Consider the following 43,422-nt stretch of genomic DNA (forward strand, 5'->3'; position numbering starts at 1 on the left):
CGCGGGCGGCGGCGACCACGGCGCGGCCCAGCGGGTGCTCGCTGGCCACCTCCGCCGCGGCGGCCAGCGCGAGCAGCGCGTCCTCGTCGAGGCCGGAGCCGGGCAGCGGCCGTACGGCGGTCACCTCGGGGGTGCCTTCGGTGAGGGTGCCGGTCTTGTCCAGGGCGACGGTGTCGATCCGCCCGAGGCGTTCCATGGCGACGGCCGACTTGACCAGGACGCCGTGGCGCCCGGCGTTGGCGATGGCGGAGAGCAGCGGCGGCATGGTGGCGAGGACGACCGCGCAGGGCGAGGCGACGATCATGAACGTCATGGCGCGGAGCAGCGCGTCGGTGAGCGGGGCGCCGAAGGCGAGGGGGACGCCGAAGACGGCGAGGGTGGCGGCGACCACGCCGACCGCGTAGCGCTGCTCGATCTTCTCGATGAAGAGCTGGGTGGGGGCCTTGGTGCGGGACGCCTCCTCGACCAGGGCGACGATCCGGGCGATCACCGAGTCGGCGGGGTCGCGGCCGACGCGGACCCGGAGGGCACCGGTGCCGTTGTGGGTGCCGGCGAAGACGTCGTCGCCGGTGCGTTTGACGACGGGGAGGGACTCGCCGGTGACGGTGGCCTGGTCGACCTCCCCGGTGCCGTCGACGACGGTGCCGTCGGCGCCGATCCGCTCGCCGGGCCGGACCAGGAGGACGTCGCCGACGGCGAGTGCGGCGGTCGGGACCGTCTCCTCGGTGCCGTCGTCGCCCACCCGGGTCGCGGTGGTGGGCGCGAGATCGAGCAGGCCGCGCACGGAGTCGGCGGTGCGGGCGGTGGCGAGGGCCTCAAGCGCGCCGGAGACGGCGAAGATGACGATGAGGAGACCGCCGTCGAGGACCTGCCCGATGGCCGCCGCGCCGAGCGCCGCGACGATCATCAGGAGATCGACGTCGAGGGTCTTCTCACGCAGGGCGCGCAGCCCTTCCAGCGCCGGTTCCCAGCCGCCGGCGGCGTAGGCGAGGGCGTACAGCGGGCCGTAGGACCAGGCGGTGGCGCCGCCGAGGTCGAGGGCGAGCGCGAGGAGGAACGCGAGCAGGGACAGCAGCGCCCAGCGGGCCTCGGGCAGGGCCAGGACGCGGGTACGGCGGCGGAGCGCCGGACGGCGGGGGGCCGTCGCGGGCGTGCTCGGGGCAAGGGTGGCGGTCACGGCGCACACCATACAGGAACACATGAAGACTCATTCATCTGTTCATGTGAGGCTTGACGCGTGGTGCGTAGGATGGCCGCATGGGTCATGGAGCAGCCGGCACCACCGAGAACACCGCACGGGTGCGGCTGGACGCGGACAACGTCGCCAAGGTCGCCACCACCCTCCAGGCCCTGTCGACCCCCTCCCGGCTGCTGATCCTGGCCCGGCTGCGCGAAGGGCCGCTGCCCGCGACCGAGTTGGCGGCGGAGGTCGGCATGGAGCAGTCGGCCTGCTCGCACCAGCTGCGGCTGCTGCGCAACCTGGGTCTGGTGGTGGGCGAGCGGCGCGGCCGGTCGGTGGTGTACGCGCTGCACGACGACCACGTGGCCGGACTGCTCGACCAGGCCGTCTACCACGTCGAGCACCTGCGCCTCGGGATCAGCGACCCGGACCCGGTGCCCTGAGCAGGTCCCGCATCGTCTCGGCGGCGCGTACGGCCGCGTCCGCGCAGCAGTTGTTGAACAGCACGTGCAGCTCGTCCGTCCGGGCGGCCGCGCGCCGCAGCCTCGGCACCCACGCGGCGAGTTCGGCCACGTCGTAGGCGTACCTGAAGCGGTCCTCCTTGCCGCCCCTCCCCCACCGCGGGCTGCGGCCGTGGAACCGGACGACGGCCAGGGAGCGACGGGTGACGGGCAGGACCGGCGGCAGCGACCCCGGCAGTCCCTGCGCCGTGTCCACGCCCACCGCGCTCGCGCCCAGGGAGGCGAGGAGCGCGGCGGTGTCCTCCGCGCGCTCCGCCGCCCACCACCCCGGGTGCCGGAACTCGACCGCGAGCGGCCAGCCGGCCGCGCGCCGCGCGCACTGCCGCAGCCTCTCCTCGGCTTCGGCGCCCGGCGCCAGCCACGGCGGGAACTGGAAGAGCACGGCGGCGAGCCGCCCGGCCTCCCGCAGCGGCGCGACGGCGTCCGCGAACCGCCGCCACACCTCGTCCAGGAGGGCCGGGCCCCGCTCGGCCCCGCGCAGGTCGGGCGGGAGCGCCGCGTCGCGTGTGGGGTGCCCGGTCAGCAGGGAGAACGCCTTGACGTCGAAGCGGAACCCCTCGGGGGTGCGCTCGACCCACAGTTCGCTGTTGCGGCGGCTGGGCAACGCGTAGTACCCGGCGTCCACTTCGACCACGGGCAGCCGGGAGGCGTAGTGCCGCAGCCGCCCCTCGGCGTCCCGCCGTCCGCGCGGGTACCAGCCGCTCGTCACGAGCTGCCGGTCCGTCCAGGAACACGCGCCGACCCGTACGTCACCCGATGCCTCACCACCCATGGGAGCCCGGTTACCCCGGGCTCCCGGTCCCTCACTCGGTGGCCGTGCGCCGCCGCGCGGCCTCCGTCGCCCCGCGCACGTCGTCGATCGGGCGCAGCCAATAGGTGTACGCGTAGTCCCGGTCGGCGAAGAGTTTGAACTCGTCGTGGGTGTGCGCGCCCCAGCTGTTGTCGCCGCCGACGCCCATCTGACGGTGGTTCAGCCGCAGCACCACGGCGTCCCGCGGAGTGAGCTGGTAGTCGTGGCGCACCCCGGCGGAGAGGTCCTCCGGGGTGAAGTACGAGGCGTTGAACTCCAGCGGCCCGTCCCCGGAGGCGAGCAGCCCGGCGCCGTCGCGGCCGGTGAACGCCACCCACCGGACGTCGGTCTTGTTGCCGTTCTCCTGCGGGCGGATGTACCCCGACCACTGCTCGGCGACGGTTCCCGAGTACCGGCCGACGTCGGTGCCGGTGTGCCGGTCCCAGTGGTTCTCCTCGGGTCCGCGCCCGTACCAGTGCAGCCGGTCCAGGCGGCGCGGCAGGAACAGCAGGGTGCCGACCTCGGGGATGTAGGGCAGGTTCGCGGCGCCCGGGTGCAGGGTGTTGTCGACCTTGACCTCGCCGCTGCCGAAGACGGTGTACGTGGTGGTGTACGTGGATTCCGTCGTCGTCGGCAGGGTGCCGCTGACCTTGATCTCGACGGCCCGGTCCGCCCCCAGGGTCCGTACGGCGACGCCGGTCACCTTCCGGTGGGCGCCGGCGTCGCGCCAGGTGCGGTTGCGGGTGTGCTGGCCGTTGCCGTTGTCGTTGTCGGTGGGCGCCCGCCAGAAGTTGGGCACGGGGCCGGAGTCGAGGAGCCGGATGCCGCCGGCCTTGTAGGAGGTGAGGGTGCCGCTCCTCTTGTCGACGGTGACGGAGAAGCCCCGGCCGTCGACCTCCACCTCGTCCTCGCCGTCGTCGACGCGCAGGGCGGGGACGCGGTCCAGCGGTACGGGGGTCACCGCCGGGACGTCTGCCTCGACGGGGAGCTGGACGCGGGCCACCTCGAAACCGGCCTTCGCCCAGGGTGCGGACTCCTTGGTGGTGAAGGAGAGCTGGAGGAAGTACTCGGTGCCGGGCGCCGCGCCGGCCGGGAGGGTCACCGGCAGGGTGATGTCCTTACGGGACAGCGGCGCGACGGCGAGCTGATCGCGGGTGAGCCGGCCGCGTCTGACCACCTCGCCGTCGGCGGCCAGTTCCCACCGGCCGTCGTAGGCGCGCAGGTCGGTGAAGAGGTTCTCGTTGACGAGGGTCACCGCGCCGGGCCCGCCGGACCGGCTCTTCACGTCGATCGCCTGGTAGACGCGCTTGACCTCGGCGGCCTTGCCGGTGTGGCCGCGGTCGGCGAGGACGATGCCGTCGGCGACGAACGCGCCGTCGTTGGGGTTGTCGCCCCAGTCACCGCCGTAGGCGTGGAAGGTCTCCGCGTCGGGGCGTGCCTCGTCGGTGTCCGCGGTGGCGGCGTCGAACCAGAAGCGCACACCGTCGTCGCGGGGGCCGCGCCCGTCGTCAGCGAGTTCGGCCGCGGTGAGGGCGCGGGCGTGGACGGCGGCCCGGCGGATGGTGCCGCTGAACTCGCGGGTCGGGTTGTCGGTGTCGGTGCCCAGGGCGAGCGGCGCGGTGTTCACCTCCGGGCGCCGGGTGGTGGCGCGGGTGGCTCTCGCGACGCCGTCGGCGTAGAGGGTCAGGGTGCCCGCGTCGGCGTCGAAGACCCCCGCGATGTGGTGCTCGCGCCCGGTCCAGTCGTCGGGCAGCCCCCAGCTCGCGGTGATCCACTGGCCGCCGGAGTAGAGGAAGAACTCCAGGGTCCTGCCGCTCTGCTTCAGCGAGTACTGGGTGTCGCCCTTGGCCACGACGGGCTGGTGGTAGCCGAAGTACCGCGGGGTGACCCACGCCTCCAGGGTGAGGGAGCCGGTGAGGTCCAGGCTCGCGTCGCGGGGGAAGACCGTGGCGCCGGAGATCCCCTTCTCCTCGTCGAAGGAGCCGCTGGGGTTGACGATCTCGCCGCGCAGCGCGGCGGGCCCGGTCTCGGTCAGGAAGGTGCGGGCGGGGACGGGCCAGGTGAGGGACTGGTCGACGAAGTCCCAGATCCAGCCGCCCTGGAGGACGTCGTGGGCGCGGACGACGTCCCAGTACTTCTTGAAGTTGCCGGTGGAGTTCCCCATCGAGTGGGCGTACTCGATCATCACGTAGGGCCGGGTGTCGGAGGTGTCCTTCGCCCGCTGCTCGACACGTTGCGGGGTGTCGTACATCTCCGAGCGGATGTCGCTGATGCCGGGGCGGTCGTCGCCCTCGTACTGGATGACGCGGGTGGTGTCGTAGGAGCGGATCCAGTCGTGCATCGCGGTGAACGTGGAGCCGGTGCCGGCCTCGTTGCCGAGCGACCAGATGACCACCGAGGGGTGGTTCTTGTCGCGGTGCACCATGTTCTGCGCGCGGGCCACGCACGCCGCGGTCCACTCGGGGTGGCTGCCGGGGTACTCGTCGCGGATGCCGTGCGTCTCCAGGTTGGTCTCGTCGACGAGGTACAGGCCGTACTCGTCGGCGAGTTCGTACCAGAGCGGGTTGTTCGGGTAGTGCGAGGTGCGCACGGAGTTGATGTTCAGCCGCTTGATGAGGGTGATGTCCTCGACCAGGTTCTCGCGGGTGAGCGCGGTGCCGCGGTCCGGGTGCATCTCGTGCCGGTTGGTGCCGCGGAACGACACCGGCCGGCCGTTGATCCGCATCAGGCCGTCCTTGAGCGCGAACTCGCGGAAGCCGACCCGGTGCGACAGCGTCTCGGTCACCTTCCCCGAGGGGTCGCGCAGCCGCAGCACGGCCGTGTAGAGGTGCGGCTGCTCGGCCGACCACAGCTTCGGCGCGGGGACGGCCTTGGTGGAGCGGACGGTGACGTCCTCGCCGGCGCTCACCGTGGTGAGGTCGGCGGCGGTCGTCAGCGGCCGGGACCAGACGGCGTGCCCCCGGGTGTCGTAGAGCTGGGTCTCCACGGTGTACCGCCCGGCGTCGCCGCCCCCGTAGGCGCGGACGCTCGCGGTGACGGCCAGCTCGGCATCGGTGTAAGTGTCGTTCAGCGGGGTGTCGAGGCGGAAGTCGCGCAGGTGCACGGCCGGGGTGGAGTACAGGTACACCGAGCGGAAGATGCCGCTCAGCCGGATCATGTCCTGGTCCTCCAGCCAGTCGCCGTCGGCGTAGCGGTAGACCTCGACGGCGATGTGGTTGGTGCCCGGCTTCAGGAGGTCGGTGACGTCGTACTCGGAGGGGGTGTAGGAGTCCTCGTCGTAGCCGGCCGGCTCGCCGTTGATCCACACGTAGTGCGCCGACTTCACGCCCTCGAAGTGCAGGAAGGTGCGGCGCCCCGACCAGTCGCGGGGGACGGTGAAGGTACGGCGGTACTGGCCGACGGGGTTGTGCCGGGTGGGCGCGGCGGGCGGCTGCGGCTCCTCGCCCTGTCCGTTGGCGCCCCAGTACGGGTAGGTGATGTTCAGGTAGATCGGCCGGTCGTGGCCGTGCAGTTGCCACACGGAGGGCACCGGGATGTCGTCCCAGCCGCCGTCGTCGAGGTCGGTGCGGTGGAAGTCGGGGTCGCGGTCCTCGGGCCGGTCTGCGTAGGCGAACTTCCAGGTGCCGTCGAGTCCGAGGCGGTACGGGGAGTCGGTGCGGTCGGCGGCGAGGGCCTGCCGGACATCGGCGTACGGCATCAGCGTGGTGTGCGGCGGCTCGGTGCCGACGCGGAAGACACCGAAGTCGTTCCACTCCGGGGTGGCGCCCGGGGCGGCCGCGCGGGGGCCCGCCGCGAGCGCGGCCGCGGCCGGCGAGGAGAGGGCTAGCGCGCCGAGGACGGCGGCGCCGCCCTCCAGCAGACGGCGGCGGCTGACGACCGGACGGGGCCGGGCGAGCGGGGACGCGGCGGGTGACACGGGCGGGTGCGGCATGACCGTGGCCTTCCGTGGGCTCTGAGGGGGGCGACTCAACGCGCGATGCGGTGACGGGAGTTACCGGCGTGGGGCGCGGCAACTGACGGTGAGGGAGCGGCTACTGAGTCGAAGTCACGGTCACCCTAGGACCCGAACACAACCGAATCAATCACCTCGTCGGAATTTGTGCGGTCCTGGGGCGGGGCTCTCCCGGCACCTCGGGGCGGGGCCCTCTCCGGCCGGTGATCCGTCGCTGTGTGCCGTCCGCTACGGTGACCGGCGGGGAGGGTCGAGATGCCGGAAGCCTCGGGAGCGCGCCGGGACCCGCGCGACGTGGCGTACGGGCGGGCCATCGAGTCCGTCAGCACGGTCGCCGCGCCCCTGCTGGCGGGCGGCGCGGTGGCGATGCTCGGGGTGGTCGCCGCCGACGACGACAGGTTCCGGTGGCCCGGACCGGCGACCCTGTTCCTGACCCTGGCGGCGGTGGCGCTGGTGGCGTGCGTGCAGTGGGGGTTCCGCGCGCGGACCTTCCTGTACGTCTTCGAGGAGGGCAGCCCCGAAGCGGACGACGATCCGTCCCTCCCGGTCGCCGCGCGCGCCTTCCTCGCCCGGCGGCGCGAGACCGACCTGGCCCGCTGGCGGCGCGGTACGGCACTGGCCGCCCTCTGCTACAACCTCGGCCTGGTCGCCATCGGCACGGGCGTCTCACTGGCCGCCGCACCGCCCGCCGACGCCGTGCAGGCGGGGTGGCGCTGGGCGGCGTTCTGGGTGATGTCCCTCGCGACGGTCGCGGAGTTGCTGTGGGTGGTGCTGGAATGGGGGGACGCGGCGGCACGCGCGGCCACGCGCCGGCGATGGCTGCGGCGCGCGGGAGTCACCTCGGGGGAGGGACGGGGACAGTGAGCGACGAGACGCCGGACAACGGCGAGTCACCGGAGGTCGAGCGCTCGGCGCCGCCGCCCGCGCCGCCGCTGCGCGGGGCTCCGCCACCTCCGCGGCCTCTGATCACACCGGGGTCCGCACCCCCGATGTCGGCGCCGGTCGCCCACGCGGGCGCCGACGCATGCCCCCTGTGCTGGGCCGTCTACCCCTCGCTCGCCCGGCGGTTGCTGCGGCTGGAGCGGGGGCGGCACGAGGAGTGGTGCCCCGTGGCCGGTGTTCCGCTGCGGGTGGCCGCCGGGCTCGGCACGGACGAGGTGCTGCGGCTGCTGCCGCCCCGCCGGGACACGCGCTGATCACCGACGACTGACGGTCGTTCATTTTTCATACTTACCGTGCGAGTGATTACCTGCCGACGTGACGGGAATTATCCAGCGGGAAGTGATTACTCTCGGGGGGATGATTCTCCTGTCCGGAAAAGGTGCCCATCACAGCGTCCGCCGAATAGCAGACCGGCGTTTCTGACGTCCCTTTTCCTGCAAACCCCTGCCTTTCCTCTCCGCGTCTTGCCGCTTCGTTTTCCCGCAAGGAATTGCCTATGTCGGAATTACAGCGCACTGTCACGCCCGAAAAGATCGCCGTCATCGGAATGGGCTGCCGATTTCCCGGCGGAGCCTCCGACCACCGGGCCTTCTGGCGGAACCTCGCCGCCGGCAAGGACTGCATCGTCCCGACCCCGCCCGACCGGTACGACACCGCGACCCTCCTCAGCAGGACCTCCGCCAGACCGGGCCGGCTGGTCGGCGGCCGGGGCGGGTACATCGACGGCTTCGACGAGTTCGACCCGGCGTTCTTCGGCATCAGCCCGCGCGAGGCCGCCCACATGGACCCCCAGCAGCGCAAACTCCTGGAAGTGGCCTGGGAGGCGCTGGAGGACGGCGGCCAGAGACCCGCCGAACTGGCCGGCCGGGACGTCGGTGTCTTCGTCGGCGCGTTCACCCTCGACTACAAGATCCTTCAATTCGCCGACCTCGGCTTCGAGACGCTCACCGCGCACACCGCGACCGGCACGATGATGACGATGGTGTCGAACCGCATCTCGTACTGCTTCGACTTCCGCGGCCCCAGCGTCTCCCTCGACACCGCGTGCAGTTCCTCCCTGGTGGCCGTGCACCTGGCCTGCCAGAGCCTCGGCCGCGGGGAGAGCAGCCTGGCGCTGGCCGGCGGGGCGCTCCTGCACAGCGCGCCGCAGTACTCCATCGCCGAGACCAAGGGCGGTTTCCTCTCGCCCGACGGCCGCTCCCGCACCTTCGACGCCTCGGCCAACGGCTACGTCCGCGCGGAGGGCGTCGGTGTGATCGCCCTCAAGCGCCTGGACGACGCCCTGCGTGACGGCGACCCGGTGCACGCCGTGATCATCGGCAGCGGCGTCAACCAGGACGGCCGTACCGACGGCATCACCGTGCCGAGCGCCGAGGCCCAGGTGGCGCTCATCGAACGGACCTGCGCCGAGGCGGGCATCACCCCGGGCGACCTTCAGTACGTCGAGGCACACGGCACCTCCACCCCGGTCGGCGACCCCATCGAGGCCGGGGCGCTCGGCCGCGCGCTGTCGGTGGGGCGCGCGCCCGGCGCCCGGTGCTACGTGGGGTCGGTGAAGACCAACATCGGCCACTGCGAGTCGGCGGCCGGGATCGCCGGTCTCATCAAGACCGTGCAGGCGCTGAAGCACCGCACCGTCCCGCCGCACATCAACCTCACCGAGACCAACCCGGCGATCGACCTGGCGTCGCTGCCGTACGAGATCCCCACGCGCGCGGTGCCCTGGCCGGAGCACGACGGTCCGGCACGCGCGGGGGTCAACTCCTTCGGGTTCGGCGGGACCAACGCACACGTGCTGCTGGAGGCCGCCCCGGTACCCGCGGCACCCGCCGTGCCGAAGCAGCGCGACGCGCGCCCCGGCCCGACCGTGCTGCCGCTGACCGCCCGCGACCCCGCGCTCCTCGACGAGGTCGCCGCGAACGTCCGGCGGGAACTGACCGGCGCGAACGGCCGGAAGCCCGCCCTGCCCGACCTCGCCTACACCCTGGCCCGGCGCCGGCAGCACCTCGAAGCGCGGCTGTCGGTCGTCTACGACTCACCGGCCGCCCTGAAGGACGCCCTCGACGCCCACCTGCGCGGTGAGGCACACCCGCGCGTCCTGCGTGACCAGGTGCGGCAGGCCGGGGACCGGCGGCTGGTCTGGGTGTTCACCGGCATGGGCCCGCAGTGGCACGGCATGGGACGGCAGCTGCTGGCGACCGAGCCGGTGTACCGGGCGGCGGTCGAGCGGTGCGACCGGGCGTTCTCCGAGTTCGCCGACTGGTCGCTGCTGGAGGAACTGGCCGCCGACGGGGCCGCGTCCCGGATGGACGAGACGTGGCTGGCCCAGCCCGCCAACTTCGCCGTACAGGTGGGACTCGCGGCCCTGTGGCGCAGCCACGGCGTCACACCCGACGCGATCGTCGGGCACAGCACCGGTGAGATCGCCGCGTTCTACGAGGCCGGTGTCTACACCTTGCGCGAGGCCGCCGCGATCGCCGTGCACCGCAGCCGGCTCCAGCAGAAGCTGGTCGGCACCGGCACCATGCTCGCGGTGGGGCTCTCCGAGGCGGAGGCCCTGGCACGGGTGCGGCCGCACACCGGCCGGGTGTCGGTGGCCGCCGTCAACAGCCCGGCCGCGCTGACCCTGGCCGGGGACGAGCAGGCCCTCACCGAGATCGCCGAGGGGCTGCGCGAGGAAGGTGTCTTCGCCAGGTTCCTCGCCGTGCGGGTGCCGTACCACAGCCCGCGCATGGACCTCGTCAAGGACGAGCTGCTGTCCTCGCTCGCCGGTCTCCGGCCGCGCCCCGCGCGCGTACCGCTGTGCACGACGGCGGGCGGGGAGGCGGCGGGCCGGTACGCCGAGGGGCCCGAGCTGGACGCCGCGTACTGGTGGAGCAACGTCCGCGACAGCGTCCGCTTCGACGACGCGGTCGGCCGTCTCGCCGACGACGGACACGGTGTCTTCCTGGAGATCGGCCCGCACCCGGTCCTCGGCCACGCCATCGGCGAGAGCCTCGCCGCCCGGGGGCACGAGGCACGGACCCTGCCGTCGATCCGCCGCGAGGAGGACGAGCGGGAGCGGTTCACGCTCTCCCTCGCCGCCCTGCACAATCTCGGCGTCGGCATCGACTGGTCGGTGCTGCACCCCGCCGGGCGCACGGTGCCGCTGCCCCGCTACCCGTGGAAGCGGGACCGGTACTGGACGGAGCCCGCGCCGGTCGAGCAGGTCCGCCTCGGCCGCGTGGACCATCCGCTGCTGGGCCGCCGGCTGACCACCGCCGAGCCGACCTGGGAGTCCCGGCCCGACACCGAGTCGCTGCCGTACCTGCGCGACCACCGCATCCAGGGCAGCGCGGTCTTCCCGGCGGCCGGTTACGTGGAGATGGCGGCGCAGGCCGTCCGCGCGCTGACCGGTGCGGGGGCGGCGCTCACCGACATCGAGCTGCGCAAGGCGCTGTTCCTGCCGGACGACGACGCCACGGGGCCGACCTCGCCCGTACAGCTGTCGTTCTCGCCCGAGGACGCGGCGTTCACCGTCGCCACCGTCCCGGGCGGGGGCGAGGGCGCGGAGCGGGCCGTGCACGCGCGCGGTGCCGTGCGCTCCGCCTCCGGCGGGCACCGGCGGCGCGCGCCCCGGCTCGACGTGGACGCGGTCCGCGCGGGCGGCGTCCGCCGCCTGGCCGGGGCCGAGTGCTACGCGGCGCTGGCCGCCCTCGGCTACCAGTACGGTCCCGCGTTCCAGGCGATCGAGGAGGTGTGGATCGGCCCCGGCGAGGCGCTCGCCCGTATCCGGCCGCCCGCGGCCATCGGCGACGACGCCGCCCGCCACCATGTGCATCCCGTGCTGCTCGACGCGTGCTTCCAGACGCTGCTGACGCCGCAGTTGCTGGACGCCGGGGGCGACGGGGACGACGGGGACGACGGGGGTCAAGGGGCCCGGGGCGGCCACGGGGGCCAGGGCGCCTCCGGTACCGGCATCCGGCTGCCGCTGGCGATCGGCGAGGTCGACCTCGACGCCGTCGGGGACCGGCCGCTGTGGGCGCACGCCGTCCTCACCGGCGCGGTCGGCGGCGAGCTGGTCGGCGACATCGCCGTGCACGCCGACGACGGCACCCCGCTCGGCCGGGTCGCCGGTTTCCGCGCCGCCGACGTCGAGACGGCCTCCGCCACGGTGGGCCTCGGCACGATCGACTCGTGGCTGGCCGACGTCACCTGGGTGGAGGCCCCGCTCGACGCGGACGTCCCGGACACGTCCGACGAGACCGCCGGCGGTCGACGCGCCTCCGGCACCGCGCGCCCGCCCGGCACCCCGGGTGACTGGCTCGTGTTCGCCGACGGACAGGGGGTCGCCGAGGAACTGGCGGCACGGGTCACGGCGGCCGGCGGCCGCTGCCACCTGGTCCGCCCGACCCGCACCCACCGCACGGAGACCGACGGCCCCGGCCACCGCGCCGAACCCGACGACTCCGGCCACCGCGGCGAACCCGGCAGCCGGGAGTCCGTCGTCGATCCCGGGTCCGCCGACGGTTTCGCGGAGCTGCTCGCCGCGGTGCGGGCCGGCGGTGCGCCGCCGTTCGATCACGTCGCGCACCTGTGGAGTCTGGACCTCCCGCCGATCGACGCGACGCGTACGGCGGCCGAGATCCGGGACCGGGCCGACCTCGCCGGGTACTCGCTGGTCGCGCTCGCCCGCGCGCTCCCCGTCCACCAGCCGGGCAGCAGGCTGCACATCGTCACCCGGGGCGGGCAGGCCGCCGTCCCCGGTGACCCGGCCGAGCCGCTGTCCGCGCCGGCCTGGGGCATCGGCCGCGTACTGGGCCAGCAGGAGCTGACCGACCACCGCGGCGTGCTCGTCGACCTCGACCCCGCCTCCGACGACCGGGCCGCGGACGCCTCGGCCGTGCTGCGGGAGGCCACGGCGGGCGACGGCGCGCACGAGGTCGCGGTGCGCGGCACCCGCCGGCTCACCAGCCGTCTCGCGCCGGTGACCGGGCTGCCCCGCCCGCTCCCGCTGCGGCTGCGGGCGGACGGCGCCTACCTGGTGACCGGCGCGTTCGGCGCGCTCGGCAGGCTGCTGTGCCGCCGGCTCGTGACCCGCGGCGCCCGCCGGCTGATCCTCGTGGGCCGTACCGCCCTGCCCGACCGGGACCAGTGGCACGGTGTCCCCGCGGACTCCCCGGCCGCCGACCGCATCCGCTTCCTGAAGGAGCTGGAGGCGCTCGGCGCGCAGCCGGTCCTCGCCCCGCTGGACATCGGCGACGAGGAGGCCCTGACCGGATGGCTCGCCGGGTACCGGCGCCGCCAGTCGCCGCCGATCCGCGGCGTGTTCCACCTCGCCGGGCAGGTCCGCGACACCCTCCTGCCGGAGATGGACCGGGCCGCCTTCGACACCGTGTATACCCCGAAGGTCGTCGGCGCGTACCTCCTCCACCGCCACCTGCGCGACGAGCCGCTCGACCACTTCGTGCTGTTCTCGTCGGTCGCGTCGCTGCTGACCACCGCCGGGCAGACCAACTACGCGGCGGGCAACGCCTTCCTCGACGCGCTCGCCCACCACCGCAGGGCCCGCGGGCTGCCCGCGCTCAGCCTCGACTGGGGCCCCTGGGCCACGGGCATGATCGAGGAGTTGGGGCTGGTCGAGCACTACCGGACCCGGCGGGGCATGAGTTCCCTCTCCCCCGAGGCGGGCATGGCCGTCCTGGAGCGCGTCATCGGCCAGGACCGGGCCCAGGTGCTCGTCGCGACGGTCGTGGACTGGCCGGCGTTCCTCGCCTGGTACCCGGCGCCGCCCCCGCTCGTCACCGACCTGGCCGCGGCGGCGGCCGACGCGACCGCGCCCGGGGCCGGGGCCGGCGGTGGCGGCGCCGCCGACACCTTCGAGGCGGTGTTCCGCGCCGCCGCCCCGGCCGCCCGCGAGGAGCTGGTGGCCGACCGGTTCCGGCAGGTCGTCGCCGGGGTGCTGCGGATGCGTCCGGAGCAGGTCGACGCCGGTACGGGGCTGAACGCGCTCGGTCTCGACTCCCTCCTGGCGATGGAGCTGCGCTCGCGCGTCCAGGCCGACCTCGGGGTCACGCTCCCGGTCGTCGCCCTGCTCGGCAGCGCGTCCGTCGGCGAGCTGACCGGCCGGGTCCACGAGGAGCTGACGGAGCTGGCCGCGGCGGACGCGGACGACACCGAGGTCACGGCCGCCGTGGAGCTGTACGACGACGAGCGGCGCCATCCGCTGACCCAGAACCAGAAGGCCCTGTGGTTCCTCAAGCAGCTCAACCCCGAGGGTTTCGCCTACAACATCGGCGGAGCGGTGGAGGTGCGCACGGCGCTCGAACCGGAGCTGGTCTTCGCGGCGTTCCGCGTGCTGGTCGAGCGGCATCCCGCGCTGCGCGCCAACTTCACCACCGACCGGGGCCGTCCGGTGCAGACGGTCACGCCGCCGGAGGATGCCGCGGCCCGCGCGGACGTGGCGCTCTTCGACGTGGCGGAGCTGCCGTGGGAGGACATCCACGCGCTGATCGTCGGAGAGTACCGCCGGCCCTACGACCTGGAGCGCGACCCGCTGGTCCGGCTGCGGCTGTTCCGGCGGGGCCCGGACCGGTGGGTGCTGATGAAGGCCGTCCACCACATCGTCTCGGACGCCGTCTCCACCTTCACCTTCATCGAGGAACTGCTCGCGGTGTACGAGGCGCTGCGCCGGGGCACCGCGCCGCGGCTGCCGCCGGTCGGCGCCCGGTACGTGGACTTCCTGAACCGGCAGAACCAGTTCCTCGCCGGCCGGGACGCCCGGCGGATGCTCGACTACTGGAAGGCCCACCTGCCGGCGGACGTCCCGGCGCTCGCGCTGCCCACGGACGGGCCGCGTCCGGCGGTGCAGACGCACAACGGCGCGTCGGAGTTCTTCGTCCTCGACGCCGACCTCAGCGCCCGCGTCCACGCCCTGGCACGCGAGCACGACGTCACGGTCTTCATGGTGCTCATCAGCGCCTACTACCTGCTGCTGCACCGCTACTCGGGGCAGGAGGACATCATCGTCGGCAGCCCGGTGACGGGCCGCACCGAGGAGGAGTTCGCCCGGGTCTACGGCTACTTCGTCAACCCGCTGCCGCTCCACCTCGACCTGTCGGGCGCGCCGAGCGTCGCCCAGCTCCTCGCCCGGGTCCGGGACGCCGTCCTCGGCGGCCTGGACCACCAGGAGTACCCGTTCGTGCTGCTGGTCGAGGAGCTGGGCCTCCAGCACGATCCGAGCCGGTCGGCCGTCTTCCAGGCGATGTTCATCCTCCTCACCCACAAGGTGGCCACGGAGAAGTACGGCTACCGCCTGGAGTACATCGAACTCCCCGAGGAGGAAGGCCAGTTCGACCTGACGCTGTCGGTGTACGAGGACGAGGCGGACCACCGCTTCCACTGCGTCTTCAAGTACAACACCGACCTGTTCCGCGCCGCGACGATGCGGCGGACGGCCGGGCACTACGTCAATCTGCTCGACGCGCTGACCCGCGCGGCGCCCGCGCGGCCGGCCACCCGGCTGCCGCTGCTCGGCGCGGAGGAGCGGGAGCGGCTCCTCGACGGCTTCAGCGGCGCGGGCCGTCCGGCGGTCGTCCCCGACGTGCCGGTGCACCGGCTGTTCGCCCGGGTCGCCGCCGAGCGGCCGGAGGCCGTCGCCGTGCGCGCCCCCGCCGAGGACGGTGCCGGTGACGGCGAGACGCTGACCTACGGCGAGCTGGACGCCCGCAGCCGGGACCGGGCGGCGCGGCTGCGCGGGCTGGGCGTCGGGGACGGCGCGGTGGTCGCCGTGTGCCTGGACAAGTCGCCCGAGCTGATCGTCACGCTGCTGGCGGTGCTGCGCGCCGGTGGAGCCTACCTGCCGCTGGACCCGCGCGACCCGGACGACCGGCTGGCCGACATGGTCGCGCACACCGGCGTCGCGCTGGCCGTCGTCGGCCCCGGCGCGCGGGAGCGGTTCCCGGCGGCCCGGACGGTCACCCTGGACGGCCTTTCCGCCGGGCCCGCGTCCGACGCGCCGGAACCCGAGGCCGGCCTGGACGGTCCCGCGTACGTCCTGCACACCTCCGGCTCCACGGGCCGTCCCAAGGCGGTGCTGGTCGGGCACCGCAACCTCGCCTCGGCGTACGGGGCGTGGCGTGCGGAGTACCGCCTGGACCGGGACGTCTCCGTGCACCTCCAGGCGGCGCGTCCGTCCTTCGACGTGTTCACCGGCGATCTGGTGCGGGCCCTGTGCTCCGGCGGGACGCTGGTGCTGGCCGGCCGGGAGCTGCTGTTCAACACCGCGCGGCTGTACGCGGTGATGCGGCGGGAGCGCGTCGACTGCGCCGAGTTCGTGCCGTCGGTGGTGCGGGGTCTGCTGGCCCACTGCGAACAGGGCGGCGAGCGGCTGGACTTCATGCGGCTGCTGGTCGTCGGCTCCGACACCTGGAAGGTCGGGGAGTACGAGCGGCTGCGTGCCCTGTGCGCGCCGGACGCCCGGGTGGTCAACTCGTACGGGCTCACGGAGGCCACCGTCGACAGTACGTACTTCGAGGGGCCCACGGACGGTCTGGAGGCGAGCCGGACGGTGCCGATCGGGCGGCCGTTCCCCGGCACCGAGCTGTACATCGTCGATCCGCACGGGGAGCCGGTGCCGCCCGGTGTCACCGGTGAGCTGTGGATCGGCGGCGCGGGTGTCGCCACCGGATACCTCGGGGACCCCGAGCAGACCGCGCGGCGCTTCGTCACCCGCACCCTGGGGGACGGCCCGGGGGCCCGTACCGTCCGCGTCTACCGCACCGGCGACCTCGCCCGCTGGGACGACGAGGGACGGGTGCACCTGCTGGGCCGGGCCGACGCGCAGGTGAAGGTGCGCGGCCGGCGGGTGGAGCTGGGCGAGGTCGAGGCCCGGCTCGCGCGGTGGCCGGAGCTGGACCGGGCGGTCGTCACCGTACGCCCGGACGGGCGCGGCGAGAACGTGCTGTGCGCGTACGGCGTGGCGGCGCCCGGCGCGCGGCCGGACTGGCGGCGGCTGCGCCGGTACCTCGCCGAGCATCTGCCGACGCAGCTGATCCCGACCTCGTTCACCGAACTGTCCGAGCTGGCCCTGACCCCGAGCGGGAAGGTCGACCTGGCGGCGCTGCCCGCGCCCCGGGCCGCCGCCGGCGACACCCCGTACGACCCGCCCGTGACGCTCTACGAGACGCGGATGGCCGAGCACTGGAAGGAGGTGCTGGGGGTGGCGCGGGCCGGTCTCCACGACGACTTCTTCGAGGCGGGCGGCAGCTCGGTGCGGCTGATCGAGCTGATCCACCGGCTCCAGCACGAGTTCGACGTGACCGTGCCGGTCAGCCACCTGTTCAAGGTGACCACGCTGCACGGCATGGCCCGGACGGTGGAGCACATCGTCACCGGGCGGCTGCCGGGCGCGCAGCCCTGGCTGCGGTTCAACCGCGACGCGGGACCGGCCGTCTTCTGCTTCCCGCCGGCCGGCGGCCACGGACTGGTGTACCGCCTGTTCGCGGCGCGGCTGCCGGAGTACCGGCTGGTGGCGTTCAACTACCTGACCGGCGACGACAAGACGGCCCGCTACGCCGATCTGGTCGAGTCCCTCCAGCCGCAGGGGCCGTGCGCGCTGCTCGGCTACTCGCTCGGCGGGAACCTCGCCTTCGAGGTGGCGAAGGAGCTGGAGGCGCGCGGGCGCGAGGTGGCGCACGTCGTCGTGCTCGACTCGTACCGCATCCCCGACCCCTACACCGTCGGCGAGGCGCACCTCGCGGCGTTCGAGCAGGAGCTGCGCGAGCACCTGCTCAAGCACACCGGGTCGCGGGAGCTGGCCCGGGAGACCCTCGAACAGGCCCGGGACTACATCGGCTTCTGCGGGCGCACCCCCAACGTCGGTACGGTGCGCGCCGCCGTCACGGTGGTCTCCGACGCGCACAAGGCCGAGCTGTACGCCGCCGGGGAGCACGGCTCCTGGCACGGCAGCTCCACGGGTCCGACCGGGGTGCTGCGCGGCTCCGGCGCGCACGCCGACATGCTCGACGCGGAGCACGTCGAGCGCAACGCCGCTCTGGTCCGCGAGGTGCTGGCCGGTGTCCGTGACATGAGCCGCGCGGGTGCGGCGACGGGAGGTGAGCCGCGTGGCGCGTGACACCGCCTCCGGCGGACGACGCCGGACGATGATCGTCATCGGCGGCGGGCTGGGCGGCCTGTCCACCGGCGCGTACGCGCAGATGAACGGCTACCGCTCGCGGGTCTTCGAGATGCACGAGCTGCCGGGCGGCTGCTGCACGGCCTGGGACAAGGGCGACTTCACCTTCGACTGGTGCGTCAGCTGGCTGCTCGGCTCGGGTCCCGGTGACGAGATGCACCAGATCTGGCTGGAGCTGGGCGCGTTGCAGGGCAAGCAGATGCGCAACTTCGACGTGTTCAACGTCGTCCGGGGCCGGGACGGCCGGGCGGTGTACTTCTACTCCGACCCGGACCGCCTCGAAGCACATCTGCTCGGCCTCTCCCCCGCCGACGCCAGACCGATCCGGGCGTTCTGCGCGAGCCTGCGGAAGTTCAAGGCGTGCATGGCGGCCTATCCCTTCCTCAAGCCGGTGGGGCTGATGGGGCGGGTGGAGCGGCTGCGGATGCTGGCGTCGTTCGCCCCGTACTTCAACGTCATCCGCAAGTCGATCACGACGCTGATGACGGAGTTCGCCGCGCGGTTCGCCGACCCGCTGCTGCGCGAGGCGTTCAACCACATCCTGTACGAGTACCACCCGGCCTTCCCGGTGCTGCCGTTCTACTTCCAGCTGGCGTCGCACGCCAACGGCACGGCGGGGGTGCCCGAAGGGGGTTCGCTGGGGCTCGCGCGGTCGGTGGAGGAGCGCTACCTGCGGCTCGGCGGCGAGGTCACCTACAACGCCAAGGTCGAGGAGGTCCTCGTCGAGGACGACCGCGCGGTGGGGGTGCGGCTGAGCGACGGGCGGGAGTTCCGGGCCGACATCGTGGTCTCCGCCTGCGACGGCCGCACCACGATGATGGGGCTGCTCAAGGGCCGCTACCTCAACCCGACGTACGAGCGCCTCTACACGCGGGACATCGACGAACCGGGGATGCTCTACCCCGGGTACGTGAGCGTCTTCCTGGGCCTGGACCGCCCGTTCCCGCAGGGCGACCCCTGTACGACGTACCTGCTCGGCGAGGACGAGACGGCCGGGTTCGTGGGGATGGGGCACCCCAGTGTGAACGTGCAGTTCCGCAGCGCCCACTATCCGGAGCTGTCCCCGCCCGGGACGGGTGTCGTCTTCGCCACCTACTTCTCCGACACGGAGGTCTGGCGGGAGCTGGCCGAGGGCCCGGAGCGGCTCAGCCGCACCCACCGGGGCGAGGAGGTGCACACCCTCGCCGTGCGCCGGGGACCCGCCTACTACGCGGCCAAGCGGCAGGTGCAGCGGGCCGTCACGGAGTTCCTGGACCGCCGCTTCCCGGGGCTCGCGGGGGCGGTGGTGGCGCGCGACACCGGCACCCCGCTCACCCAGATCCGCTACACCGCCAACCACAACGGCACCATCGCCGGCTGGCTGCCCTTCGCGGACGCCGCGGAGACGCTGGAGAAGGAGGTGAACAGGCACGGCCCGGTGGTGCCGGGCCTCGCGAACTTCTACCAGTCCGGTGTCTGGGCCACGATCGGCGGCCTGATCCGGGCCGCCGCCGCGGGCCGCCACGTCACCCAGTTCATCTGCCGGGACGACGGCGTGGAGTTCACCGCGGACATCGACCGCACGCAGCCGCCGCCCACCCAGATCGTCATCCCGGTCACAGCCAAGGAGCACGTATGAGGATCGAGAAGTGGGTCGTGCGCGAGCATGTCCCGGGCGTCCCCGACGTCGACCGCGTCTACGCGAAGGTGACCGAGGAGGTGGACGTCCGCCTCGCCGACGACGAGATGCTCTTCGAGACCCTCTACGTGTCGGTCGACCCCTACCTCCAGGGACTCGCCCTCGAAACACCCCTCGGCGAACACATGGTGGCGCACAGCATCCTGCGGGTGGTCTCGGCCGGCCCGCGGGCGGCGTTCGGCGTCGGCGACCTCGTGCAGGGGTACGGCGGCTGGCGCACCCACGTCATCGGCACGGGCGGCGGCTGGCGCTGGGAGCACGGCGAGTTCCCGGTCCCGTTCCCGGCGTTCCGCAGGCTGGACCCGGCGCGCTACGACGACGGGCTGCCGCTGTCGACGGCGCTCGGTGTGATGGGCCCGCCGGGACTGACCGCGTGGGGCACGCTCACCAAGTTCTTCGACGTGCGCCCCGGTGACACCTTCGTCGTCAGCGGCGCCACCGGCTCCGTCGGCTCCCTGGCCGGGCAGCTCGCCAAGCGCGCCGGGGCGCGGGTGGTCGGCACCACCAGCTCACCGCAGAAGGCGGCGCACCTGACCGCGCTGGGCTTCGACGACGTCGTCCACTACCGGCAGGGCGACGACCCGGGCAAGGCCCGCGAGGCGCTGCGGGCGGCGGCACCGGACGGCGTCGACAAGTACTTCGACAACCTGGGCGGCGCCGTCACCGACGCGGTCTTCTCCATGCTGAACGTCAACAGCCAGGTGGCCGTCTGCTGGCAGTGGGCGACGCAGATCGCGGGCGACCACACCGGCCCGCGTCTCCTGCCGTACATCATGTTCCCCCGTACGACGATCCGCGGGATCTTCGCGGAGGAGTGGTACGACGACCGGACCCTCGACGCGCTCCACGAGGACCTCGGCTCCATGGTGCGCCGGGGCGAGATCGTCCACCACGAGACCGTGCGGCACGGCTTCGACGCCATCCCCGAGGCGTACCGCGGCCTGTACACGGACCCGGCCGCGCACCGCGGCAAAGTCCTGGTGCGCCTGTGACCACCCCCTCCCCCTGCACCTTCCGGAAAGGCCGGACATGACGACGACGGCACAGCGCGAACCCCTCGCCTACCCCTTCCGGCAGCCCGACGGACTCGGGCTGCACCCCGTCTACGCCGAGCTGCGCGGCCGTCCCCCGGCCCGGGTGCGGATGCCCTACGGCGAGGACGCCTGGCTGGTCACCCGGTACGCCGACGCCAAGGCGCTGCTGGGCGACCCCCGTTTCAGCATGGCGGCGGGGGCCGGACGGGACGTGCCGCGGGTCAGGCCGGTGGCGGTGAGCGGCGGCGGGCTGCTCTCCACCGACGGACCGGACCACGCCCGGCTGCGGGGCACGGTGGCGAAGGCGTTCACCGCGCGCCGGGTCGAGCGGCTGCGCGAGCGGGTGCGGGAGCTGGCCGAGGACCTGTCGCGGTCCCTGCGGGCGTCGGGCTCCCCGGCGGACCTGGGCGACGGGTTCGCCTTCCCGCTGGCCATCACCGTCATCGGCGAGCTGCTCGGCATCAGCCAGGACAACCACGTACGGGTGAGGGACTGGCTGGAGGTGATGATGTCCCACACCGTGTCGGCCGAGGAGTTCCACAAGTGGAACACCACCTTCGCGGCCTACACGGCCGAGCTGGTGGAGCTGCGCCGCCGGGAGCCCGGGGACGACCTGTTCAGCGCCCTGGTGCGGGCCCATGACGAGGAGGGGCGCATCACCATGGGCGAGCTGATGTCCCTCGCCCCGGTCCTGATCAGCGCGGGCTTCGTGACGACCTTCAACCAGATCTCCAACTCCTGCTACCTGCTGCTGGTCCGCCCCGAGCGGTACGCGTCGCTGCTCGGCCGGCCCGACGTGCTGCCCCGCGCGGTAGAGGAGCTGCTGCGGTACGTGCCGCTGCCCAACGGCTTCGCCTTCCCCCGGTACGCCACCGAGGACGTCGAGCTGGGCGGGGCCCTGATCCGTACGGGTGAGCCGGTCCTGGTCGACACGGCGGCGGCCAACCGGGACCCGGAGGTGTTCGACGACGCCGACGCGCTCGTCCTCGACCGGCCCGTCAACCAGCACCTCAGCTTCGGGCACGGCCCGCACTACTGCATCGGCGCCCATCTGGCCCGGGTGGAGCTCCAGGTGGCGCTGGAGGTGTTGACGGAGGACATGCCGGGACTGCGGCTGGCCGTTCCGGAGACGGAACTGCGCTGGAAGACGGGGTCGATGGTGAACGGGCTGTACGAACTGCCGGTCACCTGGTGACACCCCGTCCGGTCCCGGCCCGGTGTCACACGGCGCCGGCGAGGACCGTGGCGACCAGCTTGCGCACGGTCTCCTCGGCCGGTGGGCCGGGGTCGCGGTCCGCGAAGAGGAGGTGCCCGCCGCCGACGAGGGAGAGGGTGAGCGAGTCGAGGTCCGCGCCGGCCGCGATCCGGCCCCTGGCGCGCTCGTCGGCGAGGTAGGCGGAGACGGCGGCGGTGACCTCGCCGAGGATCGCGATGCCGCCGCCGGGACGCGCCTGCCGCAGCCGCGCGCGGAGTCCGTCGCGGAAGGTGACGAGCGGGATGATCGCCACCGGTACCGGTGCGAACAGGGTGGTCAGCGCCTCGGTGAGGTTGCCGGCCACGGTGCCGGTGCCGGCGGCCTCGCGCAGGGTACGCGCCCGCGCCTGAAGCTGTGCGGCCCGGTCGAGCACCAGCTCGGTGAGGAAGGCGTCGAAGTCGGCGAAGTGCCGGTGCAGGACGCCCTTGGCGCAGCCCGCCTCGTCGGTGACGGCCCGGCTGGTCAGCCCGTCGGCACCGGCGCGCAGCAGTACGCGTTCGGCGGCGTCGAACAGCTGCTGGCGCGCGTCGCGCAGGTGAACGCCGGTGGGCACGGGTGGGTCCTCTCGTAGGCCGGTGCACCGGTGGGCGGTGCGTCGGTGCGCTGGTGGCCGTTGCGCCGGTCGGCAGGTGCGCCGGTCGACAGGTGGGCGCACGCCCATTAAGGTGAACGCATGCCCACTTTACCGCGAGAACAGCCCGAGCCGGGGCGTCCGTACCGGACCCGGCGGCCCCGCACGAGGCCCGGCGGACCGCCGAGTCGTTCGGCACGGACGCGCGGCGCTACGACGAGGCCCGGCCGGGCTACCCCGACGAGCTGGTGGCGCGGATCGTCGCCGGGAGCGGCGGAGCCGGTACACCGCCCGGCGCGCTCGACGTGCTCGACGTCGGGTGCGGCACGGGGATCGCGGCGCGCCGGTTCCGGGACGCCGGGTGTTCCGTGCTCGGCGTCGAACCGGACGCGCGGATGGCCGACTTCGCGCGCTCCCGCGGCCTGCGGGTCGAGGTGGCGACGTTCGAGGAGTGGGACCCGGCCGGGCGGACCTTCGACACGGTGACCGCCGCCCAGTCGTGGCACTGGGTGGACCCGGCCGTCGGCGCGGTGAAGGCGGCCCGGGTGCTGCGGCCGGGCGGGCGCCTGGCGATCTTCGGGCACGTGTACGAGCCGCCGGCCGAGGTGGCCGAGCCGTTCGCGGCCGCCCACCGCCGGGTGGCGCCCGACTCCCCGTTCAGCGGCCGGCCGGCGCGACGCCCGCCGGAGCTGTACCGGGCGGGGTACGCGAAGATCGCCGACACGGTCCGCGGGACCGGCCGGTTCGCCGAGCCGGAGCAGTGGCGGTTCGACTGGGAACGGGCGTACACGCGCGACCAGTGGCTGGACCTGCTCCCCACGACCGGCGCACTCACCCGGCTGCGCTGACCAACTGGGGGAGATCCTGGGCGCGGTGGGCGACGCGATCGACGCCCTCGGCGGCGGTTTCACGATGCGGTACACCACGCTGGCGACGACGGCCGTCCGCGCCCCCGGCGCGGCGGAGGAGGCGTAGCCGGGACGCTCACCACTTCGAAGGCGTCGGTGTCCGCCCTGGCGTCACAGGCGCGGGCTGCTCGGCCAAGTCCGGCCGGGGCGGCGCGGGCGCGGGGTCCGCGCTACGGGATCTGTGCGGCGAACGCCGCGTACGCGCGGTCGTCGAAGAGGACGAACCTGGCCTCCTCGACGGCCGCGCCGGCGTCCCGGACCGCCCGGACGGCGATCCGCGCCGCGTCCTCCAGCGGCCAGCGGTAGACACCGGTGGAGACGGCCGGGAAGGCCACCGTCCGCGCGCCCAGTCCGTCGGCCACGCGGAGGGACTCGCGGTAGCAGGAGGCCAGCGGGGACGGGTCGCTGCCGGGGCCCTGGTACACGGGGCCCACCGTGTGGATGACCCAGCGCGCGTCCAGCTCACCGGCGGTGGTGGCGACCGCCTGTCCCGTCGGCAGGCCCTTGCCGTACCGGGAGGCGCGCAGAGCCCGGCACTCCGCGAGGACGCGGGGGCCGCCGCGGCGGTGGATCGCGCCGTCCACTCCCCCTCCGCCGAGGAGGGAGGAGTTGGCCGCGTTGACGATCGCGTCGGCCGTCTGCCGGGTGATGTCGCCCCGGACCAGGGTGATCTCGGTGCTCATGGCTGCCGCAGCCGCCGCCAGACGGCCTTCGCCGCGTTGTGCCCCGACATGCCGTGCACCCCGGGCCCTGGCGGGGTGGCCGACGAGCAGATGAAGACCGCCGGGTGCGGGGTGGCGTAGGGGAAGAGCGACAGCTTGGGGCGGAGCATCACCTGGAGGCCGGTGACCGCGCCGGAGGCGATGTCACCGCCGACGTAGTTGGCGTTGCGCGCGGCCAGTTCGGGCGGGCCGGCGGTGGCGCGGGCGAGGACGCGGTCACGGAAACCGGGGGCGTACCGCTCCAGTTGGCGTTCGATCGCGTCGGTGAGGTCGCCGGTCCAGCCGTGCGGGACGTGACCGTACGCCCAGAAGACCTGCTTGCCCTCGGGGGCGCGGGTGGGGTCGACGACGCTCGGCTGCACGGTGATCACGAACGGCCGCTCGGGGGCGCGGCCCGCGCGGGACGCGTCGTGCAGCGCCCTGCCGATCTCCGCGGTGTCCGCGCCGATCTGCACGGTGCCGGCGACGCGGGCCTCGGGCGCGGTCCACGGGACGGGGCCGTCCAGCGCGTAGTCGACCTTGAAGACGCCGGGGCCGTACCGGTAGGTGTCGTAGGCCCGGCCGAAGCCGGCGATGCGGGCCAGCGCCGTGGGCGAGGTGTCGAAGACGTAGGCGCGCGCGGGCGGCAGGTCGTCCAGCCGCTTGACCTCGTAGTCGGTGTGGACCGCGCCGCCGAGGTCGGTCAGGTACGCGGTGAGCGCGTCGGAGAGGGACTGGGAGCCGCCGCGGGCGACGGGCCAGCCGCGGGCATGGGCGGCGAGCAGGAAGACCAGCCCGACGGCGGAGGTGGCGAAGCCGCCGAGCGGGGCCATGACGTGGGCGACGAGACCGGCCAGCAGGGTCCTGGCCCGCTCGTCGCGGAAGCGGCGCATCAGCCAGGTGGACGGGGGCAGGCCCGTGAGGCCGAAGCGGGCCAGGGTGACCGGGTCGCGGGGCAGCGCGGTGAGCGGCAGGGACATGAAGTCGCGGACGAGGGTGTCCCAGCGCGGCAGGAACGGCTCGACCAGCCTGCGGTAGGTACCCGCGTCGCGCGGGCCGAACGAGGCCGCGGTCTCGCCCACCGACCGGGCCAGCACGGCGGCCGTGCCGTCCCGGAACGGGTGGGCCATGGGCAGCTCGGCGTGGAGCCACTCAAGGCCGTAGCGGTCCAGGGGGAGGGCGCGGAACGCCGGTGAGTTGACGGCGAGGGGGTGGGCCGCGGAGCACGGGTCGTGCCGGAAGCCGGGGAGGGTCAGCTCCTCGGTGCGGGCCCCGCCGCCCACGGTGTCCCGGGCCTCGAAGACGGCCACGGAGAAGCCGCGGCGGGCCAGCTCCACGGCGGCGGTCAGTCCGTTCGGCCCCGCACCCACCACGACCGCATCGAGCATCGACGGCACCTTCGGACCCCTTCGTCAGCCGATGGCCACTTCGGACCAGGATATGCCCGTGCGCCGCCGCGCCCCCGCCCCGGGCACCACCCGGGCCGGACGACGTCACCCTCCGCCCTCGATCACCCGGCCCCCGACCCCCGATCGTCCGAGCGGCACGAGCGTCCGAGCGGCACGAGCGTCCGCGCGGCACGAGCGTCCGCGCGGCGGTCTGTCAGGCGGCATCCCCCGCCAGCAACGCCCTGATCCTGCGGGCGGTGGCCGCGTCGCGGGCCGTCGTGAACGGGAGGGCGTTGCCGCCGGCGAGGCGGAAGGGCTCGCCGGTGAGGGTGAGGTTCGCGCCGCCGGCCTCCTCGACGAGGAGCAGGCCCGCGGCGTGGTCCCAGGCCGCTTCCCAGGAGAACGCCGTGCTGTCCACCTCGCCGCGCGCCACGGCCAGGTACTCCAGGCCGGCCGAACCGCAGGGCCGGGGCGCGACACCCGGGACCTCCAGGGCACGCAGCGCGTGCTTCTGCTCGTCCGTGGTGTAGTCCGGGTGGGAGGTGGCGACGCTCAGGTCCCGGCCGGGCTCCGGCGGGCCCGCGAAGAACCGCTCGCCGTCCAGGAACGCCCCCCGCCCGCGTATCGCCGTGGCGGACAGGTCGAGGGCGGGCGCGTACGTCCAAGAGGCGAGCGTCACACCGCGGTGGGCGAGCGCGACCAGGGTGCAGAAGCCGGTCTCGCCGCGGACGAACTGGCGGGTGCCGTCGACGGGGTCGACGATCCACACCGGCGCGTCGCCGCGCAGTGCCTCGTAGGACGCGGGGTCGGCGTGCACCGCCTCCTCGCCGACGACGACCGAACCGGGCAGCAGGGCGGCCAGCGCCTCGGTGAGGAAGCGCTCGGCCTCGCGGTCGGCGTCGGTGACCAGGTCGTGCGGCCCGCTCTTCTGGTCGATCTCGTGGGCCGCGAGCCGGCGCCACCGCGGCGTGATCTCCTGCGCGGCCGCCTTGCGGACGGCCTCTTCCACGTCACCGGCGTGCTGTACCAGAAACTCGTCGATGGTTTCGTCGTTCTTCTCGATCATGTCTCCATGGAAACACGCCCCACTGACAATCCCCGCCCGTCAGGTGAAGGGGGGCGGGAATCGAGGTGAACACCGGCTGCGGGGCCGACGGGGCCGGCGGGCCCCTCACGCGGCCCCCGGCGGCTCAGGGTGCGGCCGCCGTCGTTGGCCGGCCCCCGCGACGGCGTCGGCGAACGCGGAGTCGAGCAGGGACGGGGGCTCCGGTGGCCCGTCGAGGGCCGCGCGGGCGGGTTTCACTGATGCCTCCCTGATTCTGTGAAGCCTCTGGTGTTCATTCCTCCTTTGTGCTCCTCTAGGGAGACCGAGATACAGAGATGCTCTGCATGTTTCATCGTATCAAGGAACCGTATCGAGGAGTTCACGGTCATGGACGGACTCAGCAGGCGCAAGATGTTGACCACCTCAGGCGCGCTGGGTGCCTTCGGCGCCCTGAGCGCGGCGTCGCCGGCCGGTGCCCGGTCCCTGTGGAGCTGGGCGCCGAGCGGCTCGGTGGCGGGCCGGGGCGCGGGGGCGGACCCGGAGTGGGTGTGGGACGAGGAGGTCGACCGGCTGGTCGCCGCCGTCATCGACCGCGGCGACGTGGTGCGCGTCAACGAGGGACTGCGCGCCTGGACCCGCAACGACCAGCCCGTACCGGCCGGGCTCCCGGCGGACGTCAGGGAGTACATGGAGCAGGCCCGCACGCTGCCGGCCTGGGCTGACCGGGGGAAGCTGGAGACCGCGGCGCGGTTCAACGAGACGCGGGGGCTCTACCTCAACCTGCTCAACGGGGTCGGCGGCGGCATGCTGAGCACCGCCATCCCCCGGGAGGCGCGCTCGGTGTACTGGTCCAAGGGCGGCGCCGACATGGAGGACCGCGTCGCCAAGACCAGCCTGCTCGGTTTCGCCGTCGGTGACCTCAACGCCTACCGGGCCGACGGCGACGTCGTCGTGCAGGCCGTCAAGACCCGGCTGGTGCACGCGGCCGTACGCCACCTGCTGCCCGAGTCGCCGCAGTGGTCGCGGACCAGCGGCGGCCAGACGGTGCCGATCAGCCAGGCCGACCTGCTGGTGACCTGGCACAGCCTGCCCACCTACACGATGCGCAAGCTGCTGGAGTGGAAGGTCCCGGTCACGGCCGAGGACTCGGCGGCCTATCTGCACCTGTGGCAGGTGACCGCGCATCTGCTCGGCATCCGCGACGAGTACATACCCGCCACCTGGGAGACGGCCGAGTCCCAGTACGGGCAGGTGCTGGAGCCGATCCTGGCCCCCACCCCCGAGGGCGTCGAACTGACCGACATCCTCCTGGGCCAGCTCGCCGAGCAGACCAGCCCCGGCGGCGTCGACCGGCCGCTGGTCAACGCGCTCGCCCGCTATCTGGTCGGGGACCGGGTGGCCGACTGGGACGGCATCCCGCGCGAGCCGTTCTGGGAGAAGGCGATCGCGACCGCCTGGCCGAAGCTGGTGGCGTTCCGGGAGAAGCTCATCCCGCTGCCGCTGGTCCCGCCGCTGGCCTGGACGATCGACGAGGCGGCGCGCCAGTACATCCTCTTCTACCTCACCAAGGGCCGGGGCGCGCACATCGAGATCCCCGACACCAACCGTCCCACCTGACCCGCACCGACGGCCGAACACCTGGAGGAGCAGACCCCATGGACGGACTCAGCAGGCGCAGAATGCTCATCACGGGCGGGACGCTGGGCGCCCTCGGCGCGATGGGCGCGGCCACCCCGGCGTACGCCCGGCCCCCGTGGAGCTGGGCGCCGAGCGGCTCGGTGGCGGGCGAGGGAGCGGGGCTCGACCCCGAGTGGGTGTGGGACGAGGAGGCCGACCCGGTGCTCGCCGCCGTGATCGACCGGGGCGAGGTCCCGAAGGTCAACGAGCTGCTGCGGCAGTGGACGCGCAACGACCAGCCGTTACCGGCCGGACTCCCCGCCGACCTGCGGGACTTCATGGAGAGCGCGCGCCGGATGCCGTCCTGGACGGACCCCGGCAGACTCCAGGCAGCCGTCGGCTTCACCAAGAGGAAGGGCATCTACACCGGCGCCCTGTACGGACTGGGCAGCGGCCTGATGAGCACCGCCATTCCCCGGGAGGCGCGCGCGGTCTACTACTCCAAGGGCGGCGCGGACATGAAGGACCGCATCGCCAAGACCGCCAAACTCGGCTACGACGTCGGCGACCTGGACGCCTACCAGCCGTCCGGCACGATGGTCGTGACCTGCGTGAAGACCCGGCTGGTGCACGCGGCCGTACGGCATCTGCTGCCGCAGTCACCGGGCTGGTCGAGGACCAGCGGCGGCCAGACGATCCCGATCAGTCAGGCCGACCTGATGGTGACCTGGCACAGCCTCCCTACGTTTGTCATGCGCAAGCTAAAGGACTGGCGGGTGCCGATCAGCACCGCCGAGTCGGACGGCTTCCTGCACGTGTGGCAGGTGACCGCGCACATGCTCGGCATCCGCGACGAGTACATCCCGGCCTCCTGGACCGAGGCGGAGGCGCAGTCCCGGCAGGTCCTCGACCCGATCCTGGCCGCGACGCCCGAGGGGCAGAACCTGACCGACGTCCTCCTCGACATCGTCGCGGAGCTGGACGCCGGCCTCACCCGCCCGCTGATCAACGCCTTCTCCCGGTACACGCTCGGCGACCGGGTCGGTGACCTCGTCGGACTGGACGAGGAGCCGTTCTGGCAGCCGCTGATCAGCGGCGCCTGGCCGCTCCTGGTGGCCTTCCGCGAGGGCCTGATCCCGCTGCCGCTGATCCCCGCGGCGGCCTGGACCGTGGAGGAGGCGATCCGCAAGTTCGTGCTGCTCTTCCTCTCCGAGGGCAGGGGCGTCCAGCTGGAGATCCCCGACGCGAACCGGCCTTCCTGACCCCCGCCCCTTCCCCGAGCGGTGCGGGGCCCGCACCCCCGGCGGGCCCCGCACCCCTACCGAACGGAGCCGCCGATGACCCCCCTCGGCAGACGCCGCTTCCTCGGCTACGTCCTCGCCGCGCCGACCCTGGTCACCGCGGCGCGGCTCACCCGCGCGCCCGGGGCCTACGCCGACCTGCCCTCCCCCGAGATCACGGAACTGGTCGACCTGAACGACGTGATGACGGCGGCGGCCCTGCCGACCTCCGGCCTGATCACCGTCGGCGTCGGGACGGACGGCACCGTCTCCTTCGCGCTGCCGCGCACCGAGGTCGGCCAGGGCATCACCACCTCGACGGCGATGCTGATCGCCGAGGAGCTGGACGTGCCGGTGGAGCGGGTGCGGGTCACCCTCGCCGACGCGCGCCCGGAGCTGCTCTTCAACCAGCTCACCGGCGGATCGAACACCACCTTCGCCACGTACACGCCGGTCCGGGTCGCCGCCGCCGTCGCCCGGGGCCGGCTGCTCGGTGCCGCGGCGGCCGAACTCGGCACGGACAGCGCCGCGCTGCGGATCGAGGCGGGCACCGTCGTCGGTCCGGACGGTGCCGCGGTCGGCTTCGGGGCGCTCGCCGCGAGCGCCGCGAGTGCGCGGACCGAGGCCGTGCCGGTCGGCCTCAAGCCGCGGGAGCGGTTCACCGTCATCGGCCGGCCGCACGGACGCGTGGACGCCCTCGCCGCCGTCACCGGCCGCAAGACGTTCACCATGGACCTCGACGTGCCGGACGCCAAGCCGACCATGGTGTGCCGGGCCCCCACCCTCAACGGCACCGTCGCTTCGGTGGACAACCGGGCCGAGGTGCGCGCCCTGCCCGGTGTCACCGACGTCGTCGTCATCTCCACCGGGGTGGCGGTGCGCGCCGACACCTTCGGGCAGTGCGTCGACGCGGTACGGGCGCTGCGGGTCACCTGGCGGCCGGGCAGCGCGGAGGGCGCCTCCGACACGACCGTGCGGAAGGGCCTGAAGGCGGCCGAACTCCCGCTCGGCCCGCCGCCGTTGACGCCCAGCGTGGAGGGCGATTTCACCTTCCACTTCCGGGGCAACAGCGCGCTGGAACCCAACTGCGCGATCGCCGACGTACGGCCCGGCCGGGCGGAGGTCTGGTCGAGTCTCAAGGCGCCGATCGTCGCGAAGGAGGCGATCGCCGCGAAGCTCGGACTGCCGCTGTCCGCGGTCACCGTCCATGTCACCGAGGGCGGCGGGTCGTTCGGGCGGAAGCTGTTCTTCGACGCCGCGCTGGAGGCCGTGGAGGTCTCCCGGGCGATCGGCCGGCCGGTCAAGCTCATGTGGCACCGCGCCGACGACACGCGGCAGGGCCGCACCCACCCCATGGCGGTCTCCCGGGTGCGGATCGCCTACCTCGGCGACACCGTGCTCAGCTACCGGCAGCGGCACACGAGCGTCGCCACCGACCTCGGTCACGGCCTCGGTGAACTCCTCACCGCGATGGCCGCGCGGCTGCCGGTGGGCGACCTCGGCTTCTCCGGGACGTTCTTCCAGCTCTCCCAGTCCATGCCCTACGACTTCGGCGTCAACAGCCGGCTGCTGAGCGAGACCGACAAACGCTTCAACACCGGCAGCATGCGGGGCGTCTACTCCCCCGACGTCACCTGCGCCCGCGAACTCGTCGTCGACAGGCTCGCCGGGAAGATGGGCAAGGACCCCTTCGAGCTGCGCCGCGACTTCCTCCGGGACGACCGGGCGCGGGCGGTGCTGGAGAAGGCCGCCGAGGTGGGGCGGTGGGGCCGCGAGATGCCCGAGGGGACGGCACAGGGCATCGCCTTCCACTCCGAGTACCACTCGGTCAGCGCGGTGCTGGTGGAGATCGACTGCCGTCCCGAGACGGTGAACCGCGTGGTGCGCGACGCGGTGACCGGCCCCCGGGTCACCAAGGCCGTGGTCGCCGTGGACGTGGGCCTCACCGTCAACCCGCGCGGTCTGGAGGCCCAGATGACCGGCTGCGTCATGGACGGCATCGCCCTCGCGCTCACCTCAAGTCTGCACCTGCGCGACGGGTACTTCCTGGAGGCCAGCTGGGACAACTACTTCTACACCCGGCAGTGGAACACCCCGCCGGAGCTGGAGGTCGTCGTCATGCCGGACACCACCGGGCGGCCGGGCGGCGCGGGAGAGCTGGGGGTCGCCGCGTCGATGGCGGCGGTGGCCTGCGCGTACGGCCGGGCCACGGGGACCGTGCCGACCACCTTCCCCGTCAACCACGGCACGCTCTCCTTCGAGCCGAAACCGACCGTGCCGCCCGTGCCGCCCTCCCCCACCGACGGCCTCGACCACGTCCGCTGACACCCCCTCACAAGACGACACCCCCGCAAGGAGAGCCCGTGCCCGAGCACACGTTCCGCCTCAACGGCGAACAGGTCACCGTCGACGTCCCCGGCGACCTGCGCCTGCTGTGGGTGCTGCGCGACATCCTCGGGGTGACCGGACCGAAGTACGGCTGCGGCATCAACGTCTGCAAGGCGTGCACCAGCCACCTCAACGGCCGGGCCGTCAACCCCTGCGCGGTCCCCGTGGGCCGGCTCGCGCCGACCGACGAGGTCACCACCATCGAGGGACTGCCCGCGACGGTGGACGCGGAGCTGCACCCGATGCAGGAGGCGTGGATCGACGCGGACGTCGCCCAGTGCGGCTACTGCCAGCCGGGCCAGATCATGGCCGCCGTCGCCCTGGTCCGCCGGGTCCGCGAGGAGGGCCGCGACCTCACCGAAGCCGACCTGGACGGCATCCGCAACATCTGCCGCTGCGGTACGTACGTCCGCGTCCGCGAGGCGATCAGGGCCGGCGCCGCGCGGATGTGACACCTGGGAACACCCGTCGCGTCCCCGATGTTGCAGGATGTGCGGAAAAGGGAAGGCGGAACCGGTGCACGGTGAGTACAAGGTCCCCGGCGGCAAGCTGGTCGTCGTGGACGTCGAGGTCGAGGACGGTGTGCTGCGGCACGTACGCGTGGCGGGTGACTTCTTCCTCGAACCCGACGAGGCGCTCGACGCGGTGAACGGCGCCCTGGAGGGCGCCCCCGCGGACACCGACGCGGCGGGCCTGGCCGCCCGGATCGAGGCGGCGCTCCCCGCGGGCACCGTCATGTACGGGCTGACCGCCGAGGGTGTCGCGATCGCCGTGCGCCGTGCCCTCGCGCACGCCACCGACTGGACCGACTACGACTGGCAGCTCGTCCACGAGGGACCGCAGCCGCCCGCCCTGCACATGGCCCTGGACGAGGTGCTGACCGCCGAGGTGGCCGCCGGACACCGCCCGCCGACGCTGCGGGTGTGGGAGTGGGCCTCCCCCTCGGTGATCATCGGCAGCTTCCAGTCGCTGCGCAACGAGGTCGACGCGGACGCCGCCGACCGCCACGGCATCGACGTCGTCCGGCGGATCTCCGGTGGCGGGGCCATGTTCGTGGAACCGGGCAACACCATCACGTACTCCCTCTCCGTGCCCGAGGCGCTGGTGCAGGGCCTGTCCTTCCAGGACAGCTACGCCTACCTCGACGACTGGGTGCTCGGCGCCCTCGGCGACATGGGCATCAATGCCTGGTACCAGCCGCTCAACGACATCGCCACCGACCAGGGCAAGATCGCGGGCGCCGCGCAGAAGCGGATGGTCGGCCCCGGCGGCGGCCCCGGCGCCGTGCTGCACCACGTGACCATGTCCTACGACATCGACGCCGACAAGATGCTGGAAGTGCTGCGCATCGGCCGGGAGAAGATGTCCGACAAGGGCACCAGGAGCGCCAAGAAGCGCGTCGACCCGCTGCGCCGCCAGACCGGACTCCCGCGCGAGGCGGTCATCGACCGCATGATCGACTCCTTCCGCGGCCGCTACGGCCTCACCCACGGCAAGGTCACCGACGAGGAACTGCGCCGCGCCACGGAACTGGCGGAGACGAAGTTCCGCTCCCCGCAGTGGACGGCGCGGGTGCCCTGAAGCACCCGCGCGGAAGGGGCGCTCCGGTGCGTCTGCGTCACCGTCCGGCCACGCACCGAGCACGCCCCGGGCCGCCCCTTCCGCCCCACAGGGAGTCGTGTGAGACTGGCGTCCCCTCCGCTGTGCGGACCTCCTCCGCACCGAGTCCCCCACGAGAAGTGCGCCGTGCGTTCACTGCCCTTGCCGCTCGCCCTCACCGCGCGCCTGGCCCCGGTCGCCGTGCTCGCCACGGCGGGCTGGGCCCTGTCGGCCCCGGACACCACCGCACCGGCCGACGAGCCCCGGGCCGCGGCGTCCGGTCCGGCCGAGCCGTCCGCGTCCGCGCCCGCCACCCAGGCCGCGACGAGGACGTACACCGCCGCCCCGGACCCCTGCGCGAGCCTGGCGAAGAAGACGATCGGTTCCCTGGTGCCCGGCGCGAAGACCGCCGGGAAGGAGATCGCGTCCACCGACTCCGAGGTGCGCCGCACCTGCTCCTGGAACGCGCTCAAGGGGTACGACTACCGATGGCTCGACGTCTCCTTCGAGGTGACGGAGTCGGACGAGGCGGCGTCGAAGACGTACGAGGAGCGGGTCGCCGACAAGAGCGGGGGCGGCGCCGTCGACGGCGTCGGTGACGCGGGCTACTCGGTGGTGAACCTCACCACCGAGGACAAGCAGCAGACCCGCGAGGGCACCGTGGTGATCCGCGCCGCCAACGCCCTGGTGGTCATCACCTACAACGGCAGCGACTTTGAGTCCAAGAAGGCGCCCTCCACGGACGTCGTCAACAAGGGTGCCATCAAGGCGGCCAAGGAGGCGGTGGCCGCCCTGACGGACGGTCAGGCGTGAGTGGAGACGGGTGAATCGCGGCGTCCGGGCAGCGTCAGGGCCAGGTACAGCAGCATCGACGTACCGAGTCCGACCGCCCAGCCGTAGTCGGCCAGCGGCTCCAGGAACGGGACGGGGCGGCCGTCCACGAGCGGATGGAAGTCCGCGCCGCCGACCGCCAGGACACCGCCGGTGAGGAAGGCGAGCACGGCCCGCCAGTTCCAGCCGGCGCGATACCAGTAGCGGCCGCCCGCCCGGTAGAGGTCGACGAGGTCGAGGCGGGTGCGCCGCACGATCCAGTAGTCCGCGACGAGGATGCCGGCGACCGTGCCGAGCAGCCCGCCGACCAGGCCGAGCCAGGTGAAGATGTAGCCCTGCGGATCGGCGTACAGCTTCCAGGGGGCGATCAGTACGGCGAGGACGCAGGTGATGAGGGCGCCCGCGCGGAAGCCCACCTTGCGCGGGGCGACGTTGGAGAAGTCGAAGGCCGGGGAGACCAGGTTGGCCGCGATGTTCACGGAGAGGGTCGCGACCAACACGGTGACCAGGGCGAAGAGCAGCCCGACCGGGCTGTCCGTCTTCGCCGCGAGCTGTACCGGGTCCCAGATCGGCTCGCCGTACACCGCCTGGGACCCGGAGGTGACCAGCACGGAGAGGAAGGCGAAGAGCGTCATGGTCGTGGGCAGGCCCAGCGCCTGACCCCGGGTCTGCGCCTTCTGGCTCTTCCCGTAGCGGGTGAAGTCGGGGATGTTCAGGGCGAGCGTGGACCAGAAGCCGATCATGCCCATCAGGGAGGGCCAGAACAGCGCCCAGAAGTCCGCTCCCCAGCCCAGCTCCGACGGCTGGCCGAAGAGCGGGCCGAGGCCGCCCGCCCGGTCGGTCATCCACCACAGCATCACGAACGCGCCGACGAGGACGAAGGGCGCCGCCCAGTTCTCGAACCGGCGGACGGTCTCCATGCCGCGCAGGATGATCGCGACCTGGAGGGCCCAGAAGAGCGCGAAGGAGAGCCACATGGTCCAGGGGTGGCCGCCGAACTCCGCGGTGGAGGTCCAGCCGTTGCCGATCAGTTTCCCGGCGAGGAAGTAGATGGCCTCGCCGCCGATCCAGGTCTGGATGCCGAACCAGCCGCACGCCACCAGCGCCCGCACGACGGCGGGCAGGTTGGCGCCGCGGATGCCGAACGAGGCACGCGCGAACACCGGGAACGGGATGCCGTACTTCGGTCCGGCGTGCCCGGTCAGCAGCATCGGGACGAGGACGATCAGGTTGGCGAGGGCGATGGTGAACACCGCCTGCTTCCAGTCCATGCCGACGGCGATGAGACCGGAGGCGAGGGTCCAGGAGGCGGTGTTGTGGGCCATGCCGACCCACAGGGCGGAGAAGTTGTACGTGGTCCAGGTGCGCCGGGCGACGGGGACCGGCAGCAGGTCGTCGTTGGCGTACGGGCCGGTCGGCGGCGGCGTGCCGGGGGCGAGTTCCACCCGCCCGTCGGGGCGGCCGGCGGACGTGGCGGAGGACGGCGGTATGTCCGCGGGAGCGGTGTCGGTCATGGGCAGGCCAATCGTGCGGCGGGACGGGAATGGCCGTGCGGGGCGGGTGCGGGGGGGGCGGGGCGGGTCAGTCGGTGACGGCGGGGATGACCCGGCTCCCGTAGGTGTCGACGACGGCCTCACGGGCGTCGTGCATGGCGTAGACGGCGAACTGGTCGACGCCCAGCGCGCGCAGGGCATTCAACTTCTCGACATGGGCCTCCACGGGTCCGATCAGGCAGAACCGGTCGACGATCTCGTCCGGCACGAACGCCGTGTCCGGGTTCCCGCTGCGGCCGTGGTGGGCGTAGTCGTAGCCCTCGCGGGCCTTGACGTAGGCGGTGAGTTCGGCGGGGACGGCGGACGAGTGCTCGCCGTACTTGGCGACCAGGTCGGCGACGTGGTTGCCGACCATCCCGCCGAACCAGCGGCACTGCTCCCGGGCGTGGGCGAGCGCCTCGGGCGAGTCGTCGTCGGTGACGTAGGCGGGCGCGGCGACGCAGACGCTCACCTCGGCCGGGTCACGGCCGGCCGCCGCCGCCGCGTCCTTGACGGCCTTGACCATGTGCCGGGTGAGGTAGAGGTCGGCGAGCTGGAGGATGAACCCGTCGGCCTCCTCACCGGCCATCTTCAGCGCCTTCGGCCCGTACGCCGCCATCCATACGGGGAGTTCGGCGCCGGAGGTGATCCACGGGAACCGTACGACGGTGCCGCCGCCGAGGTCGGCCTCCCGTCCGCTGCCCAGGGCGCGGATGACTCTCATCGCCTCGCGGAGACGGGCCAGCGTGTTCGGGGGGCGGCCGGCGACGCGCATCGCGGAGTCGCCCCGGCCGATGCCGCAGACGGTGCGGTTGCCGTACATGTCGTTGAGGGTGGCGAAGGTGGAGGCGGTCACCTCCCAGGTGCGGGTGGACGGGTTGGTGACCATCGGGCCGACCTTCAGCCCGGTGGTGCGGGCGAGGATCTGGCTGTAGATGACGAACGGTTCCTGCCACAGCACGGCCGAGTCGAAGGTCCAGCCGTAGCGGAAGCCGTTCCGCTCGGCCCGCCGCATCAGGTCGACGACCCGGGAGGCCGGCGGGTCGGTCTGCAGGACGAGTCCGAAGTCCATGGGCGCTGCTCCCGGTCTCAGGTCAGGTACTGGATCTCAGGTCAGGTACTGGCAGGTGGAGCGTGGGGTGTAGACGCCGTGGCCGGGGCGTCCGGTGTACTGCCGGTCGGTGATGACGGGTTCGCCGCGCGAGAGGACGGTCTCGACGCGTCCGGTGACCCGCCTGCCCTCGTACGCCGAGTAGTCGACGTTCATGTGGTGGGTGTCGGCGGACATGACCTGCTCGGCGTGCGGGTCGTAGATGACTATGTCGGCGTCCGCGCCGGGCGCGATGGTGCCCTTCTTGGGGTAGAGGCCGAACATGCGGGCCGGGGCGGCGCAGGCGATCTCGATCCAGCGTCGGCGGCCGATGTGCCCGTCGACGACGGCCTGGTGGAGCAGGTCCATGCGGTTCTCGACGCCGGGCAGCCCGTTGGGGATCTTCGAGAAGTCGCCGCGGCCCAGCTCCTTCTGCCCGGTGAAGCAGAAGGGGCAGTGGTCGGTGGAGACCACCTGGAGGTCGTCGGTGCGCAGGCCCCGCCACAGGGCCGCCTGGTGCTCCTTCGGCCTGAGCGGAGTGCTGCACACGTACTTGGCGCCCTCGAAGCCGGGCTCGGCGAGGTCGTCGGTGGACAGGAACAGGTACTGCGGACAGGTCTCGCCGAAGACCGGCAGTCCCTCGTCGCGGGCGCGGGCCAGTTCGGCGACCGCCTCGGTGGCCGAGACGTGCACGACGTAGAGCGGGGCCCCCGCCACCTGCGCGAGCCGGATGGCGCGGTGGGTGGCCTCGGCTTCGAGGAGGGCCTTGCGGACCTCGCCGTGGTAGCGGGGGGCGGTCTCGCCGCGGGCCAGGGCCTGCTCCACCAGGACGTCGATGGCGATGCCGTTCTCGGCGTGCATCATGATCAGTCCGCCGTTGTCGGCGGAGCGCTGCATGGCGCGCAGGATCTGGCCGTCGTCGGAGTAGAAGACGCCGGGGTAGGCCATGAACTGCTTGAAGGAGGTGACTCCCTCGCCGATCAGCAGGTCCATCTCCTTGAGCGTCTCCTCGTGCACGTCGGAGACGATCATGTGGAAGCCGTAGTCGATCGCGCAGTTGCCCTCGGCCTTGGCGTGCCAGGTGTCGAGTCCCTCGCGGAGCGCGGCTCCCTTGGACTGGACGGCGAAGTCGACGACGGTGGTGGTGCCGCCCCAGGCGGCGGCGCGGGTGCCGGTCTCGAAGGTGTCGGAGGCGAAGGTGCCGCCGAAGGGCAGCTCCATGTGGGTGTGGGCGTCGACGCCGCCCGGGACGACGTACTTGCCGCTCGCGTCGATGACGTGCCCGTCGGTGAAGGACTCGGCGGCCGGGGTGCCGGTGGCGGCGAGGGCGGCGACGCGGCCGTCCTCGATCAGGACGTCGGCGTGGAGTTCGTCGGAGGCGGTGATGACGAGACCGCCGCGGATCACGGTACGGCTGCTGCTCATGCGGTTCCCTCCGGTCGGGGACGGCCGTTTACTGACTCCGGGCGCGGTTCACAGGCTCCTGAGCGCGCGGTCCAGGATCGCGGCTCCCTCCTCGGCCTCCGCGACCGTCAGCGAGAGCGGCGGGGCGATCCTGAGGGCGCTGGTGTCGTGGCCGCCGCCCTTGCCGATGAGCAGTCCGCCCGCGCGGGCCTCCTCCAGTACGGCGGAAGCGGCCCGCGGGTCGGCCTCGGTGGTGCCGGGCCGGGTCAGCTCGATGCCGATCATCAGGCCCCGGCCGCGCACCTCGCGTACGTGCGGGGCGTGCGCGGCGATCGCGCGGAGGCGCTCGATGAGGAGTCCGCCGACCCGGCGGGCGTTGCCCTGGAGGTCGTGCTCGATCAGGTGGTTGAGGTTGGCGAGGCCGGCGGCCATGGTGATCTGGGTGCCGCCGAAGGTGGAGATGCTGTTGGCGTCGAGGCAGTTCATGATCTCGGCGCGGGCGATGACACCGCCGATGGACATGCCGTTGCCGATGCCCTTGGCGAAGGTGACGATGTCGGGCGGTCCGGAGCGGCCGTGGGCCTGCCAGCCCCAGAAGTGGTCGCCGGTGCGGCCCCAGCCGGTCTGCACCTCGTCGGCGATCCACAGGATGCCGCGCTCGTGCAGGACGTCGCGGAAGGCGGCGTACAGGCCGTCCGGCGGGGAGGTGAACCCGCCGACGCCCTGCACGGGTTCGGCGATCAGCGCGGCGGGCGGGCGGGTGTGGCCGAGGACGTCCTTCAGGTCCTCGACGCAGGCGGCGGTGAACTCGCGGTCGCCGAGGTGGGCGTAGGGGCCGCGGGTGCGGACGCCGCCGTGGACGTACAGGGTCTGGAGCGGGGAGAGGGAGGTCGGGGACCAGCCGCGGTTGCCGGTGATGCCGACGGCGCTGAAGGAACGGCCGTGGTAGCTGTTGCGCATCGCCAGGATCGTGTTGCTGCGGCGGTAGGCGGTGGCCAGCAGCAGGGCGGTGTCGTTGGCCTCCGTGCCCGAGGTGGTGAAGAAGACCCGGGCGTCGGGAATGCCGCTCACCTGGGCGACGCGCTCGGCGAGTTCGACCATGGGCCGGTTGAGGTAGAGGGTGGAGGAGTGCAGCAGCCGCCCGGCCTGTTCGCTCACCGCCTTGGACACCTCGGGCAGGGCGTGCGCGGTCATCGTGGTGAGGATGCCGCCGAAGAAGTCGAGGTACTTGTTGCCCGCGGCGTCCCAGACGTGCCGGCCCTCGCCGTGGGTGATCTCCAGCGGGTCCTCGTAGTAGAGGGCGAGCCAGTCGGGCAGGACGGCGCGGTGGCGGCCGAGCAGGTCGGGGGTCACGGCCGCACCAGCCCCTCGTAGGCGTCGGGGCGGCGGTCGCGGTAGAACGCCCACTGCTGCCGGACCTCCTCGACGAGGCCGAGGTCGAGGTCGCGGACGAGGAGTTCCTCCTTGCTGTCGCTGGCGACGTCGCCGACGAACTGTCCGCGCGGGTCGACGAAGTAGGAGGTGCCGTAGAAGTCGTTGTCGCCGTACTCCTCCTGTCCGACGCGGTTGATCGCGGCGACGAAGTACTCGTTGGCGACGGCCGCGGCGGGCTGCTCCAGCCTCCACAGGTGGGCGGAGAGGCCGCGGTGGGTGGCGGACGGGTTGTAGACCAACTGGGCGCCGTTGAGTCCCAGTTGGCGCCATCCTTCGGGGAAGTGCCGGTCGTAGCAGATGTAGACGCCCACCTTGCCGACGGCCGTGTCGAAGACGGGCCAGCCCAGGTTGCCGGGGCGGAAGTAGTACTTCTCCCAGAAGCCGTGCACCTGCGGGATGTGGTGTTTGCGGTAGGTGCCGAGGACGGTGCCGTCGGCGTCGATGACGGCGGCGGTGTTGTAGTAGAAACCGCTCTGCTCGACCTCGAAGACCGGTACGACGATCACCATGCCGGTCTCGCGGGCCAGTGCCCGCATGCGCTGGACCGTGGGCCCGTCGGGGACGGGCTCGGCCCAGCGGTAGTGCTCGGGGTCCTGCACCTGGCAGAAGTAGGGGGCGTTGAAGACCTCCTGGAAACCGATGATCCTCGCGCCCTGCCGGGCCGCCTCGCGGGCGTGCTCCTCGTGTTTCGCCACCATGGACTCGGTGTCCCCGGTCCAGGTGGCCTGGACCAGGGCGGCACGTACGACGTTGGCCATGAGCTGCTCCTTCGACGTGACGTCAGAGCCTCTACGCCCGTAGAACAGGCTGTAGAGGGATGAACGTAAGCCTCACGGACGAGCTTGCCAAGACCATCGTCACGCGGGCGCGGTGTCGCGGGGGTTTTCACCCTCCGGTGGAGGAGCCGTACGGGGTGCGGGAGCGGGGGTCACCGCCGGCCGCGGCGGGACGGCGCCCGGCGGGTCACGCCACCACGAACGCGCACCGCGCGACCAGCTCGTCCATGGACAGCCCCAGCTCGCGGGCGAGCGCGGCCACCGTGAAGAAGGCCGGCGTCGGCGCCCGCCCCGTCTCGATCTTGCGCAGCGTCTCCGCGGAGACACCGGCGGCGACGGCGACCTCGGGCATGCTGCGGCCGCCGCGCGCCTCACGCAGCAGCCGTCCCAGCCGCTCGCCGCGTTCACGCTCTTCGGGGGTGAGAGGAGTGCGCACCATGCCGTCATTCTAATACCGGGCCCACCACCGCGCCCCATTCCCGTACCGGTATAAGTATTGCCCCGCCGACATGCCCCCGCCCGCCCGCCGTGCCAGGGTGTCCATGAACGCACCGCCACGGGTGTAACCGGCTCCCGCCCTGGTTACCCGAGTCCGGCACGTCGATCAGCGAGGGCGTCCCGGGGGCCTGTCCGCCATCCGGCCGGGACGCCGGATGGGAAGGCCATGAGCAGCGGCTTCACCGGACCGGGGGAGTACGACCCCTTCGCAGAGTTCTTCGCCCGCTTCTTCGGCGGACCACGCACCGGTCCCCGCCAGATCGACATAGGGCGGCTGCTGAGCCAGCCCGCCCGCGAGCTGGTGCGGGGCGCCGCCCGGTACGCCGCCGAGCACGGCAGCCGGGACCTGGACACCGAGCACCTGCTGCGGTCGGCCCTCACCACCGAGCCGACCCGCAGCCTGCTCAGCCGGGCCGGCGCCGACCCCGACAACCTGGCGTCGCAGATCGACGAACGGACGGGCCCGGCCCAGCACTCCCCCGGCGACGCCCCGCCGCCGACCTCGCTCTCCCTGACCCCGGCGGTCAAGCGCGCCCTGCTGGACGCGCACGAGCTGGCCCGCGCCTCCGGCACCGGGTACATCGGCCCGGAGCACGTGCTCAGCGCCCTGGCCGCCAATCCCGACTCGGCGGCCGGGCACATCCTGAACGCGGCCCGCTTCGCGCCGTCCGCCATGCCCGCGGAGGCGCCCGACACCGACCGGGCCCGTGCGGAGGACCGCCGGGCCTCGAACACCCCGACCCTCGACAAGTACGGCCGCGACCTCACCGACCTGGCCCAGGAGGGCCGGATCGACCCGGTGATCGGCCGGGACGACGAGATCGAACAGACCGTCGAGGTGCTCTCCCGCCGGGGCAAGAACAACCCGGTGCTGATCGGTGACGCGGGCGTCGGCAAGACCGCCGTGGTCGAGGGGCTGGCGCAGCGCATCGCCGACGGCGACGTCCCCGACGTGCTCATCGGGCGCCGGGTCGTCGCGCTGGACCTGACGGGCGTGGTGGCCGGCACCCGCTACCGGGGTGACTTCGAGGAGCGGCTGAACAACATCATCGGCGAGATCCGCGCCAACTCCGACCACCTGATCGTCTTCATCGACGAGCTGCACACGGTCGTCGGCGCGGGCGGCGGCGGCGAGGGCGGCGGCATGGACGCCGGGAACATCCTCAAGCCCGCCCTGGCCCGCGGCGAACTGCACATCGTCGGCGCGACGACGCTGGAGGAGTACCGGCGGATCGAGAAGGACGCGGCCCTCGCCCGCCGCTTCCAGCCGATCCTGGTGCCCGAGCCGACCACCGCGGACGCCATCGAGATCCTGCGCGGCCTGCGCGACCGCTACGAGGCCCACCACCAGGTCCGCTACACCGACGAGGCGCTCGTCGCGGCCGTGGAGCTGTCCGACCGCTACCTCACCGACCGGCGCCTCCCCGACAAGGCCATCGACCTGATCGACCAGGCCGGCGCCCGGGTGCGGCTGCGGGCGCGGACCAAGGGCACGGACGTACGGGCCATGGAGCGCGAGGTCGAGCAGCTCGTCCGGGACAAGGACCAGGCCGTCGCGGACGAGCAGTACGAGCAGGCCATGCGGGTGCGGGACCGGATCGCGGAGCTGAAGCAGCGGATCTCCGAGGCGGCCGGTGACGGCCAGGCCGACGAGGGCCAGAACCTGGTGGTGTGCACCGAGTCCATCGCCGAGGTGGTGTCCCGGCAGACCGGCATCCCGGTCAGCAGCCTCACCCAGGAGGAGAGGGACCGCCTGCTCGGCCTGGAGCAGCACCTGCACGAGCGGGTCGTCGGCCAGGAGGAGGCCGTCCGGGTCGTCTCCGACGCCGTACTGCGCTCCCGCGCCGGGCTCTCCAGCGCGGACCGGCCGATCGGCTCCTTCCTCTTCCTCGGCCCGACCGGCGTCGGCAAGACCGAGCTGGCACGGGCGCTGGCCGAGGCGCTGTTCGGCAGCGAGGACCGGATGGTGCGGCTCGACATGAGCGAGTACCAGGAACGGCACACGGTCAGCCGCCTGGTCGGCGCGCCGCCCGGGTACGTCGGTCACGAGGAGGCCGGGCAGCTCACCGAGGTGGTGCGGCGCCACCCGTACTCGCTGCTCCTCCTCGACGAGGTGGAGAAGGCCCACCCGGACGTCTTCAACATCCTGCTCCAGCTCCTGGACGACGGCCGGCTGACCGACTCCCAGGGCCGAACGGTCGACTTCTCCAACACGGTCGTGGTGATGACCAGCAACCTCGGCTCGGACGTGATCACCCGGCGCGGGGCCGGCATCGGCTTCGGCTCGGGCGGCTCGGAGGCGGACGAGGAGGCCCGGCGCGAACAGGTGCTGCGGCCGCTGCGCGAGCACTTCCGGCCGGAGTTCCTCAACCGCATCGACGAGATCGTCGTCTTCCGCCAGCTCACCGGCGACCAGCTGCGGCAGATCACCGGCCTGCTGCTGGAGCAGACCCGCCGGATGGTCTCCGCGCAGGGCATCACCGTCGACTTCACCGAAGCGGCCGTGGACTGGCTCGCCGAACGCGGCTACCAGCCCGAGTACGGCGCCCGCCCGCTGCGCCGCACCATCCAGCGCGAGGTCGACAACGAACTCTCCCGACTCCTGCTGGACGGCAGGGTGACGGAGGGCGGAACGGTGACGGTGGATGTGGCGGACGGCCGGCTCGTCTTCCGTACGCCGGTGACCGAGGCGCCCCGTTAGTCGCGCGGGGCCGTGTCGGTCGCGCGGGGCCGTGTCGATATGCGGCTCCGGCGCGTGGGCGCGAGCCACCACGACGGCGCCGCGCCCGCCCGGCCGGGCGGGCGCGGCGCCGTCGTGGTGGCTCGCGCCCACG

27 protein-coding genes and 1 pseudogene are annotated in these 43,422 nt (G+C 73.1%); 15 read left to right on the forward strand and 13 right to left on the reverse strand.

Annotated elements, in window-relative coordinates; genetic code table 11:
• Positions 1-1,189: HAD-IC family P-type ATPase (locus UW392_RS23690; RefSeq protein ID WP_320777133.1), on the reverse strand; the 1,189-nt coding region annotated here is incomplete at its 3' end.
• Positions 1,190-1,257: 68 nt separating this feature from the next.
• Between UW392_RS23690 and UW392_RS23695 the strand changes: the two genes are divergently transcribed.
• Positions 1,258-1,623 carry a metalloregulator ArsR/SmtB family transcription factor gene (locus UW392_RS23695; RefSeq protein WP_320777109.1) on the forward strand — a complete coding sequence of 122 codons (366 nt, stop codon included), beginning with the start codon at positions 1,258-1,260 and terminating at the stop codon, positions 1,621-1,623.
• Here the strand turns inward: UW392_RS23695 and UW392_RS23700 are convergent.
• Positions 1,598-2,473, reverse strand: a complete 876-nt coding sequence (locus UW392_RS23700) for a DUF72 domain-containing protein (RefSeq protein WP_320777110.1) — start codon at positions 2,471-2,473, stop codon at positions 1,598-1,600. The genes UW392_RS23695 and UW392_RS23700 overlap by 26 nt on opposite strands.
• 31 nt (positions 2,474-2,504) lie before the next feature.
• Positions 2,505-6,422 (reverse strand): glycoside hydrolase family 2 TIM barrel-domain containing protein, encoded by a 3,918-nt coding sequence (locus UW392_RS23705; RefSeq protein ID WP_320777111.1) that lies wholly within the window; start codon positions 6,420-6,422, stop codon positions 2,505-2,507.
• Positions 6,423-6,698: 276 nt separating this feature from the next.
• Here UW392_RS23705 and UW392_RS23710 point away from each other — a divergent pair, with 276 nt between their 5' ends.
• The 6 genes from UW392_RS23710 to UW392_RS23735 all read left to right on the forward strand — a co-directional run bounded on the left by UW392_RS23710 (position 6,699) and on the right by UW392_RS23735 (position 21,466).
• Positions 6,699-7,307 carry a hypothetical protein gene (locus UW392_RS23710; RefSeq protein ID WP_320777112.1) on the forward strand — a complete coding sequence of 203 codons (609 nt, stop codon included), beginning with the start codon at positions 6,699-6,701 and terminating at the stop codon, positions 7,305-7,307.
• A complete protein-coding gene (locus UW392_RS23715) occupies positions 7,304-7,639 on the forward strand; it encodes a hypothetical protein (RefSeq protein WP_320777113.1) in 336 nt (111 codons plus the stop codon). The genes UW392_RS23710 and UW392_RS23715 overlap by 4 nt, the downstream gene beginning before the upstream one ends.
• Before the next feature lie 242 nt (positions 7,640-7,881).
• Positions 7,882-17,499, forward strand: coding sequence for a non-ribosomal peptide synthetase/type I polyketide synthase (locus UW392_RS23720; RefSeq protein ID WP_320777114.1), 9,618 nt, complete (start codon positions 7,882-7,884; stop codon positions 17,497-17,499).
• Positions 17,500-17,527: 28 nt separating this feature from the next.
• On the forward strand, positions 17,528-19,177 hold the full coding sequence (locus UW392_RS23725) for an NAD(P)/FAD-dependent oxidoreductase (RefSeq protein WP_320777134.1): 1,650 nt from the start codon (positions 17,528-17,530) through the stop codon (positions 19,175-19,177).
• The gene (locus tag UW392_RS23730) at positions 19,174-20,229 is read left to right on the forward strand and encodes an NADP-dependent oxidoreductase (RefSeq protein ID WP_320777115.1); all 1,056 of its coding nucleotides are present in this window, start codon (positions 19,174-19,176) and stop codon (positions 20,227-20,229) included. The genes UW392_RS23725 and UW392_RS23730 overlap by 4 nt, the downstream gene beginning before the upstream one ends.
• Before the next feature lie 37 nt (positions 20,230-20,266).
• Positions 20,267-21,466, forward strand: coding sequence for a cytochrome P450 (locus tag UW392_RS23735; RefSeq protein WP_320777116.1), 1,200 nt, complete (start codon positions 20,267-20,269; stop codon positions 21,464-21,466).
• A gap of 25 nt (positions 21,467-21,491) precedes the next feature.
• On the opposite strand, the gene UW392_RS23740 is transcribed toward UW392_RS23735, so the two are convergent.
• Positions 21,492-22,079 carry a TetR/AcrR family transcriptional regulator gene (locus UW392_RS23740; protein WP_414496659.1) on the reverse strand — a complete coding sequence of 196 codons (588 nt, stop codon included), beginning with the start codon at positions 22,077-22,079 and terminating at the stop codon, positions 21,492-21,494.
• Between the two features lie 120 nt (positions 22,080-22,199).
• Between UW392_RS23740 and UW392_RS23750 the strand changes: the two are divergent.
• A pseudogene (locus UW392_RS23750) lies at positions 22,200-23,072 on the forward strand (class I SAM-dependent methyltransferase).
• Positions 23,073-23,175: 103 nt separating this feature from the next.
• Here UW392_RS23750 and UW392_RS23755 read toward each other — a convergent pair.
• The 3 genes from UW392_RS23755 to UW392_RS23765 all read right to left on the reverse strand — a co-directional run bounded on the left by UW392_RS23755 (position 23,176) and on the right by UW392_RS23765 (position 26,160).
• The gene (locus UW392_RS23755) at positions 23,176-23,688 is read right to left on the reverse strand and encodes an O-acetyl-ADP-ribose deacetylase (RefSeq protein WP_320777117.1); all 513 of its coding nucleotides are present in this window, start codon (positions 23,686-23,688) and stop codon (positions 23,176-23,178) included.
• The gene (locus UW392_RS23760) at positions 23,685-25,094 is read right to left on the reverse strand and encodes an NAD(P)/FAD-dependent oxidoreductase (RefSeq protein WP_320777118.1); all 1,410 of its coding nucleotides are present in this window, start codon (positions 25,092-25,094) and stop codon (positions 23,685-23,687) included. The genes UW392_RS23755 and UW392_RS23760 overlap by 4 nt, the downstream gene beginning before the upstream one ends.
• A 214-nt stretch (positions 25,095-25,308) precedes the next feature.
• Positions 25,309-26,160 carry an inositol monophosphatase family protein gene (locus UW392_RS23765; RefSeq protein ID WP_320777119.1) on the reverse strand — a complete coding sequence of 284 codons (852 nt, stop codon included), beginning with the start codon at positions 26,158-26,160 and terminating at the stop codon, positions 25,309-25,311.
• Positions 26,161-26,526: 366 nt separating this feature from the next.
• On the opposite strand from UW392_RS23765, the gene UW392_RS23770 reads away from it, so the two are divergent.
• From UW392_RS23770 to UW392_RS23795, 6 genes are all read left to right on the forward strand, one after another.
• A complete protein-coding gene (locus tag UW392_RS23770) occupies positions 26,527-27,756 on the forward strand; it encodes an oxygenase MpaB family protein (RefSeq protein ID WP_320777120.1) in 1,230 nt (409 codons plus the stop codon).
• A 38-nt stretch (positions 27,757-27,794) separates the two neighbouring features.
• On the forward strand, positions 27,795-29,018 hold the full coding sequence (locus tag UW392_RS23775; protein ID WP_320777121.1) for an oxygenase MpaB family protein: 1,224 nt from the start codon (positions 27,795-27,797) through the stop codon (positions 29,016-29,018).
• Positions 29,019-29,093: 75 nt separating this feature from the next.
• Complete coding sequence (locus UW392_RS23780; RefSeq protein ID WP_320777122.1) at positions 29,094-31,361, forward strand: molybdopterin cofactor-binding domain-containing protein; 2,268 nt, start codon at positions 29,094-29,096, stop codon at positions 31,359-31,361.
• Between the two features lie 38 nt (positions 31,362-31,399).
• On the forward strand, positions 31,400-31,876 hold the full coding sequence (locus UW392_RS23785) for a (2Fe-2S)-binding protein (protein ID WP_320777123.1): 477 nt from the start codon (positions 31,400-31,402) through the stop codon (positions 31,874-31,876).
• A gap of 64 nt (positions 31,877-31,940) precedes the next feature.
• Entirely contained in the window at positions 31,941-33,005 is a 1,065-nt protein-coding gene (locus UW392_RS23790; protein ID WP_320777124.1) for a biotin/lipoate A/B protein ligase family protein, read from the forward strand.
• A gap of 165 nt (positions 33,006-33,170) precedes the next feature.
• A complete protein-coding gene (locus tag UW392_RS23795) occupies positions 33,171-33,836 on the forward strand; it encodes a hypothetical protein (protein ID WP_320777125.1) in 666 nt (221 codons plus the stop codon).
• On the opposite strand, the gene UW392_RS23800 is transcribed toward UW392_RS23795, so the two are convergent.
• From UW392_RS23800 to UW392_RS23825, 6 genes are all read right to left on the reverse strand, one after another.
• Positions 33,827-35,368 (reverse strand): NCS1 family nucleobase:cation symporter-1, encoded by a 1,542-nt coding sequence (locus UW392_RS23800; RefSeq protein WP_320777126.1) that lies wholly within the window; start codon positions 35,366-35,368, stop codon positions 33,827-33,829. The two genes, UW392_RS23795 and UW392_RS23800, sit on opposite strands and share 10 nt — an antisense overlap.
• A 67-nt stretch (positions 35,369-35,435) precedes the next feature.
• Positions 35,436-36,458, reverse strand: coding sequence for a TIGR03842 family LLM class F420-dependent oxidoreductase (locus UW392_RS23805; protein ID WP_320777127.1), 1,023 nt, complete (start codon positions 36,456-36,458; stop codon positions 35,436-35,438).
• 36 nt (positions 36,459-36,494) lie between these two features.
• Positions 36,495-37,901: a dihydropyrimidinase gene (gene hydA / locus UW392_RS23810; protein WP_320777128.1), complete on the reverse strand. Its 1,407-nt coding sequence runs from the start codon at positions 37,899-37,901 to the stop codon at positions 36,495-36,497.
• A 48-nt stretch (positions 37,902-37,949) separates the two neighbouring features.
• Positions 37,950-39,233 carry an aspartate aminotransferase family protein gene (locus UW392_RS23815; protein WP_320777129.1) on the reverse strand — a complete coding sequence of 428 codons (1,284 nt, stop codon included), beginning with the start codon at positions 39,231-39,233 and terminating at the stop codon, positions 37,950-37,952.
• Positions 39,230-40,072, reverse strand: a complete 843-nt coding sequence (locus UW392_RS23820; protein ID WP_320777130.1) for a nitrilase-related carbon-nitrogen hydrolase — start codon at positions 40,070-40,072, stop codon at positions 39,230-39,232. The genes UW392_RS23815 and UW392_RS23820 overlap by 4 nt, the downstream gene beginning before the upstream one ends.
• 205 nt (positions 40,073-40,277) lie before the next feature.
• Positions 40,278-40,529 carry a helix-turn-helix transcriptional regulator gene (locus tag UW392_RS23825; RefSeq protein WP_320777131.1) on the reverse strand — a complete coding sequence of 84 codons (252 nt, stop codon included), beginning with the start codon at positions 40,527-40,529 and terminating at the stop codon, positions 40,278-40,280.
• Positions 40,530-40,754: 225 nt separating this feature from the next.
• On the opposite strand from UW392_RS23825, the gene UW392_RS23830 reads away from it, so the two are divergent.
• Positions 40,755-43,289 (forward strand): ATP-dependent Clp protease ATP-binding subunit, encoded by a 2,535-nt coding sequence (locus tag UW392_RS23830; protein ID WP_320777132.1) that lies wholly within the window; start codon positions 40,755-40,757, stop codon positions 43,287-43,289.
• The last annotated feature ends 133 nt before the right edge of the window (positions 43,290-43,422 follow it).

Source organism: Streptomyces sp. CRN 30 (assembly GCF_034105845.1).

Excerpts from the sequence above, each read along its gene's own strand:
- UW392_RS23695 (WP_320777109.1), top strand. The coding sequence starts at position 1,258 with ATGGGTCATGGAGCAGCCGGCACCACCGAGAACACCGCACGGGTGCGG.
- UW392_RS23700 (WP_320777110.1), bottom strand. The coding sequence starts at position 2,473 with ATGGGTGGTGAGGCATCGGGTGACGTACGGGTCGGCGCGTGTTCCTGG.
- UW392_RS23705 (WP_320777111.1), bottom strand. The coding sequence starts at position 6,422 with ATGCCGCACCCGCCCGTGTCACCCGCCGCGTCCCCGCTCGCCCGGCCC.
- UW392_RS23710 (WP_320777112.1), top strand. The coding sequence starts at position 6,699 with ATGCCGGAAGCCTCGGGAGCGCGCCGGGACCCGCGCGACGTGGCGTAC.
- UW392_RS23720 (WP_320777114.1), top strand. The coding sequence starts at position 7,882 with ATGTCGGAATTACAGCGCACTGTCACGCCCGAAAAGATCGCCGTCATC.
- UW392_RS23725 (WP_320777134.1), top strand. The coding sequence starts at position 17,528 with ATGATCGTCATCGGCGGCGGGCTGGGCGGCCTGTCCACCGGCGCGTAC.
- UW392_RS23730 (WP_320777115.1), top strand. The coding sequence starts at position 19,174 with ATGAGGATCGAGAAGTGGGTCGTGCGCGAGCATGTCCCGGGCGTCCCC.
- UW392_RS23735 (WP_320777116.1), top strand. The coding sequence starts at position 20,267 with ATGACGACGACGGCACAGCGCGAACCCCTCGCCTACCCCTTCCGGCAG.
- UW392_RS23755 (WP_320777117.1), bottom strand. The coding sequence starts at position 23,688 with ATGAGCACCGAGATCACCCTGGTCCGGGGCGACATCACCCGGCAGACG.
- UW392_RS23760 (WP_320777118.1), bottom strand. The coding sequence starts at position 25,094 with ATGCTCGATGCGGTCGTGGTGGGTGCGGGGCCGAACGGACTGACCGCC.
- UW392_RS23765 (WP_320777119.1), bottom strand. The coding sequence starts at position 26,160 with ATGATCGAGAAGAACGACGAAACCATCGACGAGTTTCTGGTACAGCAC.
- UW392_RS23770 (WP_320777120.1), top strand. The coding sequence starts at position 26,527 with ATGGACGGACTCAGCAGGCGCAAGATGTTGACCACCTCAGGCGCGCTG.
- UW392_RS23775 (WP_320777121.1), top strand. The coding sequence starts at position 27,795 with ATGGACGGACTCAGCAGGCGCAGAATGCTCATCACGGGCGGGACGCTG.
- UW392_RS23780 (WP_320777122.1), top strand. The coding sequence starts at position 29,094 with ATGACCCCCCTCGGCAGACGCCGCTTCCTCGGCTACGTCCTCGCCGCG.
- UW392_RS23800 (WP_320777126.1), bottom strand. The coding sequence starts at position 35,368 with ATGACCGACACCGCTCCCGCGGACATACCGCCGTCCTCCGCCACGTCC.
- UW392_RS23805 (WP_320777127.1), bottom strand. The coding sequence starts at position 36,458 with ATGGACTTCGGACTCGTCCTGCAGACCGACCCGCCGGCCTCCCGGGTC.
- hydA (WP_320777128.1), bottom strand. The coding sequence starts at position 37,901 with ATGAGCAGCAGCCGTACCGTGATCCGCGGCGGTCTCGTCATCACCGCC.
- UW392_RS23820 (WP_320777130.1), bottom strand. The coding sequence starts at position 40,072 with ATGGCCAACGTCGTACGTGCCGCCCTGGTCCAGGCCACCTGGACCGGG.
- UW392_RS23825 (WP_320777131.1), bottom strand. The coding sequence starts at position 40,529 with ATGGTGCGCACTCCTCTCACCCCCGAAGAGCGTGAACGCGGCGAGCGG.
- UW392_RS23830 (WP_320777132.1), top strand. The coding sequence starts at position 40,755 with ATGAGCAGCGGCTTCACCGGACCGGGGGAGTACGACCCCTTCGCAGAG.